At 65.5% G+C, this 42,029-nt stretch carries 39 protein-coding genes and 6 pseudogenes; 24 read left to right on the top strand and 21 right to left on the bottom strand.

Features of this window, described 5'->3' with window-relative positions:
- Positions 1–169: 169 nt before the first annotated feature.
- Positions 170–604, bottom strand: a complete 435-nt coding sequence (locus QM693_RS35260) for a hypothetical protein (protein ID WP_283331700.1) — start codon at positions 602–604, stop codon at positions 170–172.
- A 781-nt stretch (positions 605–1,385) separates the two neighbouring features.
- Between QM693_RS35260 and QM693_RS35255 the strand changes: the two genes are divergently transcribed.
- Together QM693_RS35255 and QM693_RS35250 are read left to right on the top strand one after the other, a co-directional pair.
- Positions 1,386–1,592 (top strand): zinc-ribbon domain-containing protein, encoded by a 207-nt coding sequence (locus QM693_RS35255; protein WP_283331702.1) that lies wholly within the window; start codon positions 1,386–1,388, stop codon positions 1,590–1,592.
- 91 nt (positions 1,593–1,683) lie between these two features.
- Positions 1,684–1,989 carry a hypothetical protein gene (locus tag QM693_RS35250; RefSeq protein WP_283331704.1) on the top strand — a complete coding sequence of 102 codons (306 nt, stop codon included), beginning with the start codon at positions 1,684–1,686 and terminating at the stop codon, positions 1,987–1,989.
- A gap of 233 nt (positions 1,990–2,222) precedes the next feature.
- Here QM693_RS35250 and QM693_RS35245 read toward each other — a convergent pair whose 3' ends face one another.
- Positions 2,223–2,657 (bottom strand): periplasmic substrate-binding domain-containing protein, encoded by a 435-nt coding sequence (locus tag QM693_RS35245; protein ID WP_283331706.1) that lies wholly within the window; start codon positions 2,655–2,657, stop codon positions 2,223–2,225.
- A 182-nt stretch (positions 2,658–2,839) separates the two neighbouring features.
- Between QM693_RS35245 and QM693_RS35240 the strand changes: the two genes are divergently transcribed.
- On the top strand, positions 2,840–3,124 hold the full coding sequence (locus QM693_RS35240) for a hypothetical protein (RefSeq protein ID WP_283331707.1): 285 nt from the start codon (positions 2,840–2,842) through the stop codon (positions 3,122–3,124).
- Between the two features lie 220 nt (positions 3,125–3,344).
- Here the strand turns inward: QM693_RS35240 and QM693_RS35235 are convergent, their stop codons facing one another.
- The 6 genes and pseudogenes from QM693_RS35235 to QM693_RS35210 all read right to left on the bottom strand — a co-directional run bounded on the left by QM693_RS35235 (position 3,345) and on the right by QM693_RS35210 (position 9,917).
- Complete coding sequence (locus tag QM693_RS35235; RefSeq protein ID WP_283331711.1) at positions 3,345–4,826, bottom strand: sensor histidine kinase; 1,482 nt, start codon at positions 4,824–4,826, stop codon at positions 3,345–3,347.
- Positions 4,827–5,165: 339 nt separating this feature from the next.
- Complete coding sequence (locus QM693_RS35230; RefSeq protein ID WP_283354622.1) at positions 5,166–6,209, bottom strand: aminoacyl--tRNA ligase-related protein; 1,044 nt, start codon at positions 6,207–6,209, stop codon at positions 5,166–5,168.
- Between the two features lie 13 nt (positions 6,210–6,222).
- Positions 6,223–6,504: pseudogene (locus tag QM693_RS35225) on the bottom strand (DnaJ domain-containing protein); the annotation flags it as partial.
- Between the two features lie 83 nt (positions 6,505–6,587).
- Complete coding sequence (gene grpE, locus QM693_RS35220) at positions 6,588–7,259, bottom strand: nucleotide exchange factor GrpE (RefSeq protein ID WP_283331715.1); 672 nt, start codon at positions 7,257–7,259, stop codon at positions 6,588–6,590.
- A complete protein-coding gene (dnaK, locus tag QM693_RS35215) occupies positions 7,256–9,103 on the bottom strand; it encodes a molecular chaperone DnaK (protein WP_283354621.1) in 1,848 nt (615 codons plus the stop codon). Before dnaK ends, grpE begins: the two co-directional genes overlap by 4 nt.
- A 484-nt stretch (positions 9,104–9,587) precedes the next feature.
- A complete protein-coding gene (locus tag QM693_RS35210) occupies positions 9,588–9,917 on the bottom strand; it encodes a VOC family protein (protein WP_280782289.1) in 330 nt (109 codons plus the stop codon).
- Positions 9,918–10,214: 297 nt separating this feature from the next.
- Between QM693_RS35210 and QM693_RS35205 the strand changes: the two genes are divergently transcribed.
- From QM693_RS35205 to QM693_RS35190, 4 genes are all read left to right on the top strand, one after another.
- Positions 10,215–10,505: a hypothetical protein gene (locus tag QM693_RS35205; protein WP_283331719.1), complete on the top strand. Its 291-nt coding sequence runs from the start codon at positions 10,215–10,217 to the stop codon at positions 10,503–10,505.
- Positions 10,506–10,669: 164 nt separating this feature from the next.
- The gene (locus QM693_RS35200; protein WP_280782291.1) at positions 10,670–12,733 is read left to right on the top strand and encodes a transglycosylase domain-containing protein; all 2,064 of its coding nucleotides are present in this window, start codon (positions 10,670–10,672) and stop codon (positions 12,731–12,733) included.
- 334 nt (positions 12,734–13,067) lie between these two features.
- The gene (locus QM693_RS35195) at positions 13,068–13,262 is read left to right on the top strand and encodes a hypothetical protein (protein ID WP_283354620.1); all 195 of its coding nucleotides are present in this window, start codon (positions 13,068–13,070) and stop codon (positions 13,260–13,262) included.
- A gap of 207 nt (positions 13,263–13,469) precedes the next feature.
- Positions 13,470–13,637, top strand: coding sequence for a hypothetical protein (locus QM693_RS35190; RefSeq protein ID WP_198602278.1), 168 nt, complete (start codon positions 13,470–13,472; stop codon positions 13,635–13,637).
- A gap of 229 nt (positions 13,638–13,866) precedes the next feature.
- Here QM693_RS35190 and QM693_RS35185 read toward each other — a convergent pair whose 3' ends face one another.
- Positions 13,867–14,214 (bottom strand): hypothetical protein, encoded by a 348-nt coding sequence (locus QM693_RS35185; RefSeq protein ID WP_283331721.1) that lies wholly within the window; start codon positions 14,212–14,214, stop codon positions 13,867–13,869.
- Between the two features lie 344 nt (positions 14,215–14,558).
- Here QM693_RS35185 and QM693_RS35180 point away from each other — a divergent pair, with 344 nt between their 5' ends.
- Positions 14,559–14,762 (top strand): hypothetical protein, encoded by a 204-nt coding sequence (locus QM693_RS35180; RefSeq protein ID WP_283354619.1) that lies wholly within the window; start codon positions 14,559–14,561, stop codon positions 14,760–14,762.
- Positions 14,763–14,827: 65 nt separating this feature from the next.
- Positions 14,828–15,094 (top strand): hypothetical protein, encoded by a 267-nt coding sequence (locus QM693_RS35175; RefSeq protein WP_280782295.1) that lies wholly within the window; start codon positions 14,828–14,830, stop codon positions 15,092–15,094.
- Positions 15,095–15,375: 281 nt separating this feature from the next.
- Here the strand turns inward: QM693_RS35175 and QM693_RS35170 are convergent, their stop codons facing one another.
- A complete protein-coding gene (locus QM693_RS35170; RefSeq protein WP_283354618.1) occupies positions 15,376–17,442 on the bottom strand; it encodes an FUSC family protein in 2,067 nt (688 codons plus the stop codon).
- 199 nt (positions 17,443–17,641) lie between these two features.
- Between QM693_RS35170 and QM693_RS35165 the strand changes: the two genes are divergently transcribed.
- On the top strand, positions 17,642–18,478 hold the full coding sequence (locus QM693_RS35165) for a class I SAM-dependent methyltransferase (protein ID WP_283354617.1): 837 nt from the start codon (positions 17,642–17,644) through the stop codon (positions 18,476–18,478).
- Between the two features lie 254 nt (positions 18,479–18,732).
- On the opposite strand, the gene QM693_RS35160 is transcribed toward QM693_RS35165, so the two are convergent.
- A complete protein-coding gene (locus QM693_RS35160) occupies positions 18,733–19,899 on the bottom strand; it encodes an NADH:flavin oxidoreductase (protein ID WP_283354616.1) in 1,167 nt (388 codons plus the stop codon).
- Between the two features lie 126 nt (positions 19,900–20,025).
- Positions 20,026–20,751, bottom strand: a complete 726-nt coding sequence (locus QM693_RS35155; protein ID WP_283354615.1) for an IclR family transcriptional regulator — start codon at positions 20,749–20,751, stop codon at positions 20,026–20,028.
- Between the two features lie 418 nt (positions 20,752–21,169).
- On the opposite strand from QM693_RS35155, the gene QM693_RS35150 reads away from it, so the two are divergent.
- The 7 genes and pseudogenes from QM693_RS35150 (at position 21,170) to QM693_RS35120 (ending at position 26,635) form a co-directional block, all read left to right on the top strand.
- The gene (locus tag QM693_RS35150; protein ID WP_283354614.1) at positions 21,170–22,324 is read left to right on the top strand and encodes a 3-ketosteroid-9-alpha-monooxygenase, oxygenase component; all 1,155 of its coding nucleotides are present in this window, start codon (positions 21,170–21,172) and stop codon (positions 22,322–22,324) included.
- Between the two features lie 11 nt (positions 22,325–22,335).
- Positions 22,336–22,563 carry a hypothetical protein gene (locus tag QM693_RS35145; protein ID WP_283331732.1) on the top strand — a complete coding sequence of 76 codons (228 nt, stop codon included), beginning with the start codon at positions 22,336–22,338 and terminating at the stop codon, positions 22,561–22,563.
- A 56-nt stretch (positions 22,564–22,619) separates the two neighbouring features.
- Positions 22,620–23,138, top strand: coding sequence for a nuclear transport factor 2 family protein (locus QM693_RS35140; RefSeq protein ID WP_283354613.1), 519 nt, complete (start codon positions 22,620–22,622; stop codon positions 23,136–23,138).
- 113 nt (positions 23,139–23,251) lie between these two features.
- The gene (locus QM693_RS35135; RefSeq protein WP_283354612.1) at positions 23,252–24,175 is read left to right on the top strand and encodes a tyrosine-protein phosphatase; all 924 of its coding nucleotides are present in this window, start codon (positions 23,252–23,254) and stop codon (positions 24,173–24,175) included.
- 79 nt (positions 24,176–24,254) lie between these two features.
- Positions 24,255–24,392: pseudogene (locus tag QM693_RS35130) on the top strand (NADH:flavin oxidoreductase); the annotation flags it as partial.
- Between the two features lie 142 nt (positions 24,393–24,534).
- Positions 24,535–24,789, top strand: a pseudogene (locus tag QM693_RS35125) (SDR family oxidoreductase); the annotation flags it as partial.
- Positions 24,790–26,209: 1,420 nt separating this feature from the next.
- Complete coding sequence (locus QM693_RS35120; protein ID WP_283354611.1) at positions 26,210–26,635, top strand: YciI family protein; 426 nt, start codon at positions 26,210–26,212, stop codon at positions 26,633–26,635.
- A gap of 515 nt (positions 26,636–27,150) precedes the next feature.
- Here QM693_RS35120 and dapD read toward each other — a convergent pair.
- On the bottom strand, positions 27,151–28,104 hold the full coding sequence (dapD, locus tag QM693_RS35115; RefSeq protein WP_283331737.1) for a 2,3,4,5-tetrahydropyridine-2,6-dicarboxylate N-succinyltransferase: 954 nt from the start codon (positions 28,102–28,104) through the stop codon (positions 27,151–27,153).
- A gap of 650 nt (positions 28,105–28,754) precedes the next feature.
- On the opposite strand from dapD, the gene QM693_RS35110 reads away from it, so the two are divergent.
- Entirely contained in the window at positions 28,755–29,852 is a 1,098-nt protein-coding gene (locus tag QM693_RS35110; protein ID WP_283354610.1) for a hypothetical protein, read from the top strand.
- 158 nt (positions 29,853–30,010) lie between these two features.
- On the opposite strand, the pseudogene QM693_RS35105 reads toward QM693_RS35110, so the two are convergent.
- From QM693_RS35105 to QM693_RS35095, 3 genes and pseudogenes are all read right to left on the bottom strand, one after another.
- Positions 30,011–30,274, bottom strand: a pseudogene (locus QM693_RS35105) (ANTAR domain-containing protein); the annotation flags it as partial.
- A gap of 264 nt (positions 30,275–30,538) precedes the next feature.
- Entirely contained in the window at positions 30,539–31,048 is a 510-nt protein-coding gene (locus QM693_RS35100) for a hypothetical protein (protein WP_283354609.1), read from the bottom strand.
- On the bottom strand, positions 31,045–31,617 hold the full coding sequence (locus tag QM693_RS35095; protein WP_280783714.1) for a hypothetical protein: 573 nt from the start codon (positions 31,615–31,617) through the stop codon (positions 31,045–31,047). The genes QM693_RS35100 and QM693_RS35095 overlap by 4 nt, the downstream gene beginning before the upstream one ends.
- A 296-nt stretch (positions 31,618–31,913) precedes the next feature.
- Here QM693_RS35095 and QM693_RS35090 point away from each other — a divergent pair, with 296 nt between their 5' ends.
- From QM693_RS35090 to QM693_RS35075, 4 genes are all read left to right on the top strand, one after another.
- On the top strand, positions 31,914–32,753 hold the full coding sequence (locus QM693_RS35090; protein ID WP_280783715.1) for an alpha/beta fold hydrolase: 840 nt from the start codon (positions 31,914–31,916) through the stop codon (positions 32,751–32,753).
- 170 nt (positions 32,754–32,923) lie between these two features.
- Positions 32,924–34,153 carry a L,D-transpeptidase gene (locus QM693_RS35085; RefSeq protein WP_283354608.1) on the top strand — a complete coding sequence of 410 codons (1,230 nt, stop codon included), beginning with the start codon at positions 32,924–32,926 and terminating at the stop codon, positions 34,151–34,153.
- 269 nt (positions 34,154–34,422) lie between these two features.
- Positions 34,423–34,659, top strand: a complete 237-nt coding sequence (locus QM693_RS35080; protein ID WP_283354623.1) for a hypothetical protein — start codon at positions 34,423–34,425, stop codon at positions 34,657–34,659.
- A gap of 204 nt (positions 34,660–34,863) precedes the next feature.
- A complete protein-coding gene (locus QM693_RS35075) occupies positions 34,864–35,319 on the top strand; it encodes a Clp protease N-terminal domain-containing protein (RefSeq protein WP_280783717.1) in 456 nt (151 codons plus the stop codon).
- An 83-nt stretch (positions 35,320–35,402) separates the two neighbouring features.
- On the opposite strand, the gene QM693_RS35070 is transcribed toward QM693_RS35075, so the two are convergent.
- From QM693_RS35070 to QM693_RS35060, 3 genes are all read right to left on the bottom strand, one after another.
- On the bottom strand, positions 35,403–35,597 hold the full coding sequence (locus tag QM693_RS35070) for a YegP family protein (protein WP_502942696.1): 195 nt from the start codon (positions 35,595–35,597) through the stop codon (positions 35,403–35,405).
- A gap of 204 nt (positions 35,598–35,801) precedes the next feature.
- Complete coding sequence (locus QM693_RS35065) at positions 35,802–36,197, bottom strand: SRPBCC family protein (RefSeq protein WP_283354607.1); 396 nt, start codon at positions 36,195–36,197, stop codon at positions 35,802–35,804.
- Between the two features lie 284 nt (positions 36,198–36,481).
- A complete protein-coding gene (locus tag QM693_RS35060) occupies positions 36,482–37,150 on the bottom strand; it encodes an FAS1-like dehydratase domain-containing protein (protein WP_283354606.1) in 669 nt (222 codons plus the stop codon).
- Between the two features lie 273 nt (positions 37,151–37,423).
- Between QM693_RS35060 and QM693_RS35055 the strand changes: the two genes are divergently transcribed.
- On the top strand, positions 37,424–38,488 hold the full coding sequence (locus QM693_RS35055) for an NAD-dependent epimerase/dehydratase family protein (RefSeq protein ID WP_280783719.1): 1,065 nt from the start codon (positions 37,424–37,426) through the stop codon (positions 38,486–38,488).
- Between the two features lie 1,032 nt (positions 38,489–39,520).
- Here the strand turns inward: QM693_RS35055 and QM693_RS35050 are convergent.
- A complete protein-coding gene (locus tag QM693_RS35050) occupies positions 39,521–39,646 on the bottom strand; it encodes a hypothetical protein (protein ID WP_280783720.1) in 126 nt (41 codons plus the stop codon).
- A 1,026-nt stretch (positions 39,647–40,672) separates the two neighbouring features.
- Between QM693_RS35050 and QM693_RS35045 the strand changes: the two are divergent.
- A pseudogene (locus tag QM693_RS35045) lies at positions 40,673–41,353 on the top strand (ANTAR domain-containing protein).
- Positions 41,354–41,540: 187 nt separating this feature from the next.
- On the opposite strand, the pseudogene QM693_RS37985 reads toward QM693_RS35045, so the two are convergent.
- Positions 41,541–42,029: pseudogene (locus tag QM693_RS37985) on the bottom strand (nucleoid-structuring protein H-NS); the annotation flags it as partial.

Genomic DNA, 42,029 nt, shown 5'->3' with positions numbered 1-42,029 from the left:
TCTGGATGAGTCAACGAATCAGACTTCGCGGGCATCTTGACATGAGGCAACAGGGGCCCGCAACCGGCGGACACCGCCCGCCTGCATCGCGACGGCACGAGACCGACTATCCCGCCGTCGGGTGATTCCTGATCACCGGGCCGGATGGTCGGTCTGCGTGAACCCCTCCTCAGGGAACATTCCAGGTACCCGCGCCGGGCAGTGCGGTGAGGACACCCACACGGTCGGACAGGCCGTTGACGGTCAGGACGGCGACCACCGTTCCCGACCCCGTGAGCACGGGGCCCGTGAACCGCGACGGGCTCACCGCACCGGCTGCCCCGGTCGTCAGATTGCGCCAATGCACGGTGCAGACGCAGTATTCGGCAAATTCGGTGATACCCGGTGCCTCCGGGTCCGTACGCACCGTCACCTGTGAGTAGACGGGGCTGAGAAAACCGGTGGGCAAGTTGGTGATCCCGATGACCGGGACCGGTAGGACGGTGTCCGTGGGTGCCGCGGTCGCGACCGGTGCGACACCCAGGAACAGGACACCCAGTCCGACCAGAACAACAGCGATCGAACTTCTGCGTCTGGGTAGGACGTTCGAGGTACGGCGTTGCATCGTAGCTACCTCCTGTGGGGACCCATTCGGTTCGCTCGGACACGACTGGCGACGTGCCGCGGGGTCAATGATGGCGTCGTCGGGCCGTCGTCATTCGTTACGGAGGTGTGGAAAGGGCGGGAGCAGAGGGGCCATTGCCCAACTGCAAAGACAAATTGAACCAGTAGGCACGCAGCCGTAACGCAGAACACCCACTGAGCGATACGCGGTACATGGTCGGGAGGACCAGGAGTTCCAAATGAGGATGGCACGTGCCACAACAGTAGTCGGCGTTACAACTCTGTTGATGTTCCTAATCGCTGGTACAGCAAGCGCATCACCGCCGAGTCCCGACCCTGTGTGGTACTCATGGTTCCCGACCAGGGAAATGGGCGAAATGTTCAGTCATGTGGTGTGGATTCTCACCGGCTGGATGACCGGCTACGGGTATTTCTAAGATGGGCAACTTGCCTGACCTGCCGCTAGGCATCGACGTGACGTTCCCAATCATCAGTGGTGCCTATTCTATTTAGTTGATGCAAAACAACTTCGAGGTGTTGCACGACAACCACTCCATGCGAGTGTCGTTCGCATGGCACTCTGGCTAAAGCGACAACCGCATCCCTCAGGGTCGACAACTCTTTTCTCTCACGACCGGACGCCGAAATGGGAACCGAACCTGGCTACTGGCGGCCCTGCGCGTTCTCTTGACTGCGCATTCCTGGCGCGGTGGCCGTGCCGCACGAACGCGATCGGGTATTGCCGACCGATGACCGTCTATTAGGGATCGCTCTATGCTGGCATGGTGTTCTTTATATTCGGTTACGGCACCAAGCGGCAACACCGTGGCCCGGGGCAGAGCCGAACGTGCCCACGCTGCCACAACACCACACAGTGGGCACGGATGCGGGAATTCAAGCAGTTCACGTTGTTCTTCGTTCCGGTCGCACGCTGGAAGCGGCGGCAGTTAGAGGAATGTGGCATCTGCGGCACCGCCGTCGCAGTCTGAGCACGTTCAGTCCGGCGACGCGGCCACTGACTGAGCGTGCGTTGGTGTCTTTGCCCGGCTCGCCGACGACCTCCTCACCGAATTCTCCAGCATGCGACTACTGCCCCAACGCAGCCTCGTCTACATGCGCACCCTCGCCAGCGAACACCCCGACCCAATTGCGCAGCACCCTGCTGCCCTCGACCCGCCTACAGCGAACGCGACCCTCGACGATGCCCTCATCGGTCGGCTCGCCCACTTCCTCAGCGATTTCGGCGCTCCCTTTTCCTCTGTCGGACGCCAGCACGAGTTCTCCGTCGGCAACTCCGACTTCTACCTCGAGGTCGGTCGCGGTCGGTCTCTCGTGTCCTTCGCCGGCAGGTCGGCCGCGGTATATAGCGCCATCAGGATCCGTTGATCACCAGGTCCAAGAGCCAGACCAGCCAGGGTATGCCACCCTCAATTGGCAACTCCCACATCGTTCCCTCCCCAGTGTGTCGGTGCGGTACGACCGCCATTGTGCCCGAAACGGTGTCGGTGCACCGGCAAACCTGACCACCGACACTCCCATGACCACCGAGCTCCGAAGCGTGACGCCCGTCGACTGCAACTACCGGTCCCGGTCCATCACGATCAGTGATCGTGCCGTCGTCAGTTGACTGCGATGTCGTACGCCGAGGCGCTGACGACGTTGCGGGGAGGATCGAAGAGCGTGGTGACGTTGTGGACGCTGGATGTCGCGGCCACGCTGTTGCGGTCCGTGAACAGTGGCAACGCGACGGCGTTGTCGAGGATGAAGCGTGTCACCTGGTCGAACAGACCCCGTCGTGTGGCCTCGTCGGTCGCTTTGGTGGCCTGGACCAGCCACTGGTCGACCTGCGGGTCGGCGAGCTTGGACCCGGCGACGATCGATCCGATGGTGATGCCGTCGATCTGGCCGTACTTCAGGTCCGGTGTGGTGGAGCCGAAGGCACGGTTGAGTTGCAGGGACAGATCGAGTCCGCCGATCTGCCGAGGGAACGCCTCGTAGTCGTTACTGGCGAGCAGGTTGTACACCAGTGCGTTCTCGACGTATTCGAGTTCCACCTCGGCTCCGAGGTTCTGGCGGATCTCCGCCTGCCACGCCTCGAGAACGTCGTCGAGCGGGTAGGTGGGAATCGTGGCCAGGAGCTTGATCTTCAGGCGGGACCCGCCGGCATCGGCGCGGTCCAGCCGGCAGCGTCCAGCAGGGAGCCGGCCTCGTCGATGTCGGCGGGGTAGGTGTCGTCGTGTCGGGAATCGAAGTATTTGCTGTCCGGGGAGAGCAGGCTCCACACTCTGCCTTGCGTTGCCTTGGTGACATCCTCGATCAGGGCGGCTTTCTCGACAAGGACAAGACGTCTAACCGCTACCGGCTCGGCAGCGCTGGCTGCCTACGGTCAGATCTCGTACCGCCAGCACCGCATCTATCTATCCTGCGCGGGCCCACCGAACTCATGATCGACGCGCGCATTCCATTCTTCGTGGAACTCGCCCGCGTCACCGCCGACGAGATCGCCGCAGTTCTGCTCTGAGGCGACGTCGCTCAGAGCTGTTCGGACAAGAGTGCACCATTGCGTCCCGAAATCGCTGTGGTCGGAACGCGTCTGCGGCGGCGCCGATTACTCTAGGTTGAGCATATGCACCACCCGGTCCGTACGCGACCCGGCCTGCACGAAGACCATTCGCGCACGGCACGCTGCTGCAGCGACTGCCGTGTCGGAACTGTCGTGCCACGCCGATGCGGCAGCGGAGTCACAGGTCACCGGTCCCGCGGTCGATAAGCCCTTGTGGAGACGCCTTCGTTGCGGGGACCTCCCACTCGATCACCGTCCCCGGCCCCAGGTCGCGAAAGGCCGTGTGCCCGCCGAGCCGCTCGGCGCGACTCCGAATGTTCGTCAGTCCGTGTCCGTGCGCAGCACCCGCCGCGATTCCGGTGCCGTTGTCGCTCACGGTCAAGACGAGGCCATCCTCGTCGGCGGTGACCCGGACGCTGCATACGCTCGCCTGTGCGTGGCGGGCCACGTTGCTCAGGACCTCGCGCAGGGCCGCCTGCAGTTCCGGCCCGGCCTCCCCACCGGAATACCGGTCGACCGGTCCCTCCACACAGAAGTCGGGGGTGAAACCGAGCGCTGCGGCGCTGTTTTCGACGATCTCACTCACCGCGGCACTCAGGCTGCCCACGTCCCCGGACCGCACGGCCGCGGTGGACTGGGTGAGATCGAATATGACGGCACGTAACCCACGCACGATGCTGTCGGTCTCGTCGATCAGTGGGTCGAGTTCGGCAGACAAGCGTGGTTGCCGGAAGCCCAGGGAGGTCAGTGCGAGGCCCAGACCGAACACGCGTTGGAGGATCACATCGTGGAGATCCGCCGCCATCCGGCTCTGTTCGTCATCACGTGCGCTGGCCCGCTCCGCCGCCATGAGTTGTTCGTTCTTGGTCAACAGGCTGGTCCGCATCGTGTCGACCGTGCCCGCGATGATCGCCACCTCCCGGGGCCCGTCGGTGTCGATCTCCCGCACGTAGTCGCCGCCGGCCACCGCGCTGATGTCGGCGAGGAGATGATCGATCGGCCGTGTCAGCAGCCGCCGCGTCAAATACACCGCGGTCACGACCATGACCACGGCGAGAACGCACGCGACGACGGTCGTGATGTTCGCCAGGGCCTGCGCCGAGTGGACTCGTTCGACCTGCTCGGTGACCAGGATGTCGGTGCGGGCACTCAATGCCGCGATCCGTGCGCGCAGGTCGTCGAACAACTCCTTGCCCGTCCCGGTCGTCGCCTGGATCCGATCCGGTTCGCTCGCGGAGTCGCGGCGAGCGGAGATCTCCGGCTCCGCTGCCCGTATCCGCCACGTCTCGGCCGCCTCGACCGTCGTCTGCAGCGCTTCCTGCGCGGCCGCATCCTCGGCGAGCAGCGTGTCCAGGCGGGTGTGCAGTGCAGCCGCGTCACGCCGGCCCGCATCGTAGGGTTCGAGGAATTGCGGTTCACCTGTCAGGGCGTAGCCGCGTTGTCCCGTTTCCTGGTTCACATACGACGTGGTCAGCTCGGCCACCGCCCGCTGCGCGGGCAGCAGCTGCTCGGACAGGTCGTCTACGGCGGCTCGGACCGCCAATCTCCCGTACACCGCGAAGGCTGCAGACACCGCGAACAGCGTCACCAGGATGCCGATAGCCAGCCACAGCAGCGTCCGCAACGAGACCCTCACGGTATTCGCGCTCGAATCCGTCATCGCGTGCCTCTCGGACTCGCAGAACCAGCTGAGCGGCGCCGGTTCGCGCCGACACTCATCGATTCCACACCCGAGTCCACCCTAGGCCCACACCTCGTCGGCAGGCTGGAAACCGGGTCCATCAGCGCTCAGTCACCCGAAACAGACCGAATCCGACCTAGCCACGAGCGCTCCCGGCAGACAGTCGGTCGTTCCTCTCGACTCCGCGGCACGCGATCCGCGGGGTGACGCCCTGTTCACGCAGCCACGCCCGCGGTAGCCACCTGGTCTCCCACAACGCATCCGGCACCACCCAGAGGCACCTCATCTCCCACGCGTCACACAATGCACCAAGCCACTTCATCCACATGAGACTCGCTCGCAGAGGGCCCAATCGAGGGTTGCCCTGCGGTGGCGGTACGCGTCGTCCATCAACCCGAGAAGTTGCTCCTGACTGATTCGGGTTCGAACACCACTGGCGACGTCCGTGATCTGCACACTCTTCTGCGCGATTTCCGTGTGCCCGATGACTGCGATCAGATGGTCTCTGGTTTTCCGGGCTTTCCGAACACGCGCTCCCAGTGACCCGTCATGGTCGACTCGGCTGCGCAGCCCCCGCTGCCGTACTACATCCGCGAACGCGCGCGCCACAGCATCCTGCTCGGCAGTGACCGGCAGAACTGTGACCTGGACTGGAGCCAACCAGAACGGAAGGCGTCCCGAGTAGCGTTCGAGGAGCGCTGCGGTCACTCGCTCCATCGACCCGACAGTCCCTCGATGGATCATCACCGGTCGATGGTCTCCACCGTCGGCGCCGACATAGGTCAGGTCGAATCGCTCCGGCTGGTTGAAGTCGAGCTGCACGGTGGCGATGGTTTCCTCGTGGCCACGTCCGTCGTTGACTTGGAGATCGAGCTTGGGACCATAGAAAGCGGCCTCACCTGGGGCTTCGACCAGGTTCGGCCCATGCTCGTCGAGGACGGACGATCCGGCAGCACGAAGTTGCTCCTGAGCGTGCTCCCATTGCGCTTCGGTTCCGAGCCACGCGGCCGAATTGTCACGCATCGAGAGCCGGACGTAATCGACGGGTAGCCCCAAGATCTCCTGTGCGCGCAGCGCAGCTCGCAACCCCAGCTCGGCTTCATGCAGCACTTGGTCCGGGCGGCAGAAGACGTGCGTGTCGTCGAGGTTGATCTGTCGGACGCGATTCAAGCCGGACAGAACTCCGGAACGCTCGGCTCGGAACATGGAGGCGAGTTCGTTGAATCGAAGCGGCAGCTCACGATATGAGCGTCTGTCGGAGGCGTAGATCAAGGCGTGGTGAGGACAGTTCGCGGGCCGCAGCATGACCTCGTCATCCCCAATGCGCATGGCGGGGAACATGTCTTGGCTGAACTTGCTCAAATGCCCGGACCGCCGACCCGGCGCGTGGAGGAAAACCCGTCCCGGTGGACGCTCCGGATCGGAGCAGCCGGCGCACGCGGTCGTAATCCTTGCGTGTGGCGGGGTCCGAGAGCACCGCGTACGCCTCACTGACCGCCTTGAACCGATCCCCCACCTCGGTGTTGTGCGGGTTTGCGTCCGGATGCAGCTCCCGAGCCAATGTGCGGTACGCCTTCTTGATCTCCCCGGCCGACGCCGTCGAAGGGACACCCAGAGCGGCGTAGAAGTCGCGGTCGAGCCATTCCTGCTGCGACACTTGGCATCCTCCTTTCCTCTCCTGGCTGCGACGAGAGCGCCGTGCGCTCCGAGATCGGCGTTGTCAGGCTGGTGTGCGGTGTCTCAGGCACCGTCGACCGGGGCGGTGCCCGTGCCGTTCCCCGGCGAAGCGGGCCCCTCGACCACGGCGACCGTCGCGGTCCGCAGCACCTTGCGGTCACCGAAGGTGTAGCCGCGTCGCAGCACCCTGCCCACGACGGGATCGCCCCCGGCACCTTCGTGCTGGACCGCTTCGTGCAAGGTGGGATCGAAGCGGTCGCCCTCTTCACCGAATGCGGCCACTCCCAGGCCGGTCAGGATGGCATCGAGCTTGGCCGCGATCGCACGCAGGGGTTCGGTTTCGAGGTCGCCGTGCTCGCGGGCTCGATCGAGGTCGTCGAGGATCCCGAGAAACTTCGCCGCCACCGACGCCGTCGCGGCCTCGACTGCCGCGTGTCGGTCGCGTTCGATCCGGCGCCGGTAGTTGGTGTACTCGGCCTGCACCCGCTGCAGATCGGCGGTCAACTCCGCCACTCGATCAGGGTGTTCGCGCGCCGCCCGATCGGCCCGGTCACCGGGGTGCATCTCCGCGTCGGACGTGGTCGGCGGGGGTTCCCGTTGTGGGGTCGGGGTGACGGGCTGGCTCGGAGTGTGCTCGCGCACCCGGCCGGTGTCCGGATCGACGCGGCGTTTGTCGGTGATCGAGATCGGTTCCCGCGGCGGCTTGTTGCCGTTGCGGCGCTCGCTGCTGCTCATCGGTTGTCCTCCCGTCCGGGTTCGTCCACCACCTCAGCGTCGAAGACCTCCTCGTCCCCACCCCGGGAACCGTTCCCACCGCCGGTGGCGGCCGAGTCCTTCGCCTGCGCGTCGTAGATCGCCTGGCCCAAGGCTTGCGAGTCGGTGGACAGTTTCTCGATGGCCTCTTTGATCGCCGCGACGTCGCTGCCCTTCAACTTCTCCTGGGCATTCGTGATCGACGACTCGACCTTCTCCTTGACGTCGGCGGGCACCTTGTCCTCGTTGTCCTTGATGAACTTCTCGGTCTGGTACACCAGCGACTCGGCCTGGTTGCGGACCTCCGCTTCCTCCCTGCGTTGGGCGTCCTCGGCAGCGTGAGCCTCGGCGTCCTTGATCATCCGGTCGATCTCTTCCTTGGACAGTCCGGAACCCTCCTGGATCTTGATCGTGTTCTCCTTGCCCGTGCCCTTGTCCTTGGCGGTCACGTGCACGATGCCGTTGGCGTCGATGTCGAAGGTGACCTCGATCTGCGGCACCCCCCGCGGTGCCGGCGGAATCCCCGCCAGCTCGAACGAGCCGAGCAGCTTGTTGTGCGAGGCGATTTCGCGCTCACCCTGGAACACCTGGATCTGCACCGACGGCTGATTGTCGTCAGCCGTGGTGAAGGTCTCGGAACGCTTGGTCGGGATGGTGGTGTTGCGCTCGATGAGCTTGGTCATCACGCCACCCTTGGTCTCGATACCGAGGGACAGCGGGGTGACGTCGAGGAGCAGCACGTCCTTGACCTCACCCTTGAGAACACCGGCCTGCAGGGCGGCGCCGACGGCGACGACCTCGTCCGGATTGACACCCTTGTTCGGTTCCTTCCCGCCGGTCAGCTCGCGAACCAGATTCGTCACGGCCGGCATACGGGTGGAACCACCGACGAGCACGACTTGGTCGATGTCTTTGACGGAAATCTTCGCGTCCTTGATCACCGATTGGAACGGGGCGCGGGTGCGGTCGAGGAGATCGGACGTGATCTTCTCGAACTCGCTGCGGGACAACTGCTCGTCGAGGAACAGCGGGTTCTTGTCCGCGTCGACGGTGATGTAGGGCAGGTTGATCGACGTGCTCTGCGAGGAGGACAGTTCGATCTTGGCCTTCTCGGCAGCCTCGCGGAGACGCTGCAGCGCCATCTTGTCCTTGGTCAGATCGATGCCGTTCTGAGCCTTGAACTTCTCGGCCAGCCACTTCACGATCCGGTCGTCCCAGTCGTCACCACCGAGGTGGTTGTCACCGGACGTGGCCCGGACCTCGACGACGCCCTCGCCGATTTCGAGCAGCGAGACGTCGAACGTGCCGCCACCGAGGTCGAAGACCAGGATGGTCTGTTCCTTTTCGCCCTTGTCCAGGCCGTAGGCCAGCGCGGCCGCGGTGGGCTCGTTGACGATGCGCAGGACGTTGAGACCGGCGATCTGGCCGGCTTCCTTCGTGGCCTGACGCTGGGCGTCCTCGAAGTACGCGGGGACGGTGATCACGGCGTCCGTGATGTCCTCACCCAGGTACGCCTCGGCGTCGCGCTTCAGCTTCATGAGCGTGCGGGCACTGATCTCCTGAGCGTTGTACTTCTTGCCGTCGATCTCCACATGCCAGTCGGTGCCGATGTGGCGCTTGACGGAGCGGATGGTGCGATCGACGTTGGTGACGGCCTGGTTCTTCGCGGGCTGGCCGACCAGCACCTCACCGTTCTTCGCGAACGCCACCACCGACGGTGTCGTGCGCGCCCCCTCCGAGTTGGCGACCACCACCGGGTCGCCACCCTCCAGCACGCACACCACCGAGTTCGTGGTCCCCAAATCGATTCCCACCGCGCGAGCCATGACCGCCTCCAGCAGCACACCGGGTGGCGTGATCCTTCGGTCGATCTGCTCGTCGTCACACCCACCGAAATTGAGTGTTATCGACTCAATTTTCCCCCCGGTCCAAACCGAGGTCAAGGCGAAGAATTGAGCGTGGAACGCTCAACCTTTGCTGTGTTCGCCTGGTGGATTTCGTCATGATCGGTAGTGATGTGTCGGTGCGACGTCTGCACGGGTCATCGAATCGGTTTCCGGGCCACAGTCACCGCAGGCGGTTTCCGGGGTCACAGTCACGCGCAGGCGATGGCCAGGATCCGCCCAACTGCTCCGCCGCGTCGCCGAGGTGCGTAGGAGATAGTCCGCTCGCCGTCGAATGGCAAGGAACACAAGCAGTCCGAGTGTCCGGCTACCGGGCCGAGGTTACGCGTAGCCGTCCTGGACGAGTGCGCTGATTCGCCCCACCCTCCCGCGCGATTCACGTGGGAGGGCCCGGCCACGCCGACGTCTATCGGCCGCGCAGCCCGATCGGGTTGCCGTCAGCGTCGGCAAGCACGCAAATCCGTGTCTCGGGTGCAACCTGACGTGGAGCGTCGCGCTCGGTTGCGCCGGCGGCAAGCAGCGTGTCGCGGGTCGCGTCGAGATCCTCGACGTCGGCGAACGCAACCGGTCCGGCGGCCCCGTCACCTGGATTCAGCGCGACCTCGAAGCCGTCCACGTTGTATCCGACGTAGTAGGCCTCGTCGGTGTGAGGTGCGCCGAGCAGCGCGGAATAGACCGCCTTGGCGGCGTCCAGGTCGGATACGGGGATCACCAGGCTGCGGATTGTGGGGCTCATGTTCGTCTCCTTCGTTATGCGGCGGCCGCTCGTTCGGCGATGACGACCACGTTATGCGCGGCTCGGGGCCGGCGCTTCTCGATTTCTGACCGATCTGGAAGTGATGATTCGTCATCTTGTATCGACGCAACGGGGTTCCAGATCCGGACTCCGCGCGGTCCGTCATCTTCTGCCAGGGGTCTCCCCCTCGCTTTGGCTGTGGCCGACGGGCGGCGGATCGCCCACCGGTTCAGCGCCTTTGATGGTCTCTCCCCGGAACAGGGCAGGAAACACGCTATCGGTGTTACCTTGAGCCCTGTGTGTGGCGGTCGGCAATCCTCGCGGCGGCGCACGGCGCTGCTCACCGTGCTCGGGGTGATCGCCGTCGAGCGCATGGCCCTGCAGTTCGGCCACACCAACGCGGTGGACGATGCGCAGGAGACGCTCCCAGCTGACGTCGGAGCCGACGCGCTCGCGCCGCGCCGCGCCCCGGAGCGCGGCGCCGTCAACTGGCCGGTATCGCTGCCGGTCCGCGCCCGGGCACCGTCACCGACCTCGGCCGTGTCACCCATGCCCGCGCGGAACAGCACCTGTGTGCTCCGGGTGTGACAGGCAGGCACCGGCTGCCGTCCCAGCAGATCTGACGCCACTCCCCTCTCGTGACCGCCACGGGCTTGGGCGCCACATCCCTCACCGGACGTGCCGCGTGACCCGATAGTCGTTTCAGCATCGGTAGATTCGTTGCCGGTGCACCGTCGGAATGAGGTGCCGAAGTGCATTCCAAGATTGTTCTCAAACTCACCGGCGCCACCGTGGCCGCGGGGATAATGCTGGCCGGGGTGATGTTCCCGATCGCCGCCGGGCTCGGGTACGCGTCCAACCGTGCCGCCGACAGCGTCGGTAATTCCTCGGCCGAACTGGCCGACGGGGTGGTGCCGGCGGTGACGACCATGACCGACATCACCGGGAACCCGATCGCCTGGCTGTACGACCAGCGCCGATTCGAGGTCCCCAGCGACCAGATCTCCAACGAGATGAAACTGGCGATTCTCTCCATCGAGGACAGACGGTTCGGCGAACATCAAGGGGTGGACTGGCAGGGCACCATGCGGGCGTTCTTCACCAACACCACCAGCGGTCAGATCGAGCAGGGTGCCTCGACCATCAATCAGCAGTACGTGAAGAACTACCTACTGCACGTGGTCGCCAAGACCGACGCCGAGCGCCGTGCCGCGATCGAGACCACGCCGGTCCGCAAGATCCGGGAGATCCGGATGGCGATGACCCTCGACCAGGAACTCTCCAAAGAGGAAATTCTCACCCGGTACCTGAACCTGGTGCCGTTCGGCAACGGTTCCTTCGGGGTGCAAGACGCCGCCCGCACGTACTTCGGCATCGACGCCAAGGACCTGAACCTGGCGCAGTCGGCGATGCTCGCGGGCATGGTGCAGTCCAGCTCCGCACTCAACCCCTACACCAACCCGGAGGGGGTGTTCGAGCGCCGCAATGTCGTCCTGGACACCCTGGTCGTGAATGTTCCGGACCGGGCAGCCGAGATCCGCGCCCTGAAGGAAACGCCGCTCGGGGTGCTCCCGAAACCGAACAATCTGCCCCGAGGATGCATCGCCGCCGGCGACCGCGGGTTCTTCTGCGACTACGCGTTGCAGTACCTCCAGACCGCCGGGTTGTCCCGGGAGCAGCTCGAGAAGGGCGGCTACCTGATCCGCACCACCCTCGATCCGGCCGTGCAGGGATCAGTGAGGTCGGCGGTGTCCACCTACGCCGACCCGAAGCTCCCCGACATCGCGAGCGTGATGAACGTCGTGCAGCCCGGCCAGGACCAACACAGGGTCCTGGCGATGGCGGGCAGCCGCAACTACGGCCTGGACGCTGCCGCCGCCGAGACGGTGCAGGAGTTGCCCTATTCATTGTCCGGGCACGGCGCCGGATCGGTGTTCAAGATCTTCACCACCGCCGCGGCCATGGAAAAGGGGCTCCGGCTCAACGCGATCCTCGACGTGCCCGGCCGGTTCGACGCCCGCGGGATGGGCGACGGCGGCGCCCCCGGATGCCCGGCGGCGACCTACTGCGTGCAGAACGCCGCCCCCTATCCGCGGGCATTGGCGGTCACCGACGCCCTCGCCCAGTCCCCGAACACCGCGTTCGTGAAACTTCTCCAGGCCACCGGGGTGGATGCGACGGTCGACATGGCGGTGCGCCTCGGCATGCGGTCCTACACCGAACCGGGCACCTCCGGGTTCGGAGACCAGAGCCTGGCCGACATGCAGAAGGACCAGAATCTGGGGTCGTTCACCCTTGGCCCGGTGTGGATCAATCCGCTCGAACTGTCGAATGTCGCCGCGACCCTGGCCTCGCACGGCAAATGGTGCCCACCGACTCCGATCGACTCCATCGTCGACCGCGAGGGCCGGCCGGTACCCCTCACCCAGCAAGCCTGCGAGCAGGTCATCGATCCCGGCCTGGCCGACACCCTGTCCAACGCGCTCAGCAAAGACGACCTGCCCGGTGGCACGGCGTCGGCCGCGGCCGCGGCCGCCGGGTGGAAGCTGCCGATGTCCGGCAAGACCGGGACCACCGAATCGCACATGTCGTCGGCGTTCGTCGGGTACACCAACAACCTGGCCGGCAGCGTCTATGTGTTCGGGGACTCGCCGACCCCCGGCCAGATCTGCACCAGCCCACTGCGCTCGTGCGGGGACGGCAACCTCTTCGGTGGCACCGAGCCGGCCCGCACCTGGTTCACGGCGATGATGCCGATCGCGAACAACTTCGGCCCCACCACCCTGCCTCCGATCGACCAGCGCTACGCCCGCTGACCGGACGACGAGCGGGGCACCCGGAGCCACATCCGGCGATCTACTGCGATTATCGGCGACGAGCAACAGGTCGCCACTGACTGCCCAGAAAGGTGAACGCCTTCAACTGGACAGTAGCTCTCGGGTTGCTGCGATTGTTCTGCTGACGATTGGTCACGCCGGGGTCCGCAAGCAGGACGGCCTCCGCGAGCCATGGGAAGGTGAACGATGAGCAGCTGGCCCTATTGGTTCGAAATTGCGGTGATATGCGGGATCACCGCCGTAGGCACCATCGTGTGGGGGCATTGGGAGGAACACACCCCGAAATGCGGCGGATCGGAAAGATCGTCGTGTTGTGCGGCTGTCGGTCCTGGTTTCCGCCACTGCGGGGCGATTCTGGTTCTTCGTGCTGCTCGCCGTCCTGGCCGCGATCGTGCTGCTGATCCACGCCTGGTGGCTTCCGCGGAAAGGCATCAACGGTTGGACCGGCGAGCCCCGCGAGAGGTACTACGCCCTCCGCGGCTGGAAATGGCCGCCGGAGAGGCAATGAACTCAGTGGTGATAACCGGCGATTCCCGCGCTCTGGACGTTCGGAGGAGAATCAAGGCATGAGCACACAGGACGATGCCGCGATCGCGGAGGCACGCAAAACCGGCGTCGTCGTCGGGCTCGAGATCCGGCGCTGACGCCAGATCAGATCGAGAATCAGCGTCGGCCCGAGTCACGCAAACGCACAGTGCAGAGGTGGTGATCGGGTGTGATCCATCAGGAGATCCGGGAGTGGGTCGCCGAGTTGATGCAACTCGACATTGCGACGGCTAGCCCCGGAGAGTTGGCCAGGCTCGACGCCATGACGGCGCTGGCCGAAGGGCAGTATGTGCAGCAGCTGTTGAACCTCCACGAATTCAGGCCGCTGGTGGGCTGAACCGGGTTGAGACGTGGTGCGCACTACGCCAGCGAACTACGGGCCCGCCCGCCGCAAAGCAGTCAGCCCTCCCCCATCCCGGCAGCTACCACCACACGTGGCGTGAAAGGCCAGAGCGGCCGGCGCGCCCTGATGATGCGCGAAACTTCCCTACGCCCCACCTGGGCCCGTCGGCTCACCGATCGATTGTGCTGACCGCGCACCACCGTAACGACGAACAAGGCTCACGTCATGTCGGCAGACCCGCGTCCTGCTGACGGCGTCGATGAAACCGCTCGCGCTGCTCATCGAGCAAGATCACACCACGACGCTGCACGCGGTGATGTTCCCGGGCAATCAGCAGTCGCACCGACGCGGTCCGCCGCTCCAACTCAGCCGCACGCCGGGCCGCGTTCCCATCGTTGAGCAGGTATGCCGCGGCACGGTCGCAGTCGATCAGAATCTGCTCGTAGGCGAGCCGTACCGGCTCCCGTTCGTCGAGCCGAGACACCGCCACGTCTTCGAACAGTTGCAGCGGAAGCCGCGCCAGTCGGTAGTTCACACGTAGAAGGGCCAAGGACAGGGAGCCGAGTGTCACACGCGGCATCGTAAGCTCGGCGAAAGCATTTGCGGATAGGGTCTTAAGTCCCATTGTCTCGCAACGTCGGCGATTCACGTCGGTGTTCGATCCGCCGAGCGGATTACAGCACCCGGCGGGTTACCGCGAATCGCACCGGACGCTGCCGGGGATTCCCGAACATGGACGGTTGCCTAGTGGCGCTCCCGACAGGAATGCGGTACAAACGAGCCCTGCAACTCAATTGTGATCCAAATCACTCTTAATCGTTACCGGAGGAGACAGACAAACCACCCAGGCGGCCCTGCCGATCGGACTCGATATCACCACCGCCTGCGTCTATCCCTTTGCGAAAGGAGCTTGGAATGCATCCCTCGCTACCCATGAAGCAGCACATTCCCGGCGGTGCAGAACGCCTCTCACAGCCAGTCATCGGTGTCGGTGCCGCACTATCCGTCGCCATGCCCGCCTGGATGGTCACCAGCTCACTGTGCGCCACCGCGGCGATCGTCGCCGCGACCTTCGCCGGCCTCATCGCGGCAGCTGTGATGCTCCGGCCTTCGCCATGACGCACGCACACCAACGTCGACGCATGCCGTCGGCATCCCAGGAATCGTAAAGGCACGGTGCACATATGCCCTGGACTGTTGTGGTCATCGCCGTCACGTTGATCGTGGTGGTCGCCTCTCTCGGCGCAGCGCTCGCTGCGGATGCGATGTCGCACCGTCACGTACGTGAACCCGAACCGTCACGTGTCGGTGGCGGAGGCGCTGCCCCCGCGCCGACCACCCGGATCCGCGATCCCCGCTGGCGCCGGACCGCTGTGCAGGCCTGGACAATCTGTGGCGCCGCCTCGGCGATCGCGATTGCAATCATCGGAGTGCTGACGTCCGCTGGGTGAACGAATGCCCTCATCGATACCGGCTGCCGGAGAACCCGAACTCGACCAGCACCGCGGGATTGGTGACCGCGACACGCAACGCCCGGTCGATCGACTGCGGGTCGGTGATGTCAACCTCGTCCACACATGTGCGCCTGAGGATTTGGCCGAGTTATGGGTAATCGAGCTCCCCGCCTCCTCGCGAAGGCCGCCCACCGTTGCGGGTCAGCGCCGGGGACTTCGGCAGGCTTCCCGCTTCGACTGGCTCGCTTTGTGCTTCGCTCGGGAGTACATACGAGCCATCAGACATGCGTCAATGCCTCCCCCATCGTGCGGTTGAGGGTGCTGAGCGAGCGGACGGCACTGCGAACCGGCCCCGGCGTGGTGGTCGACTGCAGCATGACGTCGGGTGCCGAGGTTTCGGTGAGTTTCTCTGGAGGCTCTACGTGCTCGCCGGCGAGTGCGCGTTTGACGTCGGCGATGGTTGCCTTGGTGACGTCGGATGCTTGGCGCAATGCCTTCGTGGTCTCCTGCGACGGTTCGCTGTCTGGTTCGCCGCGGGCGGCGCTTACCCCTGCTCGGGCGAGTGCATGAGACGACCGATTGCTGGCCGTCATGATCCGCAACAACCGTTTTGCGCCCCGGCGGGTCCGCGTCGTCGGTCCCATTTCCAAGGGTTTGCCCGCCGTGACAAGGTCCTTCAGCGCGTTGTCCAGCTTCCGGATGTCGGCGACGAGGTCAGTCTCGTGGCCTGGTTGGACGACGGCTCCGATAGCGGTGTCGATGATGGCAGTCATCTGATCGAGGTAGTCGTCGATCTTCGAGGTCAGCGTCGATCTCGTTCCGGTGGAGAAGATGAAGTACGCCGCCGCTATTCCGACGATGCCGCCGGCCGCCGTTTCGTAGATGCGCAGTTCGAGTACCTCGATGCTGAATGTGCCGAGCAGTCCGTAGAGCATCGCAAGCATGACGGTGACGAAGAAGGAGAGCAATGCGTAGGCGACCGTCACGAGGTAGAACGCGAAGAATACGCAGACGACGAGCAGGAGCAGCTGCAATGGCTGGTTGTTTCCGACCAACGCGGACAGCAATACTCCTGCAAGAACTCCCGCGATGGTGCCGACGACGCGGTGGCCTGCGCGCGAGAGAATCTCACCGCGGGTAGATGCTCCGGTGAAAACGAGGAAGGCCGTCAGGACCGCCCAGTACCAGCGGTCGGGCGAGATGAGCTCACCGAGGATCGTTGCAGCGCTGGTCGCGACGGCTACCTGGATCGCAGCTTTGGTGCTCGGATTCCATCCGGTGTCCGTTTCTTCGTCCTCATCCGGCTTCTTCCTCGGCTCGGATTCTGTTCGCAGGGCATTGTTGGTGATGTGATGGATCGCGATGTGTGCCTGCACTGCTCGCATCGCGACGGCGGTCGCGATACCCGCCGGAGTCGATGGATCGGACTTGTCTGCGGCCGCGGCGGCGAGGCGTCGGGCAGCGCGGAGTTGGTCGTCCGACGGATTGTTCTGCAGGCACGATCCCAGTGCCGTGGTCGCCTGCCCCAGCGAATTCGGCCACGACTTGTTCGGGTCGAGCGCCCACAGCGCGCTGACGAGTTGTTCGGTAGCGATTTGCGCATCGAAGATACGAACGGACAGATCATCATTCGTGACGCTCAGGATCTGAGCTGCATCGTTGCGGTCGAGCCAGTCGTCGATCATCAGCGCGGTGCTTCCGAGCCGATCGAGTTTCTTGCGGAGTAGATCGAGATTCCGATCACCCCTGTTCGACGCCACCTCCAGCACGTCGATCGACGCGGCCCGCAGCGCCCGAACCAACCGTTTGAGTTCGAGCCCCGGCCGATCCGGCAGGATCACTGTTCGGACGAGGAGCGAGATACCGACGCCCGCGACGATGGACACGGCGAGGATGGGAATCTGCCCAGGCTCGGCCCGAAGGAAGAGCGCGAAGAAGTAGCAGATGAACGCGACCATCCCGAGAGCCGTCCCTCGCGGGCCGTAGCGCCGCACCCAGACGGCCGCGAAGAGCACCGCGATGAAACCCACATCGGCGACCTTCCCGAACTGTGACAGCGCCGCGGACATCGACACCGCTGCGATTGCCGGGAACACGAGCAGCAGTGTCGTGATCACCCTGCTGTGCTGATCCCTGTCCTTGACCGCCGCCGAGGACTGCATCGCGACAACCGTCCCGAGAAGCGCGACGGTGAGTGGCTGGCCGATCACGTCGGAACCCGGTAGTAGCACCACCATCGCGAGCACGACGGTGATCGTCGTGGCGGTTGCGGCACGGAGCCGCAGCCTGCCGGGATCGGAGACCGCGAGAAAACGGACTGTCTCCTGTACGAACCGAAAAGGCATTCACCGATTGTGCGCCCTGGGTTCATCCCCGATCGTGAGAGGCGTGCGAGTTCGTTGATGGCGGAGCCGAGACAGCACCTACACCACGCACCGGTCCCTGCCCGCCGACGTCCGGCCGGCGCCCGTCTTGCGATTGCCTAGCTTGCCGATACGGCAAGAACTCTCGCCGAAACCGTCGGTGCTATTGCACTGTGATGGTATGGAAGATGCGGGCGAGGTCACCGAGGTCAAGACGACATCACGTGAGGCGGACGAATGGGATGCGCGCTACAGCGAGCAGGATCGCGTGTGGAGCGGCGAACCCAACGGTGCACTTGTCGACGAGATGACCGGCGCACCGCCGGGACGCGCCCTGGACGTCGGTTGCGGTGAAGGCGCCGACGCGCTCTGGCTCGCCCGGCAGGGATGGGCCGTGACCGCGCTGGACGTTTCGCGCATCGCCCTCGACCGGGCCGGGGCCCACGCCGACCGGGAAGACGTGGACATCACCTGGGTGCTGAGCGGACTGCTCGATGCCGACGTGCCCGCGGGTGGTTTCGACCTGGTCTCAGCCCAGTACCCCGCCTTGCGCAGTACCGCCCATCGTGCCGCCGAACGTGCGCTGGTCTCCGCGGTCGCACCGGGTGGCATCTTGCTGGTCGTCCACCACGACATCCGCGACGCGGAGGCGGCGCGGGAGCACGGCTTCGATCCCGGTGATTGGGTCACACCCGGTGACGTGGCGGCGCTACTCGACGACAGCTGGCACATCGACGTGAACGAGGTGCGGGAGCGTTCGATCAGTGGCGGCGCGGGTGCACACCACACCCACGACGTGGTTCTGCGCGCGCACAGGCTGCCCCACCGCAGCCCCTCCATCGGGCATCCGACTGCCGGTGGTTCTCCCGGCGCACACACAGGATCACCCAGAAAAACCGCGACGGGCACAGCTGCGCCCGCTTCACCACCGCCTGGTCACTCACACGATCGCACCCGCTACTGGGACCACCAACAGGGGCGGTGGGTCAAGCATCACGACAACCGGCCCCGAGACTAGCGGCCATCATCACCGGACTGGACAAGACGCCAACCCCGGCCCCGCCCACCGGATCCCCATCCGTCTCGGCGACGACGACTACACCCGCGCCCACACTGTCGGCCAGAACCTCGAAATCTCCGGTCCACGAACGCATCACCGGTTCCCTCGACACCGAACAACCCGAATGGCTGCAGGTTCAGTCGGGGGGTGCGGCTCGATGGGCACGAGTACAGCCGTGGACACTCAGATCGATCTTGACCTAGAAATCCACGTCAGTACAGCTGTCCCTCGTGTCGTTCGCGGTCGAAGGTCGGGATGGGCCCACCGCGGCGCAGCGTGCGAGCCAGGGCCGGATCGGCCAGGTGCAGTCGCCCGATCGCGACCAGATCGAACTCGTTGCTTTTCAACCGCCGGAATACGCCATCGAGGTCGGCGGGTTCGGGCGTGCCCGTGTCGCGCAGTGACTTGCTCAGGCCGACGCTGCCCACGGCCATGCTCACGGCTCCGGTCAGCTTCTTCGCCCACCCAGCCAGTGTGAGATCACTCCCCTCGAACGCTGGGATGTCGAAACGGCGAATGCTGGCGTCCAGCACGTCCACTCCCGCGTCGATCAACGCGTTCAGTACGACGGACAGCTCGGCGGGGGTGTTCGCGATCCGGGCGCCATAGTCCTGCTGCTTGTGCTGCGAGAACCGGAAGAAGATCGGCAGCTCCGGACCGATTTCCCGCCGGATCGCCCGAATCACCTCCACCGGGAACCGGGTGCGCCGCTGCAGGTCGCCGCCCCACTGATCGGTGCGTTGGTTCGTCGACTCCCACAGAAACGAATCCAACAGATAGCCGTGTGCGGCGTGGATGGCGATCCCGTCGAATCCGACCCCGACCGCGTTGCGGGCCGAGCGCACGTACGCGGCGATGACATCCTCGAGGTCCTGCTCGGTCATCGCCGCGGTCGGAGCGCTCGCACGGGCGATGTAGTCGTCCGGGTAGACGGTGCGCCCCGCCCGGCCCCACACTCCGGACGGGCGCATCGACGTCAGGCTCGGATCCACGTCGCTCATCGCGCCCCAGAGTGGTCCGACGTGCCAGAGCTGCGGGATGATCCGGCCGCCCGCTTCGTGAACTTCGTCGACCACGCCGCGCCAGCCCACAAGTGCCGCTTCGCCGTGCAGGCGTGGCACTTTCGGACTGTCGACGGCGGTCGGGTGGTCGATCGCCACGCCTTCGGTGATCACCAGACCGCTGCCGCCCTCGGCGCGCCGCCGGTAGTAGGCGGCCACGTCCGCACCGGGGACCCCACCGGGTGAGTGCTCCCTCGTCATGGGGGACATGACGATGCGGTTCGGCAGGGCAAGGGAGCGGACATGCAGCGGCTCGAACAGCGCGATCACTGCTCCTTCGGGATCGACTCGACGCGAATCGGTGAGGTCGGATGTCATGAGAACACGGTGCCAACGGGGTCAATCCGCGAGCAAGCCGGCAGTCCGGTGAGCGGATCTCGGCCAGGTGGAGATCCCGAAAGCTGGGCGGCGTCGAATAGTCTTGGCCTTGCCCAGCGGGCACTGTCAGGCAGGTCTTCGGGTCACTGACGCGAAGTCGAGGTACTGTGCGATGGCTGCAGCCGCCATACGCACAGGTGCGGCATGCCGATGGTCGAACTTCACTTGGCTCGTCGGTCCGCTGACCGAGAGCCCTGCTTGCGCTCCGCCCAGGGAACCGATTCGCACTCCGATGCAACTGAATCCTGCCGCGCAGGTTCCGAACGCAATTCCCAGACGTCGGAGTCTGTCGGTCTCGGAGCGGAGGTCGGCGGAGGCATCATCGGACTGTGGGGCGGTTGCGAGCAAGATCTTCCCGATTGTCGACGACCGTGCGGGTATGCGGTCTCCGACCCGCGTCAGGAGGTTGGGGGCCGTCTGGCCGCCGACCTTCTCGAGATAGACCACGTCGGTGCCGTCGAGGATACCGAGATGAACGACGTGACCGGTAACAAGATGCAGCTCGCGGAGCACCGGGGCCACCACCCGGTCGAACTTGTTCTGGTGCAGCGACAGCGCTCCGAACTCGACGAGTGTGTCCCCGAGCTCGAACTCGCTGCCCCGGCGACGGAGCCAGCCCAGTCGCACCAAATGCTCGAGCATCCGACGAGTGCTCGTCCGTGGTATCCCCGTTCGGCGAGACAGGTCGGTGAGGCTCAGAGCCGGCGTGCTGCGAAAGCAGTCCAGCACCAGGGACAGCCGATCGAGGGTGGACGCGGGCGGGACGTTCTCCGTGCGTTCTCCGTGCAACATCGGCTTCTCCCTTCCCTGGCGGCAGTCGCGACCTGGAGCGCCGCCGGCCGTCCGAGACGGACAGGCACTCCCAGCACAGCTTCGGAACCGGCGCATCACCAGAGCCCCTTCCGGTGAGCGGGAACTGCCTCGTGTTCGCCCGCTGCAGGTCGAGGCCCCGTCGAACTCGAGTCGGGGCAGGCAACACGTGACGACACGCGAGGTCACCGCGATCGACCAGCGTGTCGTCCGCTGAGCGGATGCGGAAGTGGTGCACCGCCGTCTGGCGCTGACAGGGTGGCCAGGAACCCGTGGCCGAGGTCACAACGCGGACACCTCATGGCGCCAAGTTCTGCGCATTCGGTCCGGACGCCAGGCGGGGCGCGGCCGCAAGTGGCTGCGCGCGACCTGAGCAAAGACCAGAAGGAAGGAAACCACCATGACTGCTCTGAATATCGATGAAACCGACGAGGTCCGCTACATCGACGAGGGCACACCGCCTGCTCGCTTCGCCCGGGGGTGGCACTGCCTCGGGCTGGTGGTGGACTTTCGGGACGGCGCGCCGCACTCCATCGAGGCGTTCGGCACCCGGCTCGTGGTGTTCGCCGACAGCAAGGGTGAGATCAAGATCCTCGACGCCTACTGCCGGCACATGGGCGGCGACCTGAGTCAGGGCACCGTCAAGGGCGATTCGATCGCGTGCCCGTTCCACGACTGGCGTTGGGGCGGCAACGGCAAGTGCACCGACATCCCCTACGCGCGACGGGTTCCGCCGCTGGCGCGCACTCGCGCCTGGATGACCATGGAACAGGATGAGCTGCTGTTCGTCTGGCACGACCCGGAGGGCAACCCGCCGCCGGCCGAGGTGACGATCCCGGTGATGAGGGCGCCAGGCACCGAGTGGACCGAGTGGGTGTGGAAGTCGATCGTCATCGACACCAACTGCCGCGAGATCATCGACAACGTCGTCGACATGGCGCACTTCTTCTACGTCCACTTCTCCTTCCCGACGTATTTCAAGAACATCTTCGAGGGGCACGTCGCGATCCAGGAGCAAAGCGGCGTCGGCCGTGAGGACATCACCGAATGGACGGACCCGGACGTCCCCCAACTGCTGGCACACCGGTCCCTCGCCGCCTACCACGGGCCCTCGTTCATGATCGACGAACTGACCTACGAGTACGACAAGTTCGACGTCGATTCCATCCTCATCAATTGTCACTACCCGATCACCCCCGACAAATTCGTCCTGATGTACGGGATCACCGTCCAGAAGACCGAACATGCGCCCGCCGCGATCGCCGACCAACTGGTCGACGCGATGATCGGCTACATCGGCGTCGGTTTCGAGCAGGACATCGAGATCTGGAAGAACAAGACCCGGATCGACAACCCCCTGCTCACCAACGAGGACGGCCCCGTCTACCAGCTGCGCCGCTGGTACGAGCAGTTCTACGTGAACGTCGCGGACATCACGCCCGAGATGGTGGACCGCTTCGAGTACGAGCTCGACACCACCAAACCGGTCGAGACTTGGAAGCAGGAAGTCGCCGACAACCTCGCCCGCAGCACCGCCGCAGGCAAGCCCACCTGAGAGGAATTGTCATGCAACCGTTGGAATGCAGCACCTGCAGCACCCGGGTGATGGTGGAGAAGTTCAGCTGGCACCACACTTCCGTGCAGTGGCTGGCCGACTGCGAAACCTCCTGCGCACAGTTCCGCGTCGACGCCGTTCCGGGCCGCCAGGGGGTCCACATCAGGAACTGCTCGGCGCTGCGCGAGACGATCCGGCAGGCCGTCCTGGATGGCACGATCCCGATCCCCCCGGACTGACCACATCCCTTTACTCCCTCCGGCGATGGCCTGTCGGCCATCCGGAAAGGAATAACATGAGCGACATGACCGGGCCCGGAGGTCCGGACATCGAATCCCGAATGCAGTTGTTGGAGAAACGCGTTCAGCTACTCGAGGACCACAACGAGATCATGCGGCTGATGCACTCCTACGGTCCGGCCGTCGACTGCGGACTTGCCGATCTCGTCGCCGGACTGTGGACCCACAACGGCGTCTATGACGTCGACACCGGCCGCATGGACGGACGCGGCCAGATCGAAGCGATGGTTCGAACAGACCCCCACCAGGGCTTCCTGCGTCAAGGCTGCGGACACGTCATGAGCCCTGCGCACATCACCGTGGACGGGGACGCCGCGGTAGCGCTCTGCCACACGCAACTGATCCTGCGCCGATCCGACGGCGACGGATATCAGGTCAGCAGAGTCACGGCGAACCGGTGGGAGCTCACCCGCACCTGCGACGGCTGGAGGGTCACAACGAGGACCAGCCGCATCCTCGACGGTCAGGACGAAGCACGAAGGATATTCGCAGGAATCGCCGGTCCCCCAAGCTGATTGCGAACACCGATCACGCTCAGCGGAGAACGCCGAGGTGGCCGTGCCATGGACGCGCCCACTGACACGTTCGCCTCCCCACAGGCCTGACCCACAGATTAGGAAGGTTCTTCATGTCCAGACACCATTCCCGCATCTGCGGGATGCTTCTGCTCGCCGGCGGAGTACTGCTCGCGGAACTCGGCGGCGCCGGACTCGCCCAGGCCGAGCCCACCGCTCCGCCGGCGTCGGCCCCGCTGTTCCAGCCCGGCCCGGGCGGCAACAGCAAGACGACGCCGGGTGCGGACGCACCCCGACTGGCGAGCGTCGACAACTTCCGCGACGTGGCGGGTACCGGCGCCGGCTACCCGGCGGCACACGGCAAGACGGTCAACAAGGGGGTCTTCTACCGCTCCAACGCGATCGTGCCGAACGACGCGGACCTCGCCACCCTCGCCGGGCTCAGCCTGACCACCGCCTACGATCTGCGTGGACCCGACGAGATCACGCAGAAGCAGGACAAGCTGCCCGCCGGCGTGAACTACGTCAACATCCCGGTCATTGCGGGCAACATCGACGAATTCATCGCCAATATCCACACACCCGAGGACGCCCGCGCCGCGATGCAGGACGGGAACCGCAAGAACGTCACCGGAGCGACTGAGCGGGCCGGCTACGCCACGCTGCTCACCGGTCTCACGAACACCGGCGGGGCCCAGGTCTTCCATTGCTCCGCCGGCAAGGACCGCACCGGCTGGGTCACGTACCTGCTGCTGAGCATCGCCGGCGTGGCACCGACGACGATCATGGACGACTACCTGCTCACCAACGAGTACACCAAGGACTCGATGATCAAGACCCTCGCCTACATCAAGCAGAGCCAGGGCGAGGCAGCCGCCGCGAAATGGGAGCCGCTGCTCGGCGTCGACAAGAGCTACCTGCAGGCCGGCATCGACCAGCTGGCCGCCGACTACGGCACCGTCGACAAGTACCTCGCAGACGGGCTCGGCCTGAGCCCGGACACCATCAACAAGCTGCGGGTCAAGCTGACCCACTGATCCGGCCACGACCGAACCCGCTTCGTCTGGGTGGCCGCCATGCCTCAACCGATACGGCTCGGGTGCAACTGATCGGCAAGCGATGGCCAGGGCACTGCTGCACGAACCGGACCTGGTCAACCGGATATCGCGCGACGCGCAGACACCATCACTGTGCATCCACTGCGACAAATGCATGCCCACGATCGTCACCGGCGCACGCTGCGTCCGCGTCGAGCGCCGCGAGCGGGAGACACACGCGACGACGGATCGGGGCCTCGCACGTGCGACCTTTCTGAAGGACGTGAGCCGCGCGATGAAACCCGGCGGATCAATCGCCAAGATTTCCTCCATGAACGGGATCGCCGGCGGCGCCGGAGTATCTGCCCTACAGCGCCGGAAAATTCGCCATCCGCGGCATCACACGAAACGCCGCAATGGAACTCGCCATGGCACAGATCGCGGGCAACTCCGTCCATCCCGGCGCCGTATCCACACCCAAGATCGGCAGCACCTCAACAGACGACCCCGCCGGCGACAACAAGCTGGTCGCGACAATGCCCCTCCCCCGCTACGGCCAACCCGAGGAAGTCACCAACCTCATGCTCCTCCTCGCCAGCGACGAATCCAGCTAAGGCAGACCACAACACCCAGGCGTGCGGGTAGCATCCACCCACACTATTGATCCGAACAGGGTAGGCCCGCCAGGGAAGTACACCTCATCGCGTGGAGACTGCCTCGGCTATGCCTTCAGCCTCAGCTATCGCCATGCACCGGCGCGACACCGACCGGGAGATCCACCATGCGGCTGTTCATCAACGCACACCATTCGGTCCCCACCGCGTGGATCGCCTGGACCGGCGATCCCGCCGGCCTCGAAGCCATCATCGATCGAGGGGCGAGTTGCCGAGTTCGTCGTGTGGGACGGCTCTCGACCTTGGCCCGGTGGCGACGTGGAGATCTGTGGGTTGACCTGCACCGTCTCGAGGCAGAGTTATCGACGACGCCGGATGCTCCGGACGACTGGGAAGCGAACTTCGTCGACATGATCGAACAGGCGGAATCAGACGGGCATCTCGACACCGAAAAGATGCTCCTGCGTATCCGGTACAAATTTCACGACGTTCCCGAAGCACGATAAACGACGACGTGCGCAAACACGGAAACCATCTGCGCACCAATGCGATACCGAAAGTAGGTACATACGGCCATTATTTAAAACGGGTTGGTATCGGGGCAAAACCAGCACCCCGCGAGGCCCGCCCCACCACCCACACCGGATAACAACCCGGGGACATGCCATCACACCAGGTCACAACACCATTACGCCCCCACACAGCACAACGGCCCGCAGGACACCGCGTCGACCTGTCGATCACACCGCCGCTCCGCCGAACGATTCCAAAACGGAAGAGGCCCACCATGACCGAGATGCAACTGCGGGGTACGGCTACTCACGAACCGCCGGAACTTCACAGCCTCCACTCACGATCTGGACCGCTTTGCGCACCCGCAGGATTCGCTACATGCTACGGACCACATCCTCGCTCCCCCCTAATACAAGGCTTTCGACACTGGTCTCCGGTCCGACCCGTAGTCACTCCTCTCGTGTCCTGCTGGACGCACCCCAAATCGGATACAACCGGGGACGTTTGCAGGCAATCGGATTCGTCACCTGCACACCCGCCGACCACACGTTGCACTTCGTCCGCGCAACCCCGGCGACGCCCAGAGGGGAGGTCTCAGGTCCCCGGCGGGCACCCAGGGGCGAGCCGGTCCGGTTCGTCGAAAACCAGGTCCCGATTTCGGCCCACCGTCGTCAGAAGGGCGTTCAGCGCCTCCACGTCGGGGCGCACCCTCTTCGAGCAACTCGCCGACACCCTGCCCCACATCCGACGACTGAGCTGAGCGGCTCTCACCTTCCCCGCGGTGGATCGTGACCCCGACAGAGAAGATGGTCAGGAAATGTCGCCGTAGGATGTCGAGAACCCGCGCGCGGCTGCGTCCCCGGAGTGAAACGGCCACAATGGGCCGCACCGCACCAAGGAGAACATGATGGCCAAGTACCTGCTGCTCAAGCACTACCGTGGCGCGCCGGCATCGGTCAACGACGTGCCCATGGACAAGTGGACACCGGAGGAGATCTCCGCCCACGTGCAGTACATGAACGACTTCGCCGCTCGGCTCGAGAGCACCGGCGAGTTCGTCGACAGTCAGGCACTCTCCCCGGAGGGCACGTTCGTCCGCTACGACGGCGAGGGGCGACCGCCAGTGACCGACGGCCCGTTCGCGGAGACCAAGGACCTGATCGCCGGCTGGATGGTGATCGACGTCGAGACCCACGAGCGGGCACTCGAACTGGCCGGCGAGCTGTCCGCGGCCCCGGGTGCGGACGGGAAACCGATCCACGAATGGCTCGAGATGCGTCCATTCCTGGCAGCCCCTCCGACCGTCCCGGAGTGCGGTTTTCACCACGGGTGATGACATGATGTCCCCCGATCCGCTGATCGCAGTGCCGAGGGCAGCTCGAACAAGGCCGACTGTCTAGTTCGTGGGCAAGAGTGGGCCAGAGTCGGCGACACTGCGGATGCACGGGATGAGCCGGAGGGCGTTCACCCCTTCTCGGGGTTGGTGCCTCCCTCCGGCTTTCTCTTGCGAGGCGCTCGTCGGCCATCCGTTTCTTCAGCTCCCGGCGGGCGCGTTGTTTCGGCGTCTCCTCGGGTTCGGGTTGCTCGTCGACGGGCGGGAAGTGCACGCGCCCCAGCTTGATGTCCGGGTGCACGACCAGCTCGGGCCGCCCGTTGTCGTCGGTGAAGAGTCCGATCTTGAACCTCTTCAGCTTCGGTATGACCCGCAGCTGGACGATCCGCCGGCCGATGCTCCCGTCCGGGCGACGGTAACGCCCCTCACCGGCCGAGATCACCTCGAACCGCATCCCCCGCGGCAGCAGGTGTGCGGTGTCGGCGCAAGGGACGCGGTGCCAGCGATCGCCGAGATCAGTCGTTTGCGTGCAGAGCGGCGTTCAATTCCACGCCGGTGCCCTTCCACGGCACGACCTCGACGGCTCCCGACACGGAGTTGCGACGGAACAGCAGGTTGGACTGGCCGTTGAGTTCCTTGGCCTTCACGACGGTGCCGTCCGGCCCGGTGACCTTGGTGCCCGCGGTCACGTACAGGCCGGCCTCGAGGACGCAGTCGTCACCGAGCGAGATGCCGAGACCGGCGTTCGCGCCGAGCAGGCAGCGCTTGCCGACGGAGATGGTCTCCTTGCCGCCACCGGACAGGGTGCCCATGATCGAGGCGCCGCCGCCCACGTCGGATCCGTCATCGACGATCACGCCCGCGGAGATACGGCCTTCGACCATGGAGTTGCCGAGCGTTCCGGCGTTGAAGTTGACGAAGCCCTCGTGCATCACGGTGGTGCCGCTGGCCAGGTGCGCGCCGAGGCGCACGCGGTCGGCGTCGGCGATGCGGACGCCGGACGGGACGACGTAGTCGACCATGCGCGGGAACTTGTCGACACCGAACACGGTGACCACACCGCGGATGCGCAGACGCGACCGCACCTTCTCGAAGCCCTCGACCGCGCAGGGACCGAAGTTGGTCCACACCACGTTGGACAGCAAGCCGAACAGACCGTCGAGGTTGACGCCGTGCGGGGTCACGAGGCGATGCGAGAGGAGGTGAAGGCGCAGGTAGGCGTCGTGTGCGTCGGCCGGCGGCGCGGACAGGTCGGCGATGGTGGTGCGCACCACGACCTGGTCGACCTCACGCGCTTCGTCGGGTCCGGCGAGGAGTGCCAGATCGGAGGGGATGTCGCCACCCTCGATCCGCACGGTGCCCGCGCTGTCGAAGTTTCCCAGCTCGGGCGCCGGGAACCAGGTGTCGAGGACCGTGCCGCCGACGGTCACGTTGGCGATGCCTACTGCTGATGCTCCCTGTGTGCTCACGGAACAAGAAACTACGCGTGCCGGCGGCCGCGACGCGTAGCAGTGCCGGTCCACGATCGACAGGCCAACTCGCCCGACCGCCTCGTGCAATTCGCCGACCACCCCCGGTCAGGGCCTCGCCCGGGTCGGCGGGTTTGCCAACCAGGTGGCAGAACTCGCCGCGCTGCGGTGCCCACTGCTCACCGGTGAGCAACGACGGACCCTCACTGCGACAGATGTCGGACACGGATCAAGATCAACGGCAATCAGACAACTCGATACCGAAGCGGGCACTACCGCAGCTCCCACCATCGATCGTCAACAGCCCGTCATTCGACATGGGCGTGTCTCACAACGATGGCGGTGTAGGTTCCGCGGATCGGTGTCACTTCGCGGATCTCCGACCTGCACGTTCTCACCGTAGTGTCGGTGCGTGATTCTCACGAACTTGTCGAAATCCTCAGCCCGGTCGCTATCCCGTATGGCGATCGATGACAGGTCAGTGATGGCGCGTTTGCCCCTAATGGATCGATCGGCGGGGGTGCACCGACCGCACCAGATCCCGTGGGTTGTGGTCGTGTCGGCGGTGCATCCTCGGTCGCTGTTGGGGGTGATCGACTCGCACCCACTGACTGGGGTTTGGGGGCAGACCGAGCGGGTACGCGAAGGCGGTGAAGGCGAACGAGCATTTGCAGGAAGGGCGCTCCGGTGCCGCGGGTGAGCAGGCCTCGGTGCTGTTCATCGCGGATCCGGGCAAACCTGCGGCTGTTGCCGAACGCATTGCGGAGTACCTGCCGGAACGCCTGCGCAGCTCTGACCGGGTCGGGCGCCGGTGGACGACGTGCGTACGCCGCAAACCGTACCTGCCCGACGAGCAAGCAGACTTCGCTGATGTCATCGACACAGTCGATCCGTCCTCCGAAGAGGAGGACATCGTCGTGTACCTCACCGATCTGCCGCGACGCGAGGACACCCTGCCCGTGGTGGCCGACGTCAGCGCCGACCACAAATTCGCGCTCATCTCCGTCGCCGGAGTGGGCGGCGTCAACATCGAGCGCCGCGTCCGCACCGTCACCGAACTCGCGATCGCCCGCATCCTCGGGGAACCGGAACTCAAGCCCCCCGGCGGGGCGCGGCGGTTCCCGTCTGCGCAGATTGAGGACGGCATCCGGTACTTCGCGCCCTCGGGACTGCGGCGACTGCGACTGCTGTCGGGGATGGTGCGGGCCAACCGGCCGTGGCGACTGGTCACCGGACTGTCGAAGGTGCTCGTCGGCGCCTTCGCCACGGGTGCGATCGCGCTGGCCACCAACACGATCTGGTTGTTCGCGGACACGATGGGCCCATGGCGTATGAGTGCGGCGACGGTCCTGTCGATCGTGGCGATGATTCTGTGGCTGATCCTCGATCACGAACTGTGGGAGCGGCCGAAGTCGCCGGAGGAGCGTGATCGTTCGGTGCTGTACAACACCGCGACCGTGGTCACCCTGGTCATCGGCGTCGTGGTGCTGCACGTGGCCCTGTTCGGCCTGCTGCTGTTCACCGCGTGTCTCACTCTTCCCCCGGAACTGTTGTCCCGCATTCTCGGGCACGGGGTGAACTTCTTCGATTACCTGACGCTCACCTGGTTGCTGGCGTCCATTGCCACCATCGGTGGGGCCCTCGGGTCGGGTCTCGAGGACGACGCCGCCGTCAAGGAGGCGGCGTACGGGGTCCGGCAGCGGCAACGTCTCGAGGAGACGCGACAACCGTCGAACGAGGCGGGATGATCGTGGTCGGCGAAGCGTGCGCGACGCAGCCCTGGTGATTCATCGGGGATGTCCCTAGATGCACGGGTGCCAGATTGCGTCCTCGACCGGTGGGCCGCCCGGTCCAGGTTTGTTTTTCTCCGGCGCCCCGCGGGACTGTCACTTACTCGGTCAATTCCTCAGCCCTGTTGCCGGGTTCGCTGGTGGGCGGTGAGCAGAAGGTGGTCGAACCGGGTCCGTAGGTCCGGAGCGGGTTCGCACTCGGCGAATCCGGCGACGAGTTGTTCGGCGATCGTGCGGAGTCGGGTGTTGGTCTGCTGGGAGCACCGGGTGAGAACGTCGAAGGCGCGGTCGCCGGGAATCCCGTGGACCAGCACCAGTGCGCCCTTGGCCTGTTCGGTTACCGCCGGTGACTCGGCAAGTTCGGCGACCACCGCGTCGACTTCGGGTACACGACGTTCGTCCGCCGATCTGCCGCCTTCGCCTTGCCCGGTCTCGCCGAATGGCATTTCACCGGTGATGCAGCCCTTCAGCTGGTACACGATCCGTACGGTGCCGGCCGCTCGACGGTGGCCCTCGAGCATCGATCGCGTCCTTGCCGACGGAGTACACGTGGACCACAGTTGAGCGCCAAATGCGCTGCTGGAAAGCTATTCCGGAAGTGTCGATAACGGAGATTGTGTCAATTAAGGCGTTCTCTTTGCTCCTCAGAGCGCGAGTAGTCGCTGGAAGAATTCGCGGTAGCGCTTGAGTGCGATACGAAGATCCTCCGTGGAGCCCTCTTCGCCTCGAGCCCACTGCTCCTCGAGCCGCGAACGCGCGTCCGAGAAGCCGGTCGTGAGCCGGTCGACGACGTCCGACACGAGACCATCCGCCTTTTGAACGCACTCTCTGGGATCATCGACGAATCCCGCCTGAACCTCGTCCCAACGCGAGCGGAGGACCGATAGCTCGTCCTCAGCGAAAAGCGATTGCCGGGACGATGATTCGGTTGCCGTGGTCGATGAGTGGGTCCCCTCAGCCGACGGGGCAGTCCCCGCAGTGGAGGAGCCGGTTGTCCCGGCCGAGGACACAGTCTCGCCCGAACCGGCGGTCTCGGTCGACGAGCCGGTTGTCCCGGTTGAGGTCACGGTCTCGCCCGAACCGGCGGTCTCGGTCGACGATTCGACCCCCCTGGTCGAGCCGATGCCCTCGGGTTGCTGATCCTGGGTGGTCATGCGCGCGCCTCCTTTGGCTTGTCTTTGTTCTCATCCGTCTCGAGCAATTTCTCGAAGAGTGCCCGGTAGTGCACAAAAGCCTCGCGCTGTTCCTCGGTGCCGACGCCGCCCTGCTCCTGCGCTAGATAGATGCCGTGCGCAGTTCGGTAGTTTTCGACGACCTTCGGATGGTCGACCGAAATGTCGGCCGCCCGCTGATCGAAGTCGTCGATCGGGTAGCCGCGCTCGCGCATGACCTGGATCACGAGCCGGTCCGCAGCGCCCACCGCGCTCGACGGATTGTCGACGAACTCGATCTGCACCGTCCGCCACGAGTCGGCGTACTTCGCTTGCGCCTCGGGCGTCAACGGCACGATATCGAGCTTCTCCCGCTTTCGTTCGCGCGCGGCGAGCTCGTCTTCCGCGGCGTCTAGGTTGCCGACCTCTCCCACAGTTCGCTCGTATTCGGGACCAAACCGTCCCCTCAGCCGGTCCGTCCGCTGACGACTGCTGACCGAGCGTGCGACGATGATCGCCAGTACGGCGATCACGACGATGGCCGCAATCAGGATCCATCCCCAAACAGGCATTTTCTTCAGACCTCCTCGTCCTTAAGACGGAATACCCGACCGGCTCGTTCGGAAACGGCGATTGCGCTGTGCACCCCGCCGGTCGGCGAGAATCGGTGCGGCGACCCCGGCAAGAGAACGCGCCGGCTCCCGCTCCCGTCAAGGCGGGACGCACACCCGCCACAGCGCCGCGGGCGGTGATCGAGTCAGCTCGATAGCCGACCGCGACGTAGAGCTCGTCGCCTGCTTGGGGTCGCGGATAAGTCTGTGTTGCAACGTCGTTGACACATCACGCTGATTTCGTCCACAGTGGTCCCATGAGCGAAGTCACGGACACGGGTGTGGTCAGGACCGCAGTCCAGGTCGACGGTGAAGCGGCCAGCTACCTGACCGTCGAGCAAGACGGTCCGGTGGTGTTGCTGCTGCACGGAACGTACTGGAGTCGGGTCTGGTTTCCGGTGCTGGGCCGCCTCGCCAAGGCGGGGCTACGGCCCATTGCGGTCGATCTCCCCGGACTGGGGCATTCGGCAGGCGAGCTCACCCTGGAAACGGCCACGGTCCCGGCCCTCGCGGATTGGGTGGTGCGATTCGCCTCGGCGCTGAAAATTTCCGGGCCGACCGCCGTGGCAGGTCATGACATCGGCGGCGCCATCGCTCAGCATCTCCTTGTTCACGATCGTCTGAAGGTGTCCCGGCTGGCGTTGGTCAACTCAGTCACATACGACTCCTGGCCAGCGCCCCATGTGGCCCGATTCCGGGGCCCAGGGGTGGCCGCGGGGACCACCGCTGACGACGTTCTCACCGCCCGCCGACAAGCGGTGACGGCGGCACTGGGCGGTGCCGCCACCGAGCGGCGAATCGCGGACTATCTGGATCCGTGGACGACTTCGCGGGTGCGCCGATCCTGGATCGCTCTCGCGGGTGCGGCCGACAGCCGCTTCACCCTCGATCTCCTTCCCGCGCTGCGACGATCCATGACACCGAAGCTGCTGATCTGGGGTGAGGACGACCCCTTCGAGACGGTGGAGTACGCCGAGCGGTTCGTCTCGGAGATCCCGCACACCGTGCTCATCCGCATCCCAGATGCGGGGCACATCCCCACGGAAAACGCACCCCACCAGATCGCCTGCGCGCTCATCGACTTCTTCACGGCCTAGCTGGCGAACTCCGTCAGCGGCATCAGGCCGCTAGCGGAGAAGCTCGACCGCCAGCACGCGACCTTGCAGAACGAGCCCGTCGCGGACACAGGCCCCGGAAATGCCGTGGTGACCTCCGTCGCATAGCGACTGCACGCGCGCGGACCCTTCGGCACGGGAGAATCACTGTCATGCACGCCCGCCGCCGTCGCCGTCCCGGTCACCTCGCCGCTGTCCTCGCAGTCCTGCTGCTCGCTCTCGTGGCCGCCGCCTGCGCACCCTCCACCAACCAACCCGCGGGACCGGCCACGCCGCCGCCGGGACCGGAGATCACCGTGTCCCCGGCCGACGGCGCCCCCGCGGTCAACCCCACGGACCCGGTAGCGGTGAGCACCACCGGTGGCACCCTCGAGACGGTCACCATGACCAACGACGAGGGCCGGCTGGTCGAGGGCATCTTCACCCCCGATCGCCTGTCCTGGAAACCGGGCGTGCCCCTCGGCTATGGCCGCACCTACACCCTCGCGGTCATCGCGGTCGGCGACCAGGGTGTCCGGAGCGAGAAGACCAGCACGTTCTCCACGGTCACCCCCGGGAACCAGACCAAACCCACCTTCGTCACCAGCGGCGGGAACCTGCTCGCCGACGGCGGCACCTTCGGTATCGGCGTCGTCATCGTCACCCATTTCGACGAACCGATCACCGACCGCGTCGCCGCCGAGAAGGCCCTGCACGTGGAGACCACACCCCCGGTCACCGGCTCCTGGTACTGGGCCGACGACCAGAACGTGCACTGGCGACCGGAGAACTATTGGACACCCGGCACCCAGGTCACCGTCCGCGCCAACGTCTACGGCATCGCGCTCGGCGAAGGCCTCTTCGGCCAGGAGGACGCGACCACCTCGTTCACCATCGGTGACGCCCACATCTCCGTCGCCGACGACACCACCAAACAGGTCACCGTCACCGACAACGGGCAGGTAGTCCGGACGATGCCGACGTCGATGGGCCGGGGCGGCACCGAAGTCGTGGGCGGGCAGACCCTCTCGTTCTGGACTCAACCGGGCATCTACACCGTCATCGACAAGGCCAACCCGGTCATCATGGATTCGTCCACCTACGGGCTTCCGGTGAACTCCCGCCTCGGGTACAAGGAATCGATCAACTACGCCACCCGCATCAGTAACGACGGAATCTACCTCCACGAACTCGCCGATACCATCTGGGCGCAGGGCAACACCAACGTCTCGCACGGCTGCCTGAACCTGAGCCCCGACAACGCCCGCTGGTTTTACGACTTCTCCGTGCCCGGCGACATCGTCGAGGTCCGCAACACCGGTGGGGCCCCGCTCGAGCTGTGGCAGAACGGCGACTGGTCTGTGCCGTGGGAGCAATGGCAGGCCGGCAGCGCCCTGACCTGACACGGGAATCGGGACATCGTGTTCGCCGCGGAGGCGACCATTCACTCTGCAGACGCGGTGTGAATCGCGTTCGACGTACGCGCCGTCCGTGAGAATCGGATCGGCTGCTCCGCGGGATATAGCAGCGGATCTCTCGACAGATGCAGTCGCCCCCACCTGCGGTGAGACCTGGCCCCTGTTCACGGGAGCCATCGCTGTCCCGACACCCACCGAGCTACCGTTTTGCCGGACACCGGTCCGGGGTACGTGGTGACAGGGTCTTGCTCGAGGTGGTGATTACTGTGCCCGATTCCTACGCCGACGTCGTCGAACGGCTGTGCGGCGAATTCGACGGCCGGGTGCCACTGCAGAGGGTGACGCAGATCGTGCGCCAGTGCTGCCGCGAAACGAGAGGCTCGGACTCCCCGGCCGACCCGAATCCACCCGGACTCGAAGGCCTCGCCAGACAACGACTGCTCGCCGTTTCGACAGGCGAAAGGACCGACAGCGAAGGCGAAGTGTCCTGATGTCGGCCCGGGGTCGGCACACCGGGTGTCTTCACGCCTGTCAGCGCGGAGCTGCAGACGCACCGAAACCCCGCAGCCGTAACCCCCGCCCCGAATCACCCACCCCTGGACGACTCATCCTTGCAGGCTCGGCGCCCCCACACGGGATACTGGAAAGCAACGGCTCCACCCCCGCGCAGGGACTCGCCGAAGGAGAGATCAACGGTGTTCGAGAAATTCAGCGACCAAGCACGCCGCGCCGTGGTCCTCGCCTCCGACGCGGCCCGCACCCACCACCACAACCACGTCGGCACCGAACACCTCCTCACCGGTATCCTCGCCGCCGGCGACCCCACCGCTGCCACCCTCACCTCCTGGGGGATCACCAGCCCCCACATCGACAGCGCCCTCGACGAGATTCCCGCTTACCCGAACAGCGACAGCGAATGTGCCGGGCCTCCCCTCACTCCGACCCTGAGAAAGGCCCTCGAACACAGCCTGCGAGAAGCCTCGCTTCTCGGACACGACATCATCGGCACCGAACACCTCCTGCTCGCCCTCCTCGCCGACCCCACCTCCACCGGCACCCAAATCCTCACCCACCTCGCCGACATCAGCACGCACGAGATGCGCGACCGCCTCCGGCACCAACTCACCGAACACCCACAACCCCACGAATAGATCCGCACCCCAGCGAAGTCCCTCCGCCCCTCCCGACTCCACGGGCGACCCCACCTCGTCGGTGCGCCGGCGTACACCAGCGGTCAGGTCTGATCTTCGGTGGCAGCGGTTGCGGCATTGTCGTTGATCGCCGAAATGCGGTTCTGCGCCGCCGCCTTCGAGGTATAGCCCTGACCGGCCGCGATGACCTCGCCGTTCGCCGACTTCAAATGAAACCGGAACTGGCCGGCGGCGTCTTGAACAGCTCGAACTTCGCAGACATGACGCCCCTCCTCCACGGACGTCCAATGCGATCGCGAACAACGCACAACACCGTAAACCGCCTGATCAGCCCTCGGCAGCCGACCACATCGATTCCCGCTCGATCTCGCGGAGGCCGACGAGTAGACCTCCCGTCTCGCGGACGCCGTCAATCCGGCGAGGTTGGGGCGCGGTCCGGAACCAGAGGCCACCGGGGGCACCCCGCTGAGGTCACCCGCCGCTCACCCGAATGCGCAGCGGCAGCGCTCAATCATGCACCGGGCCCGGCGCGGGAAGTCGGTGTGCGTATCGCCGTCGAGCCACTCCCCGAGCACCTCGAGGGCGGTTAACCACCACCCCATCTCGTCGACACCGTCCTGCCGGCTGCCGCAGACCTGGGTGAAGACCAGCACCGACCCGGCGCGGCCATCGTCGGCGATCTCCCACCGCACCGCGGTGTCCCCGGTTCTGTACTCGAGTAACCTTGGCGGGTCGGCGCGCGGTGCCACCTGCGCCAGGCGAGGAGGACATCGCACACTCGTCAGCGCCGACCACACCTCCGAGCGAGCGTGATCCAGATGGCGTTCCAGGCGCAGGCGGTAACGCCCGTGCTCATCGACCGTGACGACATCGGTCACGAGAGTATTCCTCCGGCGCCCCGACCTTCGGTTCGACACTTCCAGGTTCACGCGGCCACCGTTGGCGGCGGGCAGTCGGGACCACCGCGACGGGCAGTCGACCATCCACGCACATCCGGCACTCGCGTAGCAGTCCTGACATTCGGGTACCCCACCTCCCCCAGACACAACCGCACAGGTACTGCCTACGCGGGGAAATGTCCGTGGCTCCCCGGACCCCGATAATCCGCTCGGAGCAATCCGGTGTGTCCTGCTCACCGCGGTCTACGCGGCCGTCGCCGCACTCACGCTGTCCACCGGATGCACAAGCGACAGCCCACACGCCCGATGAGCCGTCCACCTCCACGGCCGCACCAGCGACAACCACAGCTCTGACATCCTCGTACGACGAGCGGCAGTGCACATCCTCGACGCGATCGTGCGCGACGACTTCGCCGCGGCCACCACCGATTTCGACGAGCCGATGCGGCAGACATTAACCCCGAGCTGGGCCGGCTATCTGGAACAGTTCGGCACGTACCAACGACACGAGGTTCCGCAGCAGGCGCGCTCGGCGATCTCACCGTTGTCCGGGTGCCTCTCCAACTCGAGTACAGTCGCGGCTGGCGGCTTCCCCCTGCAACGTGAGCGCGGCATGTGTGGTCGTATCGAGTCGAAGCCGTCGGTGTGGGTGCTTTGTGAATCATCACCGCGGCGACCACCCGGGCCAGTTCCGGATCGGCCACCCCGCCGGTGCGGGCGATGAGTGTGGTGCGGGTGGTGGCCACCGGTTCCTCGTGCTGGTCGGTGATCAGGTTCTTGGTGACGATGATGTCGGTGCCGCCCATCTGGCGGAACGACTCCAGGCAGACTTCGCAGTCCAGCCGGTTCCCGACCTGCACCGGCCGATGCAGAATCAGCTGCTGATCGGTGTGCATCATCTGGCTCAGGTCGTAGCCGACCAGGACCTGCACGAACAACTCCTCGATCGCGAGCGATACGAGGATGCTGACGAACGTGACCGGCCCCAAATCATGTCGCCGGCTCGTTGAGCCGTGCCCAGCTGCCGTTCAGGGCGAACTGTGCTGTCCCGGTATTTACCCCTCCGGGAACTGGTCTACCCATATGCCTGGGTCAAGTGCCGGCTGGAGCCACCGAAATGCGCGCGAAAGAAGCTGACCTGCTTTGCGAAACGGGCGGTATCGATGTGGCGGTTACGGTTCCTCGTGAAGGGTATTCGGGTGAGCATGAGTAGCTCGCGCGGATTGAAGGTCGTCGTGATCGGTGCGACCGGCAATGTGGGAACCAGTGTCATCGATGCGCTCAGCCGCGAACCGGCGATTGCAGAGATCATCGGCGTCGCGCGACGCCCGAGCAGCTGGAACCCATCGCACACCACGTTCCTCACCGCGGACGCAGCGCACGACAACATGAACGAGGTGGTGCGCGGCGCGGATGTCACGGTCCATCTCGCGTGGTTGTTCCAGCCCACCCATCGGTCGCAGGACACGTGGAACAACAATGTCCTCGGCGCGATCCGGGTCTTCGAAGCAGCGGCGGAGGAGTCGGTCCCGGCCGTCGTCTATGCGTCCTCGGTGGCCGCGTACTCCCCCGGACCCTCGGATGAGAAGGTCGACGAAAGGTGGCCGACCCATGGCTGGCCCGGAGCCGCCTACCCCAGGGAAAAGGCGTACCTCGAGCGGTGGCTCGATACGTACGAAACCCGGCATCCGAGCATCCGTGTAGTGCGGATACGCCCCGGATTCATCTTCAAACGAGAATCAGCGACGTCGCAACGCCGATTGTTCCTCGGCCCGCTGCTCCCCCGCCGACTCGTGCATCCGGACCGGATTCCACTGGTGCCTTTCGTGGACGACTTGCGGGTGCAGGTGCTCCACACCGAGGACGCAGCCTCCGCATACGCGGCAGCGGTGGTGAACCCGGTACACGGCGCGTTCAATCTGGCCGCCGAGCCACCCGTGGACGGTGCGTTCCTCGCAAAAGCCTTCGGTGCCCGCCGTGTGCGAGTCGCCCCCTTCATCGTCCGCTCCGCCGTGGCGGTGGGCTGGCACCTCCACGTCATCCCCGCCTCGCCGGGACTGTTCGAGACGGCCCTGCACATCCCGCTGATGGACTGCTCTCGAGCTCGTGACGAGTTGAACTGGACACCTCGACATTCACCCCATGAGACGCTCCGCGAGTTCCTGCTCGGAGTTCACGACGGAGCAGGACTACCCACACCGCCCCTGAATCCGGACACCACGGCGAACCGGGTACGGGAATTCGCGACAGGTGTAGGGCAGCGCGCCTGAAACCGCCCACATATCGGGCGGATCAGGTTGGCCCCAGGACTCTCCCATCCTCCCGCGCCAGAACTCGACCGCGGTCTCTTCAACATCATGATGACATCGGACGAGCGGAAGTACCTCGACGGTACGGGGGTCGGTATAAGGCTGGCGAGCACCAGAAGTTGGCACCGAAGTCCGCACGAGGGGAAGCGCTGTCGCGGACGGTGAATCAAGTTGTGGGTGGGCGACCGGTCATTCGCGTTGGCCGCCGAACGATGTGATCGGCGCGGGTTGTCAACAGCCCGCCCCGGACTTCCTCACCGCCGATGAGATTGCGAAGCCTCATACGTTGTGGATGATGCACGCATCATCCGGCTGACAGACGCTGAGTGTCAGAAGTGACCGAGATTGCCCTGACCAGTGGGTAGTACAAATTGATCATCGCACTCACCTTCCGTGAAAGGGCCGACCAGGCGGGAGGCTGCTGATCCCCGTCGGATTTCGGGTACCCGTCCCGCCGGGGAATACACGGGACTACCCGGGTCCCAATGAGGTTGGGCTGCAGTGCCGCCACACGTGGTCACGGTCGGGCGCTCTCTGTGCTCGTGACCACATCCACACGGCTCTGGAGGGGCGGGCGCGGACCTAATCTTGGTTCAAGGTGGCCGTCTGGCTGACGGCGCAGACCAGACGACGTTCGGCACCGTGAACCCGCGATCGATCACAGCGGAGCTGACCGGTGTCAACGGACACGAGGAAGCCCGGGCCGACAGACATGAGATCTCCGGATCTGTGGACATCAAAATTCCGGATGTGTGGTCGTTGAAGACCGGTGGCGGGTGTCCCGACCTTTCGTCTACAGCGCCTAGAACCCGTCCACCTGACCTGATCGTTCAGGGTGTCTGCACGCGCGGCACGCGCGCGTCGACGGGCATGCGCCTGTCGCGCCAGTAGACTCGGTCACCGGTTTGGCCGTCTCACGGACTACCGGATCGAATCGTCAACTCCCCCGGAAACCTATTCGCCCCACATGTCGCTGTGAACCTGGTCAGTGCGTCAAGTCGGTCGGGGATACTGCCGGAGCCTGCCGTCAGCCCGCCCCAGGGCGGTCGCCGGGATGGCGAAGTCGGGGTCGAAGAACAGGAAGCTGAGCAGGATCGCGGGGCGGGTCGCCTCACCCACCGAAGCACCGGGCCAGCAGGGTCAGTTGTGGGTTCCGCAAGCGCCGCAGTCCACGGAACGACCGGCGGAGGATCTCTTTCGGCGAGGACGGCGAGCGAGTTCGCTCGGTCCAGAGCCGGACCAGCGAATTCGACGTCGATGCGCCGGTGGGGCCCGGCCCGGGTATGCGCCTCGGCGTTGCGGGCCTCGACACGGTGCAGATCCTCGACCACCCGATCGGCGAGCATGGCCCGCAGGATCACCGCGGCGGCGTTGAACAGGTCCGGCTCACCGGTGCGGCCAACTGCTGCGAGGGCAACCCGACCGGCCACCGCCGCACCGGTGGAGAGGTGCAAGGGGGAAGCACCCAAATACAGGTCAGATCAGGTCTCGAATCCTGCGGAAGTCCCGTATCCGTATTCGGCATGTCGGCGTCGAAGGCGAAGTCGTGCCAGCGGAGCGCGTCGAGGAGGGCCCGCTCGCCGAAGCGATCGGGCTGACGCTCGGTGGCCTCACTCCATCCGGAGATTTTCTGCGAGAAGTTGCGTACCATGGGCGTCCACGCCCCGCCCGGGGCAGTGCCTCCTCCTTCTCCCCCTGTTTTCGCCTGAGCGGCGCGCATAATGGCGCCCGGTTCGGGGTATCTCACCCGCACGCTGCCCGCGGCTCGACGGCCGACCGCGAGCGGCCAGACCCTCGAGCGGTTCCCCCCTTCCGCTCTGGGGCCGCCACCGCCGCGCGCGGGCCGAGGGCGAGGCCCCGCACCTGTCGCCGGAACGCGCGCGGCCCCGGCAGGAGAATGAAACTACTTGCGAACCCAGGTCCTCTCCTGGACTGCGTTGTCGACGCTTGCAGCAACGGTTTGCCTTCGTCGTCCTCGCCCGGAGCTACGGGACATCACGGCGCGGGGGGACAGTACGCTGGCAACCGCTTGGACGGAAGAACCGTCCCAGCCCCCGTGGGTATCGACCCGCGCGCGGTGGTCGGGCCCGGTCCCGGCCGGACCGCCCGTGCAACTCCCCCGCTACCGATGCGCTACGAGTGGGCGTGGATTCAGAACAGGTGTTGGGCGGTGAGCCGCAACTGGTGGGCAGCTTCCGGTCCTCCTGGACGGGCAGCGGTGGGAATGGTCCACTGCCGTCGACCAGATGCACGGCTACTAACCCGGCGAGGTGGCGCCGACCAACCGAACTGCTGCTCTCCCACAAGCATCCCGATCACCCGCGCGTCGCCCTGGTCCTGGTCCTGGACCTGGACCTGGACCTGGACCTGGACCTGGACCTGGACCTGATGATCAACGACGCCGAACCGTTCAACAGCAAACACCGGATCATCGACACGACCGGCACGATTCACCAGGTCGTGTCGCCGGCGACCGCCTGCACGACGACACCGGTCAAGTGATCGGCGCGACGGGTTCTACATCGATATCACCGACTCCTCCCGCAGCGACGTCAAAGACTCGGTCGACGAAGCAGTCGCCGAAATCGCCCAATCACGGTCGGTGATCGAGCAAGCCAATGGTGCGCTGATGCGGATCTACGGCATCCCCGTAGACCGGGCGTACAAGTGCTGACCTGGTGATCCCAGGAAACCAACACCCGACTCCGCACCATCGCCGAACAACTCGTCGCCGGGTTCAGCAAGTGCGACCCCGACACCGAGCTACGTGCCCGATTCGAACACCTGCTGCTCACCGCCCACCAGCGCGCCCTGCTACCGGAATAGATGACCGTCCTGCGGGGCTGGGTAGTCAACGCGCAGTACCTGAACCGAGTCACGACCGGTCAAGCACCGATCCTGTCAACCGCTTTCCCGGATCCAGCATCGAACTCACCTGGATTCGATTGTGACGCGTTCCCCAATAATGGACACCGAAAAGGCCGGTCCGACGGTCTCGCTGGAACGATGGTCACTATTCGGGAGGAACCCCAGCTGCCTCGCCGCCCCTCTTGGCAGCCGCAGTCTTCCTTGCGGGTGTCTTGGCGGCCGGCGTCTCGGACCGGGCCGGTTTGGCGACAGCAGCCTTCCTCGCAGGAACCTTGGCCGCAGCCTTCCCCACGGGCGGCTTGGCGGCCGCGGCCTTCTTCGCGGCCGTCTTAGCAGCTGCCTTCCTCGCAGGAACCTTCGCCGCAGCCTTCTTCGCGGGTACCTTGGCCGCAGCCTTCTTCGCAGGCGCCCTGGCCGCAGCCTTCTTCGCAGGCGCCCTGGCCGCAGCCTTCTTCGCGGGCGCCGTCTCGGACCGGGCCGGTTTGGCGACAGCAGCCTTCTTCGCGGGTACCTTGGCCGCAGCCTTCTTCGCAGGCGCCCTGGCCGCAGCCTTCTTCGCAGGCGCCCTGGCCGCAGCCTTCTTCGCGGGCGCCGTCTCGGACCGGGCCGGTTTGGCGACAGCAGCCTTCTTCGC

The organism is Rhodococcus sp. IEGM 1305 (assembly GCF_030058635.1).
Taxonomy (GTDB): Bacteria; Actinomycetota; Actinomycetes; order Mycobacteriales; family Mycobacteriaceae; genus Rhodococcus_F; species Rhodococcus_F opacus_D.
The sequence above is the reverse complement of the archived record's forward strand: the minus strand, read 5'-3'. Positions and strand labels throughout refer to the sequence as shown.

What these genes read in the sequence shown, in the direction of transcription:
- QM693_RS35090 (WP_280783715.1), top strand. Translation starts at nt 31,914, where the DNA reads ATGAGCGAAGTCACGGACACGGGTGTGGTCAGGACCGCAGTCCAGGTC.
- QM693_RS35260 (WP_283331700.1), bottom strand. Translation starts at nt 604, where the DNA reads ATGCAACGCCGTACCTCGAACGTCCTACCCAGACGCAGAAGTTCGATC.
- QM693_RS35085 (WP_283354608.1), top strand. Translation starts at nt 32,924, where the DNA reads ATGCACGCCCGCCGCCGTCGCCGTCCCGGTCACCTCGCCGCTGTCCTC.
- QM693_RS35155 (WP_283354615.1), bottom strand. Translation starts at nt 20,751, where the DNA reads ATGTTGCACGGAGAACGCACGGAGAACGTCCCGCCCGCGTCCACCCTC.
- QM693_RS35145 (WP_283331732.1), top strand. Translation starts at nt 22,336, where the DNA reads ATGCAACCGTTGGAATGCAGCACCTGCAGCACCCGGGTGATGGTGGAG.
- QM693_RS35255 (WP_283331702.1), top strand. Translation starts at nt 1,386, where the DNA reads ATGGTGTTCTTTATATTCGGTTACGGCACCAAGCGGCAACACCGTGGC.
- QM693_RS35175 (WP_280782295.1), top strand. Translation starts at nt 14,828, where the DNA reads ATGCCCTGGACTGTTGTGGTCATCGCCGTCACGTTGATCGTGGTGGTC.
- QM693_RS35170 (WP_283354618.1), bottom strand. Translation starts at nt 17,442, where the DNA reads ATGCCTTTTCGGTTCGTACAGGAGACAGTCCGTTTTCTCGCGGTCTCC.
- QM693_RS35095 (WP_280783714.1), bottom strand. Translation starts at nt 31,617, where the DNA reads ATGCCTGTTTGGGGATGGATCCTGATTGCGGCCATCGTCGTGATCGCC.
- QM693_RS35235 (WP_283331711.1), bottom strand. Translation starts at nt 4,826, where the DNA reads ATGACGGATTCGAGCGCGAATACCGTGAGGGTCTCGTTGCGGACGCTG.
- QM693_RS35160 (WP_283354616.1), bottom strand. Translation starts at nt 19,899, where the DNA reads ATGACATCCGACCTCACCGATTCGCGTCGAGTCGATCCCGAAGGAGCA.
- QM693_RS35165 (WP_283354617.1), top strand. Translation starts at nt 17,642, where the DNA reads ATGGAAGATGCGGGCGAGGTCACCGAGGTCAAGACGACATCACGTGAG.
- QM693_RS35210 (WP_280782289.1), bottom strand. Translation starts at nt 9,917, where the DNA reads ATGAGCCCCACAATCCGCAGCCTGGTGATCCCCGTATCCGACCTGGAC.
- QM693_RS35250 (WP_283331704.1), top strand. Translation starts at nt 1,684, where the DNA reads ATGCGACTACTGCCCCAACGCAGCCTCGTCTACATGCGCACCCTCGCC.
- QM693_RS35140 (WP_283354613.1), top strand. Translation starts at nt 22,620, where the DNA reads ATGAGCGACATGACCGGGCCCGGAGGTCCGGACATCGAATCCCGAATG.
- QM693_RS35055 (WP_280783719.1), top strand. Translation starts at nt 37,424, where the DNA reads ATGAGTAGCTCGCGCGGATTGAAGGTCGTCGTGATCGGTGCGACCGGC.
- QM693_RS35150 (WP_283354614.1), top strand. Translation starts at nt 21,170, where the DNA reads ATGACTGCTCTGAATATCGATGAAACCGACGAGGTCCGCTACATCGAC.
- dnaK (WP_283354621.1), bottom strand. Translation starts at nt 9,103, where the DNA reads ATGGCTCGCGCGGTGGGAATCGATTTGGGGACCACGAACTCGGTGGTG.
- grpE (WP_283331715.1), bottom strand. Translation starts at nt 7,259, where the DNA reads ATGAGCAGCAGCGAGCGCCGCAACGGCAACAAGCCGCCGCGGGAACCG.
- QM693_RS35135 (WP_283354612.1), top strand. Translation starts at nt 23,252, where the DNA reads ATGTCCAGACACCATTCCCGCATCTGCGGGATGCTTCTGCTCGCCGGC.
- QM693_RS35100 (WP_283354609.1), bottom strand. Translation starts at nt 31,048, where the DNA reads ATGACCACCCAGGATCAGCAACCCGAGGGCATCGGCTCGACCAGGGGG.
- QM693_RS35120 (WP_283354611.1), top strand. Translation starts at nt 26,210, where the DNA reads ATGGCCAAGTACCTGCTGCTCAAGCACTACCGTGGCGCGCCGGCATCG.
- QM693_RS35180 (WP_283354619.1), top strand. Translation starts at nt 14,559, where the DNA reads ATGCATCCCTCGCTACCCATGAAGCAGCACATTCCCGGCGGTGCAGAA.